General features: G+C 70.1%; 50 protein-coding genes and 3 tRNA genes (1 of these 53 cut by a window edge). 35 read left to right on the top strand and 18 right to left on the bottom strand.

Going from position 1 to position 56,817, the window contains the following annotated elements:
* Positions 1-112: 112 nt before the first annotated feature.
* The gene (locus MYK68_RS14570) at positions 113-1,252 is read right to left on the bottom strand and encodes a PQQ-dependent sugar dehydrogenase (RefSeq protein WP_247864399.1); all 1,140 of its coding nucleotides are present in this window, start codon (positions 1,250-1,252) and stop codon (positions 113-115) included.
* Between the two features lie 81 nt (positions 1,253-1,333).
* Here MYK68_RS14570 and MYK68_RS14565 point away from each other — a divergent pair, with 81 nt between their 5' ends.
* From MYK68_RS14565 to MYK68_RS14555, 3 genes are all read left to right on the top strand, one after another.
* Entirely contained in the window at positions 1,334-2,494 is a 1,161-nt protein-coding gene (locus MYK68_RS14565; protein WP_247864398.1) for a DoxX family protein, read from the top strand.
* 793 nt (positions 2,495-3,287) lie between these two features.
* Positions 3,288-3,710, top strand: coding sequence for a DUF2516 family protein (locus tag MYK68_RS14560; RefSeq protein WP_247864397.1), 423 nt, complete (start codon positions 3,288-3,290; stop codon positions 3,708-3,710).
* 2 nt (positions 3,711-3,712) lie between these two features.
* Positions 3,713-4,510 (top strand): alpha/beta fold hydrolase, encoded by a 798-nt coding sequence (locus MYK68_RS14555; protein WP_247864396.1) that lies wholly within the window; start codon positions 3,713-3,715, stop codon positions 4,508-4,510.
* Positions 4,511-4,577: 67 nt separating this feature from the next.
* Here the strand turns inward: MYK68_RS14555 and ilvD are convergent, their stop codons facing one another.
* The 5 genes from ilvD to MYK68_RS14530 all read right to left on the bottom strand — a co-directional run bounded on the left by ilvD (position 4,578) and on the right by MYK68_RS14530 (position 10,393).
* Positions 4,578-6,422 (bottom strand): dihydroxy-acid dehydratase, encoded by a 1,845-nt coding sequence (gene ilvD, locus MYK68_RS14550; protein WP_247864395.1) that lies wholly within the window; start codon positions 6,420-6,422, stop codon positions 4,578-4,580.
* A 117-nt stretch (positions 6,423-6,539) separates the two neighbouring features.
* Positions 6,540-7,331, bottom strand: coding sequence for a hypothetical protein (locus MYK68_RS14545; RefSeq protein WP_247864394.1), 792 nt, complete (start codon positions 7,329-7,331; stop codon positions 6,540-6,542).
* Positions 7,321-8,019, bottom strand: coding sequence for a MerR family transcriptional regulator (locus MYK68_RS14540; protein ID WP_247864393.1), 699 nt, complete (start codon positions 8,017-8,019; stop codon positions 7,321-7,323). Before MYK68_RS14540 ends, MYK68_RS14545 begins: the two co-directional genes overlap by 11 nt.
* A 158-nt stretch (positions 8,020-8,177) precedes the next feature.
* Positions 8,178-9,518, bottom strand: coding sequence for a magnesium transporter (mgtE, locus tag MYK68_RS14535; RefSeq protein ID WP_247864392.1), 1,341 nt, complete (start codon positions 9,516-9,518; stop codon positions 8,178-8,180).
* 434 nt (positions 9,519-9,952) lie between these two features.
* Positions 9,953-10,393 (bottom strand): PH domain-containing protein, encoded by a 441-nt coding sequence (locus MYK68_RS14530; protein ID WP_247864391.1) that lies wholly within the window; start codon positions 10,391-10,393, stop codon positions 9,953-9,955.
* Between the two features lie 297 nt (positions 10,394-10,690).
* Here MYK68_RS14530 and MYK68_RS14525 point away from each other — a divergent pair, with 297 nt between their 5' ends.
* The 3 genes from MYK68_RS14525 (at position 10,691) to ilvC (ending at position 14,182) form a co-directional block, all read left to right on the top strand.
* Positions 10,691-12,598 (top strand): acetolactate synthase large subunit, encoded by a 1,908-nt coding sequence (locus tag MYK68_RS14525; RefSeq protein WP_247864390.1) that lies wholly within the window; start codon positions 10,691-10,693, stop codon positions 12,596-12,598.
* Positions 12,598-13,098: an acetolactate synthase small subunit gene (gene ilvN, locus MYK68_RS14520; protein ID WP_247864389.1), complete on the top strand. Its 501-nt coding sequence runs from the start codon at positions 12,598-12,600 to the stop codon at positions 13,096-13,098. Before MYK68_RS14525 ends, ilvN begins: the two co-directional genes overlap by 1 nt.
* 70 nt (positions 13,099-13,168) lie before the next feature.
* On the top strand, positions 13,169-14,182 hold the full coding sequence (gene ilvC / locus MYK68_RS14515) for a ketol-acid reductoisomerase (protein ID WP_247864388.1): 1,014 nt from the start codon (positions 13,169-13,171) through the stop codon (positions 14,180-14,182).
* A gap of 411 nt (positions 14,183-14,593) precedes the next feature.
* Here ilvC and MYK68_RS14510 read toward each other — a convergent pair whose 3' ends face one another.
* Positions 14,594-14,860, bottom strand: a complete 267-nt coding sequence (locus tag MYK68_RS14510) for a type II toxin-antitoxin system Phd/YefM family antitoxin (RefSeq protein WP_247864387.1) — start codon at positions 14,858-14,860, stop codon at positions 14,594-14,596.
* A gap of 166 nt (positions 14,861-15,026) precedes the next feature.
* Between MYK68_RS14510 and MYK68_RS14505 the strand changes: the two genes are divergently transcribed.
* From MYK68_RS14505 to MYK68_RS14450, 12 genes are all read left to right on the top strand, one after another.
* Positions 15,027-15,467, top strand: coding sequence for an SRPBCC family protein (locus MYK68_RS14505; protein WP_247864386.1), 441 nt, complete (start codon positions 15,027-15,029; stop codon positions 15,465-15,467).
* A gap of 302 nt (positions 15,468-15,769) precedes the next feature.
* A complete protein-coding gene (locus MYK68_RS14500; RefSeq protein ID WP_247864385.1) occupies positions 15,770-16,669 on the top strand; it encodes a dihydrodipicolinate synthase family protein in 900 nt (299 codons plus the stop codon).
* Between the two features lie 4 nt (positions 16,670-16,673).
* Positions 16,674-17,672: an ornithine cyclodeaminase family protein gene (locus MYK68_RS14495; RefSeq protein ID WP_247864384.1), complete on the top strand. Its 999-nt coding sequence runs from the start codon at positions 16,674-16,676 to the stop codon at positions 17,670-17,672.
* Between the two features lie 28 nt (positions 17,673-17,700).
* Positions 17,701-19,161 (top strand): aldehyde dehydrogenase (NADP(+)), encoded by a 1,461-nt coding sequence (locus MYK68_RS14490; RefSeq protein WP_247864383.1) that lies wholly within the window; start codon positions 17,701-17,703, stop codon positions 19,159-19,161.
* Positions 19,158-20,159, top strand: coding sequence for a proline racemase family protein (locus tag MYK68_RS14485; RefSeq protein ID WP_247864382.1), 1,002 nt, complete (start codon positions 19,158-19,160; stop codon positions 20,157-20,159). The genes MYK68_RS14490 and MYK68_RS14485 overlap by 4 nt, the downstream gene beginning before the upstream one ends.
* Entirely contained in the window at positions 20,156-21,325 is a 1,170-nt protein-coding gene (locus tag MYK68_RS14480; RefSeq protein ID WP_247864381.1) for an NAD(P)/FAD-dependent oxidoreductase, read from the top strand. Before MYK68_RS14485 ends, MYK68_RS14480 begins: the two co-directional genes overlap by 4 nt.
* Positions 21,318-21,593, top strand: a complete 276-nt coding sequence (locus MYK68_RS14475; RefSeq protein WP_247864380.1) for a (2Fe-2S)-binding protein — start codon at positions 21,318-21,320, stop codon at positions 21,591-21,593. Before MYK68_RS14480 ends, MYK68_RS14475 begins: the two co-directional genes overlap by 8 nt.
* Entirely contained in the window at positions 21,586-23,043 is a 1,458-nt protein-coding gene (locus MYK68_RS14470) for an FAD-dependent oxidoreductase (RefSeq protein ID WP_247864379.1), read from the top strand. Before MYK68_RS14475 ends, MYK68_RS14470 begins: the two co-directional genes overlap by 8 nt.
* Complete coding sequence (locus MYK68_RS14465) at positions 23,040-23,717, top strand: GntR family transcriptional regulator (RefSeq protein ID WP_247864378.1); 678 nt, start codon at positions 23,040-23,042, stop codon at positions 23,715-23,717. Before MYK68_RS14470 ends, MYK68_RS14465 begins: the two co-directional genes overlap by 4 nt.
* 91 nt (positions 23,718-23,808) lie before the next feature.
* Complete coding sequence (locus tag MYK68_RS14460; protein ID WP_247864377.1) at positions 23,809-25,506, top strand: putative nucleotidyltransferase substrate binding domain-containing protein; 1,698 nt, start codon at positions 23,809-23,811, stop codon at positions 25,504-25,506.
* Between the two features lie 102 nt (positions 25,507-25,608).
* Complete coding sequence (locus tag MYK68_RS14455; protein WP_247864376.1) at positions 25,609-26,724, top strand: S-(hydroxymethyl)mycothiol dehydrogenase; 1,116 nt, start codon at positions 25,609-25,611, stop codon at positions 26,722-26,724.
* The gene (locus MYK68_RS14450) at positions 26,724-27,332 is read left to right on the top strand and encodes an MBL fold metallo-hydrolase (RefSeq protein ID WP_247864375.1); all 609 of its coding nucleotides are present in this window, start codon (positions 26,724-26,726) and stop codon (positions 27,330-27,332) included. The genes MYK68_RS14455 and MYK68_RS14450 overlap by 1 nt, the downstream gene beginning before the upstream one ends.
* A gap of 119 nt (positions 27,333-27,451) precedes the next feature.
* Here MYK68_RS14450 and MYK68_RS14445 read toward each other — a convergent pair whose 3' ends face one another.
* Positions 27,452-28,129: a chymotrypsin family serine protease gene (locus MYK68_RS14445; RefSeq protein ID WP_247864374.1), complete on the bottom strand. Its 678-nt coding sequence runs from the start codon at positions 28,127-28,129 to the stop codon at positions 27,452-27,454.
* Between the two features lie 290 nt (positions 28,130-28,419).
* Here MYK68_RS14445 and serA point away from each other — a divergent pair, with 290 nt between their 5' ends.
* The 4 genes from serA (at position 28,420) to MYK68_RS14425 (ending at position 32,669) form a co-directional block, all read left to right on the top strand.
* Positions 28,420-30,015, top strand: a complete 1,596-nt coding sequence (gene serA / locus MYK68_RS14440) for a phosphoglycerate dehydrogenase (RefSeq protein ID WP_247864373.1) — start codon at positions 28,420-28,422, stop codon at positions 30,013-30,015.
* A complete protein-coding gene (locus tag MYK68_RS14435; protein WP_247864372.1) occupies positions 30,012-31,022 on the top strand; it encodes a 3-isopropylmalate dehydrogenase in 1,011 nt (336 codons plus the stop codon). The genes serA and MYK68_RS14435 overlap by 4 nt, the downstream gene beginning before the upstream one ends.
* Positions 31,023-31,147: 125 nt before the next feature.
* On the top strand, positions 31,148-32,014 hold the full coding sequence (locus MYK68_RS14430; RefSeq protein WP_247864371.1) for an SdpI family protein: 867 nt from the start codon (positions 31,148-31,150) through the stop codon (positions 32,012-32,014).
* 88 nt (positions 32,015-32,102) lie between these two features.
* Entirely contained in the window at positions 32,103-32,669 is a 567-nt protein-coding gene (locus MYK68_RS14425; RefSeq protein ID WP_247864370.1) for a hypothetical protein, read from the top strand.
* 15 nt (positions 32,670-32,684) lie between these two features.
* Here MYK68_RS14425 and MYK68_RS14420 read toward each other — a convergent pair whose 3' ends face one another.
* Entirely contained in the window at positions 32,685-33,587 is a 903-nt protein-coding gene (locus tag MYK68_RS14420; protein WP_247864369.1) for a LysR family transcriptional regulator, read from the bottom strand.
* A 154-nt stretch (positions 33,588-33,741) separates the two neighbouring features.
* On the opposite strand from MYK68_RS14420, the gene MYK68_RS14415 reads away from it, so the two are divergent.
* The 3 genes from MYK68_RS14415 (at position 33,742) to MYK68_RS14405 (ending at position 39,824) form a co-directional block, all read left to right on the top strand.
* Positions 33,742-37,314, top strand: a complete 3,573-nt coding sequence (locus MYK68_RS14415) for a bifunctional proline dehydrogenase/L-glutamate gamma-semialdehyde dehydrogenase (protein WP_247864368.1) — start codon at positions 33,742-33,744, stop codon at positions 37,312-37,314.
* A gap of 2 nt (positions 37,315-37,316) precedes the next feature.
* Positions 37,317-38,345: a proline racemase family protein gene (locus tag MYK68_RS14410; RefSeq protein WP_247864367.1), complete on the top strand. Its 1,029-nt coding sequence runs from the start codon at positions 37,317-37,319 to the stop codon at positions 38,343-38,345.
* 199 nt (positions 38,346-38,544) lie between these two features.
* A protein-coding gene (locus MYK68_RS14405; protein WP_247864366.1) for an IS3 family transposase occupies positions 38,545-39,824 on the top strand; the annotation gives its coding sequence in 2 pieces (ribosomal slippage) (positions 38,545-38,833 and positions 38,833-39,824; 1,281 coding nt in all).
* Here MYK68_RS14405 and MYK68_RS14400 read toward each other — a convergent pair.
* Positions 39,816-40,688 carry an IS110 family transposase gene (locus MYK68_RS14400; RefSeq protein ID WP_247864365.1) on the bottom strand — a complete coding sequence of 291 codons (873 nt, stop codon included), beginning with the start codon at positions 40,686-40,688 and terminating at the stop codon, positions 39,816-39,818. The two genes, MYK68_RS14405 and MYK68_RS14400, sit on opposite strands and share 9 nt — an antisense overlap.
* Positions 40,689-40,873: 185 nt before the next feature.
* On the opposite strand from MYK68_RS14400, the gene MYK68_RS14395 reads away from it, so the two are divergent.
* Positions 40,874-42,066 (top strand): IS3 family transposase gene (locus tag MYK68_RS14395; RefSeq protein ID WP_247864364.1). Its coding sequence is split into 2 segments (ribosomal slippage): positions 40,874-41,146 and positions 41,149-42,066, totalling 1,191 coding nucleotides; the frame shifts between segments, so codons are not numbered across the junction.
* Between the two features lie 218 nt (positions 42,067-42,284).
* Here the strand turns inward: MYK68_RS14395 and MYK68_RS14390 are convergent.
* Positions 42,285-43,511 (bottom strand): MFS transporter, encoded by a 1,227-nt coding sequence (locus tag MYK68_RS14390; RefSeq protein ID WP_247864363.1) that lies wholly within the window; start codon positions 43,509-43,511, stop codon positions 42,285-42,287.
* A 161-nt stretch (positions 43,512-43,672) separates the two neighbouring features.
* Between MYK68_RS14390 and MYK68_RS14385 the strand changes: the two genes are divergently transcribed.
* Positions 43,673-44,443 (top strand): fumarylacetoacetate hydrolase family protein, encoded by a 771-nt coding sequence (locus tag MYK68_RS14385; protein WP_247864362.1) that lies wholly within the window; start codon positions 43,673-43,675, stop codon positions 44,441-44,443.
* Positions 44,440-45,288 carry an alpha/beta fold hydrolase gene (locus tag MYK68_RS14380; RefSeq protein ID WP_247864361.1) on the top strand — a complete coding sequence of 283 codons (849 nt, stop codon included), beginning with the start codon at positions 44,440-44,442 and terminating at the stop codon, positions 45,286-45,288. The genes MYK68_RS14385 and MYK68_RS14380 overlap by 4 nt, the downstream gene beginning before the upstream one ends.
* Here MYK68_RS14380 and MYK68_RS14375 read toward each other — a convergent pair.
* On the bottom strand, positions 45,244-46,281 hold the full coding sequence (locus MYK68_RS14375) for an SdpI family protein (protein ID WP_247864360.1): 1,038 nt from the start codon (positions 46,279-46,281) through the stop codon (positions 45,244-45,246). The two genes, MYK68_RS14380 and MYK68_RS14375, sit on opposite strands and share 45 nt — an antisense overlap.
* Complete coding sequence (locus tag MYK68_RS14370) at positions 46,268-46,627, bottom strand: GntR family transcriptional regulator (protein ID WP_247864359.1); 360 nt, start codon at positions 46,625-46,627, stop codon at positions 46,268-46,270. Before MYK68_RS14370 ends, MYK68_RS14375 begins: the two co-directional genes overlap by 14 nt.
* 103 nt (positions 46,628-46,730) lie before the next feature.
* Between MYK68_RS14370 and gltX the strand changes: the two genes are divergently transcribed.
* From gltX to MYK68_RS14350, 4 genes are all read left to right on the top strand, one after another.
* A complete protein-coding gene (gene gltX / locus MYK68_RS14365) occupies positions 46,731-48,203 on the top strand; it encodes a glutamate--tRNA ligase (RefSeq protein WP_247864358.1) in 1,473 nt (490 codons plus the stop codon).
* Positions 48,204-48,301: 98 nt separating this feature from the next.
* Positions 48,302-48,373, top strand: a tRNA-Gln gene (locus MYK68_RS14360).
* A 48-nt stretch (positions 48,374-48,421) separates the two neighbouring features.
* Positions 48,422-48,497, top strand: a tRNA-Glu gene (locus MYK68_RS14355).
* 22 nt (positions 48,498-48,519) lie between these two features.
* Positions 48,520-48,592: transfer RNA gene (locus MYK68_RS14350), tRNA-Glu, on the top strand.
* Positions 48,593-49,169: 577 nt separating this feature from the next.
* Here the strand turns inward: MYK68_RS14350 and MYK68_RS14345 are convergent.
* Together MYK68_RS14345 and MYK68_RS14340 are read right to left on the bottom strand one after the other, a co-directional pair.
* Positions 49,170-49,670, bottom strand: a complete 501-nt coding sequence (locus MYK68_RS14345; protein WP_247864357.1) for a pyridoxamine 5'-phosphate oxidase family protein — start codon at positions 49,668-49,670, stop codon at positions 49,170-49,172.
* 56 nt (positions 49,671-49,726) lie between these two features.
* A complete protein-coding gene (locus MYK68_RS14340; RefSeq protein ID WP_247864356.1) occupies positions 49,727-50,428 on the bottom strand; it encodes an IclR family transcriptional regulator in 702 nt (233 codons plus the stop codon).
* A gap of 93 nt (positions 50,429-50,521) precedes the next feature.
* On the opposite strand from MYK68_RS14340, the gene leuC reads away from it, so the two are divergent.
* Both leuC and leuD read left to right on the top strand, forming a co-directional pair.
* Positions 50,522-51,964, top strand: coding sequence for a 3-isopropylmalate dehydratase large subunit (gene leuC, locus MYK68_RS14335; RefSeq protein ID WP_247864355.1), 1,443 nt, complete (start codon positions 50,522-50,524; stop codon positions 51,962-51,964).
* Between the two features lie 22 nt (positions 51,965-51,986).
* Positions 51,987-52,577 carry a 3-isopropylmalate dehydratase small subunit gene (gene leuD / locus MYK68_RS14330; RefSeq protein WP_247864354.1) on the top strand — a complete coding sequence of 197 codons (591 nt, stop codon included), beginning with the start codon at positions 51,987-51,989 and terminating at the stop codon, positions 52,575-52,577.
* A 162-nt stretch (positions 52,578-52,739) separates the two neighbouring features.
* Here the strand turns inward: leuD and MYK68_RS14325 are convergent, their stop codons facing one another.
* Complete coding sequence (locus tag MYK68_RS14325; RefSeq protein ID WP_247864353.1) at positions 52,740-53,741, bottom strand: IS481 family transposase; 1,002 nt, start codon at positions 53,739-53,741, stop codon at positions 52,740-52,742.
* 263 nt (positions 53,742-54,004) lie between these two features.
* On the opposite strand from MYK68_RS14325, the gene MYK68_RS14320 reads away from it, so the two are divergent.
* The gene (locus tag MYK68_RS14320; protein ID WP_247864352.1) at positions 54,005-54,877 is read left to right on the top strand and encodes an HU family DNA-binding protein; all 873 of its coding nucleotides are present in this window, start codon (positions 54,005-54,007) and stop codon (positions 54,875-54,877) included.
* A gap of 65 nt (positions 54,878-54,942) precedes the next feature.
* Here MYK68_RS14320 and MYK68_RS14315 read toward each other — a convergent pair whose 3' ends face one another.
* Together MYK68_RS14315 and MYK68_RS14310 are read right to left on the bottom strand one after the other, a co-directional pair.
* The gene (locus MYK68_RS14315) at positions 54,943-55,860 is read right to left on the bottom strand and encodes an NUDIX hydrolase (RefSeq protein WP_247864351.1); all 918 of its coding nucleotides are present in this window, start codon (positions 55,858-55,860) and stop codon (positions 54,943-54,945) included.
* Positions 55,857-56,817, bottom strand: the end of a protein-coding gene (locus tag MYK68_RS14310; RefSeq protein ID WP_247864350.1) for an RNA degradosome polyphosphate kinase. The gene runs 1,229 nt beyond the window's last position; only the last 961 of its 2,190 coding nucleotides appear in the window; its start codon lies off the right edge, out of view; it ends in the stop codon at positions 55,857-55,859. The genes MYK68_RS14315 and MYK68_RS14310 overlap by 4 nt, the downstream gene beginning before the upstream one ends.

Here is a 56,817-nt window from a genome sequence, read left to right as displayed (position 1 = left end):
CGACCACGATCTATTAGAGACACGGAAGCAGCGTTCGCGAGCGCTGCTTCCGTGCGCGCACGCTGCTACGTCCACTGCCCGGCCAGTCGGGCTCGCGGCGGATGTCGATGGATCAGCGCCTGTCGTCGCTCTGCGACTGCGGAGCGTAGAGGGCGACGACGTCGTTCGTGGTCTTGGCCGGAGCACCGGACACCGTCTTGTTGATGGTCGCCAGCTGGACCGCAGACCCGGTGCTGGTCATCCGGCCGACCGCGCCGTACTGCTCCTTGACGTCGGACGTCTGCGGCTGACCGACCGACGGGCTCGCGTTGGTCGGCGCGGCGAGGCTGTCGATCCGGAATGCGCGGGCCATCGACACCGAGATGATCCCGGCGGAGACCGCGCAGCCGGTGATACCGGGCCGGTCCGCCCACGTCCACAGTGTGCGGAGGCCGGCGGGCTCCACCTGCTGGAGGCGGTCACCCGCGGCGCCGCTGTCGGCGACGTAGAGCTTGCCGCTCTCCGGATCCGGGCAGAGCGCCACATTCGCGCCGAGCCCCGACGCCAGGATCTTCGGCCGCGGGTTGGTCAGATTCGGGTCGATGGTGAAGACCTTGCCGGCGAGCGATCCCGGATCGCCGGCCGCACCGGGGTTCCCGGCGTTGCCGGTCGCCACGCGCAGCTCGGTGGGCGACGCGAAACTGATCGACCCCATGTTGCCGGTGGCGCCCTTCGGGATGCCGGTGAGGATCGCCTTCACCGCGTTGCCGGGCGCGATCCGCACGATCCGGTTGTCCGAACCCGTGGAGATCAGCGCGTAGATCAACTGGTCCTGCTGGTAGGTGGGGGACAGCTCGAAGTCGATCAGTCCGCCGTCACCGCTGCCGTCGACCGGCACCGTCGCGATGGTGCGCTGCGGACCGTACCGCTTGGAAATGATGATCTTGCCGGTCACGCGCTCGGCGACATACGTCGACCGGCCCTCCGGATCGGCCGGGCGGACCCCGCCCGTCGTACCGAGACACGTCGCGATCACCGCCGGATTCGGGTCGACGCACGGACCGGTCGGGGCGGGGCCGGTCTCCGTCGGGTCGGGCGTCCGCGGAGTCTCCGGCGCGCCGCCGCCCCCCTCGGGGATCGAACTGAACGGGCCGGCGTTCGCGGTGTGATCCTGCTCGCTGAAGTCGGCGCAGCCGGCGAGCGTCGCCGCGGCCAGGGTGGCGGCAGCGACGAGCGCGGCGGCGCGCGCGGCGCCGGGGAACGACAGGGGCATGAGACAACAGTATGCGATCGTTACCAAATCGTCGGGTGGCGATGGCTCGACCTGCGCTCGCGCGGCCCTACAGTCGGAGGAGTGAGTAGTTCAGACGACACCCGGCCGCCGCGGAGACCGCAGCCCGATCGGGACTCCTTCTACGACAAGCACGCGCGCAGCGCGTCGCGGGTCGTCGCGGACAGCGGTGGCGAACTCCCCGAAACGATCATCATCGACGGCTCGTCCGCCGCGGAACTGCCGACCGTCGAGTTCACCTCGACGGCCGCCGACCCCGCCGACCCCGCCGGCGAAGCCGGAAAGCGCGCGAGTGCGCCCGATCACTCCGGAAGCGAGGGACCGGACGACGCTCTGCCCGCCGCCGAGAACGTTCCAGCGCCGCTCGCCGACGACGCGCCGCCGGTCACCGAGCGCGTCTCCGCGACCCGGATCGACGTCCGGTCCGCCGGCGACGCCGTCGTCACCGAGCCCTTCACCGATGCCGCGGACGGTGACGACGCCGACGCGCGGGAACGTCGTGCCCCGGCACATCTGACCGAGGACCCGCTGCCGTACATCGAGCCGACCCACACGGCGCCGCTCGTGATCCCCGACGACGAGGCCGACGTCGCCGGACCGCCCGCCGCCTACTCCGAGGTGCCCGCCGACCGGTACGACGACGACCTGGCCGTGCCGGTGACGGTGCCTGGCCGTGGAACCCTCGACCTCGGTCTGCTGATCCTGCGGGTCGTCGTCGGACTGGTGTTCTTCTTCCACGGCCTGCAGAAACTGACGACCTGGCGCGGCGGCTTCGGGGTCGACGGCTTCGCGGCCTATCTGACCAACAGCCCGCAGCCGTCGCTCGGCTTCAACTCCGACGCGGCACACACGCTCGCGCTCGTCGCCGGCCTCTCCGAGTCGATCGGCGGCGCCCTCCTGGTCCTCGGCCTGCTCACCCCGATCGCCGGATCCGCCGTGCTCGGCGTGATCATCGTGGCCATGACCTACAAGGTGACCCTCGCCGGTGGCCTCTGGTTCTTCGCCGCGCAGGGCAACGGCAACGGCATCGAATACGAACTGGTGCTGGCGGCGACGTCGATCGCGATCATCCTGTGCGGTCCCGGCACCTACTCCTTCGACCGGCGCTGGGGCTGGGCCCGCCGCCCGGCCTGGGGGTCGTTCGCGTGGCTGATCATCGCGATCGCGGCGAGCGTGGCGTTGTGGATCGTGTTCAATGGGGCCAATCCGCTCGCTCGCGCCTGACCTCGGTTTTGTGTGGGCGCAGGCGCGTCGGGCATGGTTTCTCGGCCCTTCGACCGCGTGTCGTCGCAAGCTCCGCCACGCATGCTCAGGAGGGGCCAGTCCTCGCTCCTTGATTCGAGCGAGCGCGCCAGCGCCCAGAATGGGCTGCGGAGGGCTCGAAACCATGCCCGACGCGCCTGCTCGCTCGTCGTGGGTCAGGCGTGGGCGAAGGGCACTCGTTTGGCTGGCCTGGCGAGGTGGCCGTGACTCGAGAGGGCTGTGGCGGGCCAGAACAACTCCCTCACGCCTGAGCTTTGTTTGTGGGCGCGAGTGCGAGAGGCGTTGTTCTTCGGCCCTTCGACCGCGTGTCGTCGCAAGCTCCGCCACGCATGCTCAGGAGGGGCCAGTCCTCGCTGCTTGTCTCGAGACGGCGCGCTGACCTCTAGGTAGGGCTGCGAAGGGCTCAGAACAACGCCCCTCGCACCCGCTCGCTCGTCGTGGGTCAGGCGTGGGCGAAGGGCACTCGTTTGGCTGGCCTGGGCGAGGTGGCCGTGACTCGAGTAGGGCTGCGGAGGGCTCGAAACCATGCCCGACGCGCCCGCTCGCTCGCTATCGGTCAAGCGTGCGGCGGGCTCCGAACCGCGACCGATGCGGACGTTGGGCCGGCTCGTCGGGCCTTCTGGCCGCCAGAAGGCCGAATCGGTGCTCGTGTGGAACACCGATTCGGCACTTTCGAGACCTATGCGCCGAGGCTGTTGACGCCGTGCCGGTGGAGAAGGACGCGCGCGGCTGCGGCAGGACTAGATTGGCCAGCATGCGGCGGTTCATCGTGAGCATGCTGGCGGCGGCGATACTGCTCGACGCCGTCTACTGGACGCTGTGGTTCGCCGACCGGTCGGCGATCGCGAGCCTGGACACCCAGGCCTACTACCAGTTCGAGAACGCCTTCCCGCTGGCCGACGCATGGCTGGGTCTGACCTGCGTGATGGCGCTGGTGACGCTGCTGCGCGGTAGCGAGCGGGCGCTGTTCTGGCTGATCGCCGCCGGGTCGGCGGGCGTCTACCTCGGCAGCATGGACCTGCTTTACGACCTGGAGAACGGGATCTTCACCACCGGCGGGGGCGGCGCGTTCGAGCTCGTCATCGTCATACTGACGTGGGCGTTCTCCCTGACCGTTCTGAGCTGGCCGTGGCGGCACCGCGAGGAGTTGCTGGGCAGACGGGAGACGGAGGAGTGACGATGGACATCCGACGAGGCGTGGCCGCGGGCGTTCCCTACGCGGCGATCGGGTCGGGTCCACCGGTGCTGGTCAGCGCCGGACTGTGGCCGACGACCGGCGTCGGCAGCGAGGCCATGGTCAGCGGCGCGATCGGCCCGCTGAAGACGCTCGCGGGCGAGCGCACCCTGGTCGTCGTCAACCGGCGAGGCGGCATGCCCGCGGACCTCGGAATGCGCGGGATCGCCGCCGAGTACGCGGAACTGATCCGCGAGGAGTTCGGGGGCCGGGCGGACGTGCTCGGCACCTCCACCGGCGGCAGCATCGTCCAGCAGCTGGCCGTCGACCATCCCGATGCGGTGCGGCGGCTGGTCCTGATCAGCACCGCCTGCCGGCTCGGACCGGAAACCAAGCACTACCAGGCCCAGACCGGGCGTCTCCTTCGCCGGGGCCGCACCCGCGCGGCGATGGGCGTGGCGATCATGGAGTTCATGCCGCGCGGGCTCGGACCCCTCGGCCGGGCCACCGGGTGGATCACCGCGCGCCGGCTGGTTCCCGACGACGACGCCGCGGCCGATCTGGCGACGACGCTCGAAGCCGAGGACCGGTTCGACCTGGCCCGACTCGCGCCGCCGATCTCCGTGCCGACGCTGGTCGTCGGCGGCGGGAAGGACAAGTTCTACGACCGCGCCATGTTCGAGGAGACCGCCGCACTCATCCCCGGCGCCCGCCTGCTGATCGTCGCGGGCAAGGGGCACATCGCGGTGACCAACTCGGCGGCGGCCCAGACGGCGATCGCGGACTTCCTGCGCGGCGAGTAGCGGCGCGGCGCCCGATGCGCACGGCCCCGACCCGCGGTGCGCGGATCGGGGCCGGATCACCGATTGATCAGTCGACGACGCGGACGGCGCCCTTGTCGGCGGAGCTGGCGAGCTTCGCGTAGGCGCGCAGCGCCTTCGAGACGGTGCGCTGCCGGTCCTTGGGCTGCCAGGGGTGCTCGGAGGCCTCCATCTTGGCGCGGCGGTCGGCGAGCGTCTCGTCGTCGACCAGCACCTTCAGAGTGCGACTGTGGACGTCGATCAGGATCTCGTCGCCGTCCTCCACCAGGCCGATGATGCCGCCGGCGGCCGCCTCGGGGGAGGCGTGGCCGATCACCAGGCCCGACGAACCGCCGGAGAACCGGCCGTCGGTCACCAGACCGCAGAACTTGCCCATCCCGGTACCCTTCATGAAGGCCGTCGGGTGCAGCATCTCCTGCATGCCGGGCCCGCCCGCCGGACCCTCGTAGCGGATCACCAGCACCTCGCCCTTCTGCAGTTCCTTCGAGAGGATCGCGTGCACCGCGTCCTCCTGGCTCTCGACCACGCGGGCCGGGCCCTGGAAGTGCCACAGCGATTCATCGACGCCCGCGGTCTTCAGGATCGCGCCGTCCTCGGCGAGGTTGCCGTGCAGCACGCACAGGCCGCCCTCGACGGTGTACGCGTGCTCCTTGTCGCGGATGCAGCCTCCGGCGGCGTCGGTGTCGAGCGATTCCCAGCGGTTCGACGTGGAGAACGGCTCGGTGGTGCGCACCCCGCCCGGCGCGGCGTGGAACAGCTCGAGCGCCTCGTCGGTGGCGGTGCCGCTGCGGATGTCCCAGTCGGCGAGGTAAGCGTCGAGTGACGGGGCGTGCACCGGGTGCACGTTCTTGTTCAGCAGGCCCGCGCGATTCAGCTCACCGAGGATGGCCGGGATGCCGCCCGCCCGGTGGACGTGCTCCATGTAGTAGTTCGGCGAGTTCGGGGCGACCTTCGCCAGACACGGCACCTTCCGGGAGATCGCGTCGATGGCGTGCAGGTCGAAGTCGACCTCTCCCTCCTGCGCCGCGGCCAGGATGTGCAGCACCGTGTTGGTGGAGCCGCCCATCGCGACGTCGAGCGCCATCGCGTTCTCGAAGGCCTCGCGGGTGGCGACGCTGCGCGGCAGCACCGACTCGTCGTCGTTCTTGTAGTACCGGGTGGCCAGGTCGACGATCAGCTTGCCGGCCCGGCTGAACAGGTCGCGCCGTGCGGTCTGGGTGGCCAGCGTCGACCCGTTGCCGGGCAGCGAGAGGCCGAGCGCCTCGGTGAGGCAGTTCATCGAGTTGGCGGTGAACATGCCCGAGCACGACCCGCAGGTCGGGCATGCCGAGCGTTCGACCTCGAGGAGCTCGGCGTCGTTCACGTTGCTGTCGGCGGAGGCCGAGATCGCGTCGATCAGGTCGGTGCCGGGGCGCACGACACCGTTGATCACGACCGAGGTACCGGCCTCCATCGGGCCGCCGGAGACGAACACGGTCGGGATGTTCAGCCGCATGGCGGCGTTGAGCATGCCGGGGGTGATCTTGTCGCAGTTCGAGATGCAGACCAGGGCGTCGGCGGTATGCGCGTTCACCATGTACTCGACCGAATCGGCGATGATCTCCCGGCTCGGCAGCGAGTACAGCATGCCGCCGTGACCCATCGCGATGCCGTCGTCGACGGCGATGGTGTGGAACTCCTTGGCCACGCCGCCCGCGGCCACGATGGCCTCGGCGACGATCTCGCCGACGTTCTTCAGGTGCACGTGACCCGGCACGAACTGGGTATACGAGTTGGCGATCGCGACGATCGGCTTGCCGAAATCGTCGTCGGTCATTCCGGTGGCGCGCCACAGGGCGCGGGCGCCGGCGGCCTCCCGGCCGACGGTGGTGGTGCGGGACCGCAAGGCTGGCATTGGTGTCCTCAGAGGTTCGGTGGTGAGGTCTCCGGTCGGGCTGGACCGAGAAATCCGGTACCGGTCCAGTTTACGCGCCCACCGCGATGATGATTTCGCGTCCCGGCTGGGTGGTGCTCAGAAGGGAGACACAGGTCCGGGCTCTACGGGCCGGGCAAGGATTTCGATGACGTCGTGGCCGTGGCGCGCGACAGTGGGATCCAGCGCGCGCCACGCTATGTGGCGGCTGTCGGAGAGCGCGCCGGCGAGCGCCGCGATCCGTCGGCCGTCGCTGCCGCGCATGCGTGACCGCTCTCGACGAGGGTTTCGTATCGCCGCGGCGAGGATCGCTGCGTCGGTCAGATGGCGGTCACCGTCGCGATGATCGGCGATATACGCGGCCCCTTTGAGGACGAGTGCCGCGAGCGAGTCCGGGACGCTGATCGTCTGGGCTCTCCCGTCGACGTGCACGACGCAATTCACCGTGCGGCGCAGAGCCGCGGTGCCTCCGGGTACGGCGAATACCGGGAATCCGCGGACCGGTGGCGGCAGCACCCGTGGAGCGGCATGGTCGGCGACCATCACGTCGATCTGGTCACGGGCTCCGGTCGACGGGTCGACGCGCGCGAACCGATGAACCGAGTCTCCGAGCGAGGGAGGCTGGAGGGCGAAACCGATGGACTCGACCGCGAAGCGAGTGCGGCTGAACGTCGTCGCCCCCGTCTCGATGTGCAGCAGCATGTCGACGTCGTTGGTCGGTCTGATCAACGGCAGACCGGCATGCGCGGCATGGACCTGCACCATCAGCCCGCCGATCATCGTCCAGTCGGTGTGGGGAGAGACCGACAGCACTTCGGACACGAGCCGCCATGTCTGATCCCAACCGCCGGCCGGGGTGGGGACCGTCCAGGTCTCGCGATCAGCGGTCATCGCCGGTCTCGAAATCGGCCAGTAGTCGTGCCAGCCAGCCGAGTCCGGAACGACGCACCCGGGGATCGAGGCTTTCCGCGAGATCGACCGCGATCGCGGCATCGCGGAGTCGGCCATCGGCGAACGGCTCGCCGAAGACGACGGCCCGGAGGGTGACGGCACCCGACTCGTCTGGAATGAGGCCGAATTCGGCGACATAGCGGGGCAGGCGGTCCGCGGTCAGATAGCCGTCGACCGTTCCGTCGGAGACGGCCGACAGGCCGAGACGGTACAGCCGATCGGCGTCGACGGACGTTCCGGTCGGTACGACGGCCGCACGCAGGTCGTCGGCGATCTCACCGACGGCGCGGAAGCGATGCGCCCGTGCTCGGTCGGCGACCAATCGCACGACATCGTCGGCCGAGGACTTGCGCAGGACGGTGCGGACCCGGGAGCGACGGTCCGCCGCCAGCCACGGTGCACGTCCACCGGACAGCAGGTCGAGCGCCCCCCATGCGGCGGGCGCGGTGAAGACCCGGCCGTGAGCACGAGGTGTCTGGGCGAATCGCTGCACCGCCACCGCGTCGAGGAGCAGATTGCGGCCGACCCTGTGAACGGGACCGAGCCGGTCGGCGTGCGCGAGTTGCGCGACACGCCGCCGCCCGACGCCGAGTGCCTCGGCGGCCTCATCAAGGGTCATCCGGGTCATGCTTCATATCTTCTCTTATTGGAACATATGAAGCAATATCACCTGGTGAAGTGTCGCTGTTGTCCCGGTCTCGCCTCGAGCTGGCATAGGTGAGGCACTCGATCACAGCCGCGGTGGTCGCGGTCGACGCGGCTGTGAATCGGCGTCACGCGGCGCGGTCAGATGCCCAGCACGGCCTTGGCGATCATGAAGTAGATGATCAGGCCGGTGGCGTCGCAGAAGGTGGAGATGAACGGGGTGGAGAAGACGGCCGGGTCGACGCGGATGGTCTTCGCGACCAGCGGCATCAGGCCGCCGACGGTGGCGGCCATGGTGCACACCGACACGATGGTCAGGCCGATCACGGCGCCGATCTCGAACTCGTAGGCCAGCCAGGCGACGCCGAAGCCCACGACACCCAGCGCGGCGCCCATCGTCAGACCGACCCGGATCTCCTTGCCGGCCACCCGGAACGCATCCCGCGGGGCCACCTCGCCGACGGCCAGCGCGCGGGTCACCGTGGTCGCGGCCTGCGATCCGGTGTTGCCGCCGATCCCGGTGAGCAGCGGGATGAACAGGGCCAGGGCCACCTTCTGCTCCAGTGTGCCCTCGAAGATCTCCAGCACGTTGACGGTCAGGATCGCCGAGACGGCCAGCACGAACAGCCACACCACTCGCGAGCGGGTGATCGCGAAGATCGACGCGTACAGGTACGACTCGCGCAGCGGTTCGCGTGCACCGGCGCGTGCCTCGTCGACGTCGCGGGCGGAGTCGACGATCTCGATCGCGTCGTCGAGGGTGAGGATGCCGACCAGCCGCTTCTCGGCGTCGACGACCGGCATGGCGGAGATCCCGCGGTCCACGCAGCGCTCGGCGGTGGGCTCGGCCTCGTCGTCGGCGTGCGCGTAGATCGGCGGCTTCGCGATCGGCCCGACGGGCGCGCCGGGGTCGGCGAGCAGCAGGTCGCGCAGGCTCACGACACCCAGCAGCCGCCGGGACCGGTCGACGACGGGCACGATGTAGATCGACTGCACCTCGTGGCCGCGCGCCCGGACCCGGTCGAGCACGGTCGCGGCGGTGTCGTCGGCGAACGCGTGGATGAACTCCGGGCTCATCCGGCGGCCGACGCTGCCGCGCGGGAAGCCGAGGACCACCGCGGTCAGTTCACGCTCCTCGGGGGAGAGGCCGCGGATCAGCTGCTTGGCGACCGACGCCGGCAGCTCGTCGAGGAGCGCGGCGCGGTCCTCGGGTTCGAGGATGTCGAAGGCCGCGGCCACCTCGGTCGTCCCGAGCTCGTGGATCAGCACGGCCTGGGTGTCGGCGTCGAGGTCGTCGAACACGGCGAGGGCCTGCTCCTTCGCCAGCAGCCGGAAGCCGATGGAGCGGCGGCGTGGGGCGAGTTGTTCGAGGAGCGCCGCGGCCTCCTGCGGGGCCAGCGGGAGAAGGATCGACGACGCGGCGGTGAGATCGCGTTCCCGGAGGGCGTCGTCGAGCGAGCGGAGCGTCGTGGCGGCGGACATGCCGTCGATTGTCGCGTACGCCGGTGGAAGGAACCGTGGCCGCGGGGTGAACGTCCCGGGGCCGACCGGTTACGCGGCGACGGCCAAGACTCCGATGTAGGCGATCACGCAGAGAAGCCACAGCAGGGGAGCGAGCAGAATCAGCGCGCCCGCGACGATCGCGAACCCCGAGAGCGGTGTGGTGGCGCGGTGGCGACGGCGACCGGCCCGATCGGGCCCCGAGTCCCTGGATGCCGAGGAACAGGCCCGGGATCACCAGCAGGACCAAGGTGCCGCCGAGCGCGCCGAGCAAGGTCGACGCGATCCCGGTGGTCGTGACCACCGCCGCCGCGACGGACCAGGGATTCAGCGGGGCGGTCCCCGGCGACTCGGCATCACCCGGAGCGCCCGGCGCGGGCGGCGCCGGGTGGGGAGCGGCGGTCATCGCTGCGGGGTCAGTCCTGCGCGGCGAGCCGGGCCTCGCGCTCGGCGGCGAACGGATCGGGAAGCGCACCGCCGGAGATCTTCGACAGGACCGGGAGATCGTCGAAGGTGACGGCGGGCAGTCGTACAGCGGAGCCGTCCGGCCGGACAGCGCGGGCCGCGCCCCACTTGGGGAAACGCAGGCCGTCGATCTCCGACCATTCCAGGCGGCTCGTGCCGACGGTGTGCACCGCGGTCAGGCCGTCGCGATCGGCCACGGTCTTGATCCGGTGGATCCACCAGATCTGCAGCACCGGCAGCGCCAGCATCCAGCCGAAGCCGGCGACCGACACGCCCATCATCATGATGGCGAGCAGAATGGTCACCAGGATCGTCAGGTACGCGAGCCGGGAGATCGCGAAGGTCGCGGTGTCGGCGGCCGTCGTGGCACGGGCGGAAGCGGGATCAGGCACGACTCCATTGTGTCACTTGACGAAGTTCCCCCGTCGTCCCGCTCGCCCGGCGACGGCCTCCCTCTCCCCGGTGACGACCTCCCGCCGTGTCCCTCGCCGGGGATTTGACGCGGCGCGGACCGCTGCCTTACCTTGTGACCGTGATGAATACGAACCTTCTCGTAGTAATCGGTCGGCGCGTCTACGCCTGATCGGTCACTTCGCAGACCTTTCGAACTTCATCGACGCGCCCCTCGCACAGCCTGTAGCTGTCGGGGGTTTTTTCTTGTCAGGACCAAGAGGATGAGGACTCCAGCAGTGAGCACTCCAACAGCCCGCGGGTCGGCGCGGCCGCAGTCGCCGTCGACCGAATCCCTGCGCTCCGGCCGCACCGTGGCCCCCGAGCGCGTGACCGGCGCCCAGTCCGTCGTTCGGACTCTCGAAGAGCTCGGTGTCGACACCGTGTTCGGCATTCCCGGCGGTGCTGTACTCCCCGTCTACGACCCGCTCCTCGACTCGCAGAAGGTGCGCCACGTCCTCGTCCGCCACGAGCAGGGCGCCGGACACGCCGCGACCGGCTACGCGCAGGTCGCCGGTCGGGCCGGCGTCATGATGGCCACCTCCGGCCCGGGCGCCACCAATCTGGTGACCCCGCTGGCCGACGCCCAGATGGACTCGGTCCCGGTGGTCGCCATCACCGGTCAGGTCGGCCGCGCGCTGATCGGCACCGACGCCTTCCAGGAGGCCGACATCTCCGGCATCACGATGCCGATCACCAAGCACAACTTCCTGGTGAGCGTCGCCGCGGACATCCCGCGCGTCATCGCCGAGGCCTTCTACATCGCGGAGAGCGGCCGCCCCGGCGCCGTCCTCGTCGACATCCCGAAGGACATCCTGCAGGCCCAGACCACCTTCTCCTGGCCGCCGCAGATCGACCTGCCCGGCTACCGTCCGGTCACCAAGCCGCACGGCAAGCAGGTCCGCGAGGCCGCGCGCCTGATCTCCCAGGCCCGCCAGCCGGTCCTGTACGTCGGCGGCGGCGTGATCAAGGCCGACGCCGCGCCGGAACTGCTCGAACTCGCCGAGCTGACCGGGATCCCGGTGGTCACCACGCTGATGGCGCGCGGTGCCTTCCCGGACAGCCACGACCTGCACATGGGCATGCCCGGCATGCACGGCAGCGTCGGCGCCGTCGCCGCCCTGCAGCGCAGCGACCTGCTGATCACGCTCGGTGCCCGGTTCGACGACCGCGTCACCGGCCGCCTCGACTCGTTCGCGCCGGACGCCAAGGTGATCCACGCCGACATCGACCCCGCCGAGATCGGCAAGAACCGGCCGGTCGACGTCCCGATCGTCGGCGACGTCCGCAACGTCATCGTCGACCTCATCGAGGAGCTGCGGAACGACGGCGCGGCCGGCGGCACCCGTGCCGACCTCACCGCCTGGTGGACGTACCTGGACGACATCCGCAAGACCTACCCGCTCAGCTACGACGGCCAGTCCGACGGCTCCATGTCGCCGGAGTTCGTCATCGAGCAGCTCGGCAAGGCCGCCGGCCCGGACGCGGTGTACGTCGCCGGCGTCGGTCAGCACCAGATGTGGGCCGCGCAGTTCGTCAAGTACGAGAAGCCGCGCACCTGGCTCAACTCCGGGGGACTGGGCACCATGGGCTACTCCGTCCCCGCCGCGATGGGGGCCAAGGCCGCCGCGCCGGAGAAGGAGGTGTGGGCCATCGACGGTGACGGCTGTTTCCAGATGACCAATCAGGAGCTGGCCACCTGCGCGATCGAGGGCATCCCGATCAAGGTCGCGCTGATCAACAACGGCAACCTCGGCATGGTCCGCCAGTGGCAGACCCTGTTCTACGACGAGCGCTACTCCAACACCGATCTGGCGACGCACTCCCGGATGATCCCGGACTTCGTCAAGCTCGGCGAGGCCCTCGGCTGCGTCGCGATGCGCGTCGACCGCGAGGAGGACGTCGCCGAGGCGATCGCCAAGGCGCGCGAGATCAACGACCGCCCCGTCCTGATCGACTTCATCGTCGGCAAGGACGCCCAGGTGTGGCCGATGGTCGCCGCCGGCTGCGGCAACGACGAGATCATGGCGGCCCGGGACATCCGGCCGCTGTTCGACGAGGACGAGTCGGCCGGGGACACCCCGGCGGACATCCACGACACCATCGCCCGTCCGCGCGACGAGGCATCCGAAGGGAGCGACTCGTAATGAGCACCCATACGCTGAGCGTCCTGGTCGAGGACCGGCCGGGCGTGCTGGCCCGGGTGGCGAGCCTGTTCTCGCGCCGCGGCTTCAACATCACCTCGCTCGCGGTCGGCCCGACCGAGATCAAGGGCATGTCGCGCATGACGATCATGGTCTCGGTCGACGACTTCCCGCTCGAACAGGTCACCAAGCAGCTCAACAAGCTGGTGAACGTCATCAAGATCGTCGAACAGGACCCGGACTTCTCGGTCTCCCGCGAACTCCTCCTGGTCAAGGTGCGGTCGGACGCGACCAACCGCGCGGAGATCCTCGACGTGGTGACACTGTTCCGCGCGAAGGTGATCGACGTGGCGCCGGAGTCGGTGACCGTGGAGGCCACCGGCACCTCCGACAAGCTCGAAGCGCTGCTGCGCATGCTCGACCCGTACGGCATCCGGGAGATCGCCCAGTCGGGCGGCGTCACCCTCGGACGGGGACCCAAGAGCATGTCCGTCAACCGCTGAGTCCAGAATCAATAGCAAGCACACATCAACGCTCCCCCGTGCGGTGGAGCACATCCGAAGGGAATTCACTGTGGCAGTGGAGAAGTTCTACGACGACGACGCCGACCTGTCGATCATCCAGGGCAAGAAGGTCGCCGTGATCGGTTACGGCAGCCAGGGCCACGCGCACTCGCTGTCGCTGCGCGACTCGGGCGTCGACGTCGCGATCGGCCTGCGCGAGGGCTCGCCGTCGCGCGCCAAGGCCGAGGAGCAGGGTCTCAAGGTCATGACCGCGGCCAAGGCCGCCGAGTGGGCCGACGTCATCATGCTGCTGGCCCCGGACACCAGCCAGGCCAAGATCTTCACCGAGGACATCGAGCCCAACCTGAACGACGGCGACGCGCTGTTCTTCGGGCACGGCCTGAACATCCACTTCGGTCTGATCAAGCCGCCGGCCAACGTGACCGTCGCGATGGTCGCGCCGAAGGGCCCGGGTCACCTGGTCCGCCGTCAGTTCGTCGACGGCAAGGGTGTCCCGGCGCTGATCGCCGTGCACCAGGACCCGACCGGTGAGGGCCAGGCGCTCGCGCTCAGCTACGCCAAGGGCATCGGCGGCACCCGCGCCGGCGTCCTGAAGACCGACTTCAAGGAAGAGACCGAGACCGACCTGTTCGGTGAGCAGGCCGTGCTCTGCGGTGGTACCGAAGAGCTGGTCAAGACCGGTTTCGAGGTGCTGGTCGAGGCCGGCTACGAGCCGGAGATGGCCTACTTCGAGTGCCTGCACGAGCTGAAGCTGATCGTCGACCTCATGTACGAGGGCGGCATCGCCCGGATGAACTACTCGGTGTCCGACACCGCCGAGTTCGGCGGCTACCTGTCGGGCCCGCGCGTGATCGACGCCGGCACCAAGGAGCGCATGAAGGAGATCCTGGCCGAGATCCAGGACGGCACCTTCGTCAAGCACCTGGTCGCCAACGTCGAGGGCGGTAACAAGGAGCTCGAGGCGCTGCGCAAGCAGAACGCCGAGCACCCGATCGAGGTCACCGGCAAGCAGCTGCGCGACCTGATGAGCTGGGTCGATCGCCCGATCACCGAGACCGCCTGATCATCTGCTGATCGAGCGGCACCCGCCGATCGAGCGGCACCCGCTGATCGAGCGGCACCCCCGCTGATCGAGCGGAGTCGAGATCCCCCGGCCCCCGCGTCCACGACATGTGGACCCGGGGGCCGTTCGCATCAGCGCTCGATCACCTCGAGGCCGGGGATCGCGGCGGCCCGCCCGCTGAGCCCGGCCCGGCCCGCCCGTTGAGCCCGGCCCGCCCGTTGAGCCCGGCCCGCCCGTTGAGCCCGGCGAGGCGCCAGCCGAGCCGGTGTCGAAACGCCGCTTTCGAGTCGGGAGGTGACACCCGTAGCTCGAAGCAGGTCGGGGAGCTGATGACGAGATCATCAAAGCCGGTCAACTCGGGCAGTGGCCGAGCCGCCGCTGTAGTCACGATGTTGGTGTCGAACAGGCCGATCACCCGGGAGCCCACGGATCTCGCGAGGTGGACTCTGCGCGCGCCGTGTCTACCTCGGAGACCCAGGAGTCATCGCTGAGCGGGGCGTCCGCGTACACGGCCTTGGCCTGCTCGGCGGTGACTCGTGCCCGTGGCTCGCCGATAGGGACGAGTTTGCCGACTATTCGCCGATTTCGCGTGATGAGCACTTCCTCGCCATGCTCGACGGCGTCGAAAGCGGCGGTCGGATGCTGGCGCAGCTGCGCGACACTGATCCGGATCGTCATAGAAGTACCTCACGAATCAAGGATGTAGATATTCTAGCTCTTCGTCACAGGGTGGTCGGCAACGGTGTCTGATGCCGGTGGGAGCCCAGGCATGTGACAACGACCGTTACCATGGCAGTCCGGCCTCCGTGATCTGCGGCGGCACATCCGAGTCAAGGAGTTTCCAGTGGGCGAAGTCAGCCATTCCGCCGTCGTCAAGGCGCCGCGCGAGACCGTGTTCGCGTACGTGAACGACTACCAGAATGTGCCCGACTACTTCTTCGGCATCAGCAAGTTCCGGCCGGTCACCGACCAGACCGAAGGACTCGGCGCGGTCTTCGACACCGCGATCAAGATCGGTCCGAAGGAGCTGAAGTCGCGAACCAAGTGCACCGAGTGGGTGGAGAACGAGCTGATCAGCCTCGAGTCGGTCTCCGGACTCAGCTCGGCGACCCGGTGGAGCTTCAGCGACGGCGACGAGGAGGGGACCACCAAGCTCGACGTGGTGTTCCGGTACTCGCTGCCCGGCGGCCTGGCGGGCAAGATCCTCAGCCCGCTGATGGGACCGTTCGCCGACCAGGCGGTGAAGCACACCGAGAAGGTGGTGCGCGAGAAGACCGAGGGCTGATCCCCGAGTCAAAAGTCTCGACGGCCCCGCCGCCTCCGCGGCGGTCGTCCACACCCCGGGCCTCGGGCCCGTCACCTGCATGATTCGCCGTATCCCGGTGCCGACGCCGCGCACCGGGGTACGGCGAACGTCGTCTCCGGGGCATCGGCGCTCGGCGGCGGTGCGGGGAGATTCCGCAAAGGTCTTGTGACAGTGCAATGGCATTGTTAGATTGGGCATGCGCTCGAAGAAAGAGCCAGTTCACAACATATGCAATGTCACATGACAGACATCAAGCCCCGCCGAATTTCAGGAGGCCACCTATGACCCAGCAGCCCTGGCGCGGAATCCACGTCGCCACCGCCCTGCCCTTCAACGACGACCTCTCGATCGACTGGGATGCCTGGGCCGACGAGGTCACCTGGCTCGCCGCGAACGGCATGGACGGCGTCACCCCCAACGGCTCGCTGGGCGAGTACCAGACCCTGACCCCGGAGGAGCGCTACAAGGTCGTCAGCATCGCCACCGAGGTGGCCCCCGAGGGCTTCCGCGTGATGGCCGGCTGCGGCGCCTACGGCGCCCTCGAGTCCGTCCGCGCCGCCGAGCAGGCCGCCGAGGCCGGCGCGCAGTCGATCATGCTGCTGCCGCCGAACACCTACCGCGCCGAGCGCGAGGCCGTCGTCGACCACTACCGTCGCGTCGCCGAGGTCGGGCTGCCGATCGTCGCCTACAACAACCCGCTCGACACCAAGATCGACATGAAGCCCGACCTGCTCGCCGAGCTGCACGGCCTCGGCTACATCAAGGGCGTCAAGGAGTTCACCGGCGACGTCCGCCGCGTCTACGAGATCAAGGAACTGGCCCCCGAGCTGGACGTCCTGATCGGCACCGACGACGTGCTCCTCGAGGTCGGCCTGGCCGGCGCGGTGGGCTGGGTCTCCGGCTACACCAACGCCTTCCCGAACGCCTGCAAGAAGCTGTACGACCTCGCCACCTCCGGGAACCCGACCGACGCCGTCGAGGCGCTCGGCCTGTACCGCGACCTGCACCCGCTGCTGCGCTGGGACTCCAAGACCGAGTTCGTCCAGGCCATCAAGCTGTCGATGGACATGGTCGGCCGCAAGGGCGGCATCTGCCGCCCGCCGCGCACCCCGCTGTCGCCGGAGATCACCGCGCAGGTCACCAAGGCGACCGAGAACGCCCTCGCGGCCGGGTACAACTGAGGCAATGGGCACCCTGGACTTCCTGAACGCCGAGCGACTCACCGAGCTCGCGTCCGAGGCCGACGCGGTCGACTTCCTCTACGACGCACTCGCGTCGGGACGCGTCGACCCCGAACTGGACGACCCCCGGTTGTTCTCGCCCGCGCCGGGTGGCGAGTTCCTGCTCATGCCGGGCCGCGACCCGGAGTACTCGGGCGTCAAGCTGCTGACCGTCGCGCCGGACAATCCGGCGCGCGGCAAGCCGAAGATCCAGGGTGTCTACGCCCTCTTCAGCAGCGACGACCTCGCTCCGCTGATCCTGCTCGACGGCCCGGAGCTCACGCTGCTCCGGACGCCCGCGGTCACCGTCCTGGCCGTCCGCGGGCTGCTGGACGCCGGCCCGGGCGAGGGCTTCGGCGAGTACGACCGGCCGCTGCGGGTGGTCGTGTACGGCACCGGACCGCAGGCGCTGCGCCACCTGCATGTGATGCGGACGGTGCTCGGCCCGATCGACGCCGCGGTGATCGGGCGTCGCCCCGACCGGGTCGACGAGCTCGTCGCGCAGGCCACCGGTGACGGCCTGCGCGTCCGCGCGGGCACGCCCGACGACGTCCGCACCGCCGAGGTGGTGCTCACCGCCACCAGTTCGACCGAGCCGGTTCTCGACGATGCCCTCGTCGGCCCCGACACGGTGATCGCGGCGATGGGCGTGCACGGCCCGGACAACGCCGAACTGCCGCCCGAGCTGGTGCTGCGCGCCGACGTCGTCGTCGAGGCACGCGGGGCCGCCATGCGCGAGTCCGGCAATCTGCTGCGGGCGCGTTCGGTCCAAGACTGGGCCGGGCAACCGCTCGCCAACCTCGCTGACCTGGTGACCGGGAACTTCCGGCGCCGCCCGGGCGCCCCCGCCGTGTTCTCCGGCGTCGGCATGTCGTGGGAAGACCTGGTCGTCGCCTCCGCGATCTATCAGCGCCATCACGCCGGCCGCGCCGGTCGCGACGTCCCGCCCGCTGATCCATCCTGATCCCCTTTCGAGTAGGAGACCCAAGCTCATGAGCACCACCTCCACGCAGATCGACGACCTGGTCGCCGCCGCCGTCGCGGCCGGGGACGAATGGGCCGGTTACGACCCGGCCGGCCGCGCCCGCGTCCTGCACGGCGTGGCGGATGCGCTCGATGCGGCCGGCGACACGCTCGTCCCGATCGCCCAGCGCGAGACCAACCTCCCCGAGGGCCGCCTGCGCGGCGAGCTCAAGCGCACCACCTTCCAGCTGCGTCTGCTGGCCGATGTCGCCGCGGCGGGGGAGCACCTCGACGTCCGCGTCGACCACGCCGACGCCGACTGGCCGATGGGGGCCCCGCGCCCGGACCTGCGCCGCACCTGCGTGCCGCTCGGACCGGTCGTGGTCTGGGGCGCGTCGAACTTCCCGTTCGCGTTCAGCGTCGCCGGCGGCGACACCGCCTCGGCCCTCGCCGCCGGCTGCCCGGTGATCTACAAGGCCCACCGCGGCCACCCGGATCTGTCCGATGCGACCGCCGCGATCGTGGTCGACGCCCTCGCCGCCGCGGGTGCGCCCGCGGGTCTGTTCAGCGTGATCCACACCCAGGACGAGGGCCGCGCCGCCCTGACCCATCCGGCCGTCAAGGCCGGCGCCTTCACCGGCGGCATCCCCGGTGGCCGCGCGCTGTTCGACCTCGCGCAGTCGCGCCCCGAGCCGATCCCGTTCTACGGCGAACTCGGCAGCGTCAACCCGGTCTTCGTCACCGCGGCCGCCGCGGCGGCGCGCGGCCAGGAGATCGTCGACGGCTTCGTCGCCTCCTTCACCATGGGCCAGGGCCAGTTCTGCACCAAGCCCGGCCTGTTCCTGGTGCCTGCCGGTTCCGGTCTGGCCGCCAAGCTCGGCGCGGCCGTTCTTCCCGAGGGGCACCGCCTGCTCAACCCGGGTATCGCCGACGGTCACCACGAGTCCCGCGAGGAACTCGCCGCCCGCGACGACGTCTCCGTGCTCGCCGGTGGCGGCGGCGAGGTCGACCCGCCTTCGGCCACCCTGCTGGCCACCGCCGCCGCCGACCTGCTCGCGCACTTCGAGGAGATCTTCGTCGAGTGCTTCGGGCCCACCGCCGTCGTCGTCGACTACGACGACGAGGCCCAGCTGCTCGACGTGGCCCGCGCGCTCGACGGTCAGCTCACCGCCACCCTCGCCGCGCAGGACGACGACGCGATCGTCGGCCCGCTCGCGAACATCCTGGCCCGCAAGGCCGGCCGCCTGCTCTGGAACCAGTGGCCCACCGGCGTCTCGGTGACCTACGCGCAGCAGCACGGCGGGCCGTACCCGGCCAGCACCGCATCGGGCACCACCTCGGTCGGCACGGCCGCCCTCACCCGCTTCGTCCGGCCGGTCGCCTGGCAGGGCTTCCCGCAGCAGTTGCTGCCCGGGGAACTGCGCGACGATCAAACCGTGCCGGCTCCGCGCCGCATCGACGGCGTGCTCCAGGCGGGTCCGGGGCAGTGAGGACGTCGCACGTCTACCACGCGGTGGACTCGCACACCGAGGGCATGCCGACCCGCGTCATCACCGGCGGGGTCGGCGTGTTCCCCGGCGCGACGATGGCCGAGCGCCGCACGTGGTTCATGGAGAACAACGACGACCTGCGCCTGCTCCTGATGCGCGAGCCGCGCGGCCACTCGGCGATGAGCGGCACCATCCTGCAGCCGCCGACCCGGCCGGACGCCGACTACGGCGTCCTCTACATCGAGGTCTCCGGACTGCTGCCGATGTGTGGTCACGGCACCATCGGCACCGCGACGGTGCTGGTGGAGACCGGGATGGTCGAGGTGACCGAGCCGGTCACCACCATCCGTCTCGACACTCCGGCCGGGCTGGTGGTGTGCGAGGTGGCGGTGACCGACGGCCGCGCCGAATCGGTGACGATCCGCAACGTGCCGTCGTTCGCGTACGGGCTCGACCGCACGGTCGACGTTCCGGGTTACGGCGAGGTCGGCTACGACATGGCCTTCGGCGGCAACTTCTACGCGATCGTCGACCTCGACTCGCTCGGCCTGCCCTTCGAGCGCGCCGCCAAGCAGCGGCTCCTCGACGCCGGTCTGGCGATCATGGACGCGATCAACGAACAGGACCGGCCGGTGCATCCGGAGCGGCCCGACATCGTCGGCTGCCACCACGTCTACCTGAAGGCACCGGGCAGCGACGCGAAGCACTCGCGGCACGCGATGGCGATCTATCCCGGCTGGTTCGACCGTTCACCCTGCGGCACCGGGACCAGCGGCCGGATGGCGCAGCTGCACGCCCGCGGCGAACTTCCGCTGCACACCGACTTCCTGAACGAGTCGTACATCGGCAGCCGGTTCACCGGTCGGCTGGTCGACACCACCACCGTCGGCGACTTCGAGGCGGTGATTCCGACCATCACCGGCCGCGCCTGGATCACCGGCACCGCGCAGTACATGCTCGACCCGACCGACCCCTTCCCGACGGGATTCGAGCTGTGAGCGCCGCCCGCGTCGCCGCCGATGTCGTGGTGATCGGGGCGGGTGCGGTCGGCGCGGCCGTCGCCTGGTACGCGACGCGTGCCGGGCTGTCGGTGACCGTCGTGGAGCGCGGGGCCATCGTCTCCGGCTCGTCGAGCGCCTGCGAGGGCAACCTGCTGGTCTCCGACAAGGAGGCCGGTCCGGAGCTCGATCTGGCGCTCTACTCGCACGACCTGTGGGCCGGTGAACTGCTGGAGTACCGGGAACTGTGGGAGTTCGACTTCAAGGGCGGTCTGGTGGTCGCGTCGACCGACGCGGGACAGGCCGGACTGGCCGAGCTGACGGTCCGGCAGCGGGCTGCCGGGGTCGTCGTCGACGACGTCCCGCTCACCGAGGTGCCGACGCTGGAACCCCATCTGACCAGGGACATCGCCGGCGCCGCCTACTACCCGCAGGACTGCCAGGTGCAGCCGGTGCTGCTGGCCGCCCACCTGCTGCGGATGGCGCGCGAGGGCGGGGCGACGGTGCTGACCGACACCCCGGTGACCGGTCTGGTCCGCTCCGGCGACGCCGCGACCGGCGTGGTCACCGGCCGCGGCACGATCGCCGCGCCGATCGTCGTGAACTGCGCAGGCGCGTGGGCCGGCGAGGTGGCGGCGCTGGCCGGCATCTCGATGCCGGTGTTCCCGCGCCGCGGGTTCGTGCTGGTCACCGAACCGCTTCCGCCCACCGTGTTCCACAAGGTGTACGCGGGCGAATACGTCGCCAGCACACAGAGCAGCGACGCCGGACTCCAGACGTCCACGGTGATCGAGAGCACGCGCGGCGGCACCGTCCTGATCGGTTCGTCGCGGGAACGCGTCGGTTTCGACCGCGCGCCGTCGCTCCCGGCGATCCGGGAGATCGCGGCCAAGGCGCTGCGCCTGTACCCGGCGCTACGCGAGGTGTCGGTGATGCGCTCGTACCTCGGCTTCCGGCCGTACTGCCTGGACCATCTGCCGGTGATCGGCGACGATCCGCGCGCGCCGGGCCTCTGGCACGCCGCCGGACACGAGGGTGCGGGCATCGGCCTGTCCGTCGGTACGGCGAAGCTGCTGGTCCAGGCGATGACCGGCGCGCCGACCGATCTCGACCTGACCCCGTTCGCCGCCGACCGGGCGACCCTGCAGGAGGTGGCACATGCCTGAGACCGCCCGTTTCACATTCGACGGCCGGCCGATCGACGCGCGTCCCGGCCAGACCGTCGGCGCGGCGCTCATCGACGCCGGTGTCCGGTCGTGGCGCAACACCCGGTTCGGCGATGCGCCCCGCGGCCTGTTCTGCGGTATCGGGGTGTGCTTCGATTGCCTGTTGACGGTCGACGGCGCGCCGAATCAGCGCGCGTGCATGGTTCCGGCGCGTGCGGGCATGACCTGCGAGAGCGGCGGTATCCGGGAGGTGGATTCGCGTGACTGAACAGCAGACGTACGACGTCGCGGTCGTCGGCGCCGGGCCCGCCGGACTGGCGGCGGCGGTCGCGGCCGCCGAGGCCGGCATGCGGGTGGCGCTGATCGATGCCGCCGCCCAGCCGGGCGGTCAGTTCTGGCGGCACCCCGATGAGAACGTTCCGGTCGCCGACGAGGGCCGTGGACAGCATCTGTGGACGCGGTTCACCGCGCTGCGCGCGCGGCTGCGCGCCCAGCACACCGACGGTCCGGGCCGCGGCCGGATCGACGAGCACTTCTCCCGGCAGGTCTGGTTCCTGGAGCCGCCGACCGCGGACCGGTCGAGGTTCGCCCTGCACCTGACCGGGTCGTTCGCCGGTGCCGGACGCGGTGAGTGCGTCGCGGCGTGCGCGGTGATCCTGTGCCCGGGCGGGTACGACCGGCAGCTGCCGGTGCCCGGCTGGGACCTGCCCGGCGTGATGGCCGCCGGCGGCGTGCAAGCGCTGCTGAAGGCCAACCGCAGCCTGGCGGGCACCCGCGCGGTGGTGGCCGGGACCGGGCCCTTCCTGCTTCCGGTGGCGGCCGGGCTCGCCCAGGCCGGCGCGGACGTGGTCGCGGTCTGCGAGGCCGCCGGGGTGGTGCGCGGCTGGTCCCGCCGGCCGCTCGACGCGGCGGCCGTGCCGAGCAAGGCCCTCGAGGGCGTCGAATACGCGTATCACCTCGCGCGTCACCGCATCCCCTACAAGACACGAACGGTGGTCACCGAGATCACCGGCGACGATCGGGTCACCGCGGCCCGCCTGGCGCGGGTGGACGCCGCCGGCCGGGTGATCCCCGGATCGGCGCGCACCGTCGAGGCCGACCTGGTCGCCTTCGGCTGGGGTTTCACCCCGTCGATGGAGCTGGTGCTCGCGGCCGGTGCGTCGACCCGGGTCGACGTCGACGGATCGCTGGTGGCCGTCGTGGATCACCGGCAGCGGACCGGCGTCGACGGCGTCTACGTGGCGGGTGAGGCCACCGGTGTCGGTGGCGCCGCCCTCGCCCTCGCCGAGGGGGAGCTGGCCGGTCTGACCGTCGCCGACGACCTCGGATTCGCCGCGCCGGATGCCCGCGCGGTGCGGCGGCTGACCCGGAAGATCGGCAACGGACGGCGCTTCGCCGCCGCCATGCACACCGCGCACCCGGTGCCCGGTCACTGGCCCGAACTGCTGCGGTCCGACACCGTCGTCTGCCGCTGCGAGGAGGTGAGCTACGGCGACCTGTGCACGGCGCACGACGACCTCGGCGCCGACGACCCGCGCCTGGCCAAGCTCGTCGCGCGGCCCGGGATGGGCTGGTGCCAGGGCCGGGTCTGCGGCTTCGCGACCGCCTGCATCACCGCCCGCGACGGTGTGCCCGGCGCGCCGGAGCTGGCGTCGGTCGCCAAGCGCACCATCGCCGCGCCGATCACGGTCGGCGAACTGGCCGGGGCGAGCGAATGAGCGGGGCGGAGGCGACGGTGAACATCACCAATCTGCGCCAGTTCGCGACGCTCAGTCTTCGCGAGCAGGTGACCCGCGCGCTGCGGGCGGCCATCGTCTCCGGTGAACTGGCCCCGGGCGAGGTCTACTCGGCCCCGGCGCTGGGGGAGCGGTTCGGCGTGTCGGCGACACCGGTCCGGGAGGCGATGCTCGATCTGGTGCGCGAGAACCTGGTCACCACCGTGCCCAACAAGGGCTATCGGGTCACCGAGGTGGGCGAGGCCGAACTCGACGACATCACCGAACTCCGGATGCTGATCGAGCCGGTGCTCACCGCGCAGGCCGCGCTCGCCATCCCGGACGAGGACTTCCCGGAGCTGCGTGCGCTGGCCGACGCGATCGTGGAGAACGCCGCGGCCGGTGACCTGGTCGCCTACACCGAGGCCGACCGCGCGTTCCACCTGCGCATCCTCGGGTACGCCGGCAATGAGCGCGCGGTCGCGGTGATCTCCGAACTGCGCGCCAACACCCGGCTGTTCGGCCTGGCGGGTCTGGCCGAATCGGGCCAGCTGACCGAGTCGGCGCGCGAGCACTACGCCATCGTCGACGCGCTGGCGGCCCACGACCCGGCGGCCGTCGAGGTGCTGCTGCGCGAGCACATCAGCCAGACCCGCGGCCGCTGGGCCACGTCGTAGGCGGCGGGCGGATTCTCGCCCGCTGACTCGGTGGGTCGCCGAGGGACCCGCCGACCGCTACCGGCGCGGTGCGGCGCTGGGGTTCACCGCGGTGCTCGCCGAGGAGCCGGTCGGCCCGCGAGCGGTCGCCGACACCGCGACGACCGTGGTGCGGTTGCCGGTCGATGTGGCGATCGGTGCGTTCACCTCGCGCGGTGGCGCCCGGTTCCTGTCCGAGCACATCACGCGGGTGCGCGGACTCAAGGCCGCGCAGCCGATCTACACACTCGTCGCCGACCTGGTGCAGCAGGAGCCGCTGGTGGTGGGGGAGGCGACGCCGGTCACCGAGGTGGCGCGGCGGATGACCGAACGGGCGCTCCCGTACGCCGCGGTGCATGCCGGGGATCGCGGATTCGGTCTGGTGACCGACGAGGCGCTGCGCCGCCGGGTCCTCGCCGAGGGCCTGTCCCGGCAGACCCCGGCCGGCGAGGTGATGGCGTTCCCCGCCGCCACGGTGCCCCGCATCATGCCCACCGGCGACGCGCTGATCGAGATGCTCGACCGCGACGTCGAATTCCTCCTGGTGAAGGGCGACGACGGCCGGCTGGTCGGCGCGGTCGGGGAGCGTGACTTCATGCTCGCGCCCACCACCGCGGGCGTCAGCATCAACGAGCAGATCCGCCAGTCCCACACCGTCGCCGACCTGATCCGCCACGCCCGGCGGGTGCCGGCGATGCTCGGCGACCTGCTCGCGCGCGGTCTGGCCGCCGATCGTGTGATCACCGTGAACTCGGCGATCGTCGACTCGATCATCCGGCGCGCCATCACCCTGGTCTTCGCCGAGCGCGACGACCTGTCCGTCGATGCGTTCACGTGGCTCTCCCTCGGCAGCAACGGCCGTCGCGAGGCGGTGATCTCGTCCGACGTCGATGCGGCGGTCACCTTCGCCGACGAGTACGAAGACGAGATCCCGAGCTACCGGGAGGCGTTCGCGGCGGTGGGTGAGGTGCTCACCGAGTGCGGGATCAGTATCGATGCCAATCGCGCGTTCCCGTCGCACAAGGGCTTCTCCCGCACGCATTCGCAGTGGCGGGCGGCGGCGCAGGGCTGGCTGGCCAACCCGCAGGCCAACCAGGGCACCATCATGGCGTGCCTGATGGTCGACGCCCGGCCCATCTTCGGCGATCCGAGCCTGCCGGAACCGGCCCGCGTGTTCAGCGACTTCAACAGTCACCCGGCGACCGTCGAACTGCTGCTGATCGATTCGCTCTCGCGCCGTGCCCGGCTGATGTCGGTGCGCGACCGGATCACCGGCCGCGGCGAGACCTTCGACATCAAGGCCCGCGGCCTGCTGCCCATCGTGAACGTCGCACGCTGGGCGGCCCTGAGCGTCGGCTCGGCCGAACTGCACACCACGAACCGGCTGCGTGTCGCCGCCGGGTCCAAGGTGCTGTCCGACCGGTCCGCCCGCCGCCTCGTCGAGGCGTTCGACGAGCTCCAGCTGCTCCGCCTCGAGCATCAGCTGCGGCAGACCGAGGAGGGCCGGACGCCGGACGACCTGATCGACCTCGATGAGCTGACCCCCATTGAGCGCAGCGTCATCGAGCAGACGGTCCGGGAGATCGCCACCGTGCAGCGGCACATGGGCCGGGTGGCGCACATGGTCTCCGGTCAGGCCCTGGCCGATCAGGGCAAGCCGGCCGGGAAGCCGCCGGTCACCTCGCCCGCGCCGGCCGCCGTCGCGGCGGCCGACAAGAAGCCGGAGAAGAAGGTGCGACTGCCCGGCGGGCTACGGCCGGGTAAACGCTGACCGGACCGTTTCCCGCACAGACCGCCGGTGGCAGCACATACTGCAACTAGGCATCACATAATGCAACATCATGAACCATGACCACATGAAGGAGAGGTATCTATGAGCCAGGTCGTCCAGGGAGTCATCGCCCGCGCCAAGGGTGCACCGGTGGAACTCGTCAACATCACCGTGCCCGACCCCGGGCCGGGCGAGGCCGTCGTGAAGATCCTGACCTGCGGTGTCTGCCACACCGATCTGCACTACCGCGAGGGCGGCATCAACGACGAGTTCCCGTTCCTGCTCGGCCACGAGGCCGCGGGCATCGTGGAGACCGTCGGCGAGGGCGTGACCGAGGTGGAGCCGGGCGACTTCGTCGTCCTCAACTGGCGCGCCGTCTGCGGTGAGTGCCGCGCCTGCCGCCGCGGCGAGCCGAAGTACTGCTTCAACTCGAAGAACGCCGAGCAGAAGATGACCATCGCCGACGGCGAGGGTGCGGGCACCGAGCTGAGCCCGGCGCTCGGCATCGGCGCGTTCATCGAGAAGACGCTGGTCGCCGCCGGACAGTGCACCAAGGTCGACCCGGAGGCCAGCCCGGCCGCGGCCGGGCTGCTCGGCTGCGGCGTGATGGCCGGCCTCGGCGCGGCGATCAACACCGGTGAGGCCGGACGCGGCAAGTCCGTCGCAGTGATCGGCTGCGGCGGCGTCGGTGTCGCCGCGATCGCCGGTGCTTCGCTGGCCGGTTCGATGCCGATCATCGCGGTCGACATCGACGCCAAGAAGCTGGAGAAGGCCAAGGAACTCGGCGCCACCCACACCGTCGACTCGTCGAAGGTCGATCCGGTCGAGGCCATCGCCGAGATCTGCGACAAGTACTACCCGGGCGCCGAGGGCGCCGACGTCGTCGTCGACGCGGTGGGCCGCCCGGAGACCTGGAAGCAGGCCTTCTACGCCCGCGACCTGGCCGGCACCGTGGTGCTGGTCGGCGTGCCGAACCCGGAGATGAAGGTCCCGGAGATCCCGCTGATCGACGTCTTCGGCCGCGGCGGGCAGCTCAAGTCCAGCTGGTACGGCGACTGCCTGCCCAGCAAGGACTTCCCGATGCTCGTCGACCTGTACCGGAACGGCCGGCTCGACCTGGACGCTTTCGTCACCGAGGAGATCGGCATCGGCGACGTCGAGGCCGCGTTCGAGAAGATGCATCACGGCGATGTGCTGCGCTCGGTGGTGGTCCTCTGATGCCGGCACGCGTCGACCACGCGGTGACGTCCGGCACCTTCAGCCTGGACGGGGAGACCTTCGACGTCGACAACAACGTCTGGGTGATCGGCGACGACACCGAGTGCATCGTGCTCGATGCCCCGCACTCGGTCTCCGAGATCCTGGACGTCGTCGGCGACCGGAAGGTGCTCGCCATCGTCTGCACCCACGCGCACGACGACCACGTCCGCTACGCGCCGGAGCTGGCCGAGGCGACCGGCGCCCCGATCTGGCTGCATCCCGACGACGCGCCGCTGTGGGAACTCACCCACCCGGGCCGGTCGTGGGACGCGGACCTGGCCGACGGGCAGGAGATCGAAGTCGGCGGCACCACGCTGACGGTGATCCACACCCCCGGCCACGCGCCGGGCGGGGTGTGCCTCTACGCGCCGGACCTGGGCGCCGTGTTCACCGGCGACACCCTGTTCCACGGCGGCCCGGGCGCCACCGGCCGGTCGTTCTCCAGCCGCGAGGTGCTCGAGGAGTCGATCCGCGATCGTCTCTACGGCCTCCCGGACGAGACCGTCGTGCACACGGGCCACGGCGACGACACCACCATCGGCGCCGAGAAGGCCCTCCTCGGCTGACCGCCGCCCTCGAGCCCCGGACCGCGGGACGCGGCAGAACTCCGTGACCGGATACGCAAACGACGAAGGGCGGCCGGGGAGCCCCGGACCGCCCTTCGTCGTCTGCTGTGCGGCGTCGGTCAGACGACGCGGAAGTTGCCGTAGCCGTGCTGGTTCAGGCGCTTCATGATGACGTTCATGTTGGTACCGGTCTCCGGGCCGAGGCAGGAGACGAAGTAGTAGGCGTTGACCATGCCGACCAGCTTGGTGCCCACGACCACCGGGCTGCCCGAGTCGCCCTCGATCACGCACATCTGCGAGAAGTGCGCGACGTTGTCGGAGAACCAGGTGACACCGCAGGTGTGACCGGTGGTGCGGCCCTCCTTGCAGATGACGGTCGGGAAGTTGACCGGTGCGGTGCTGATGCCGGTGATGGTGACGCCGCCGACGGTGCGGACCGGGCGGACCTTGTCCGGGTAGAGCTGGATGACGGCGATGTCCAGGTCGTCGTCGCTCACGACGAACTTGCCGATGTCACCGCGGTTCGGGTACTGCTCGGACAGCACGCGCTGGCCCACCTTGCCGCAGTGGCCTGCGGTCAGGGCGATCAGCTCGCCGCGGTGCTTGCCCGAGGTGGGCCGGCCCACGGCGGTGACGGTGCACGCCGCCGCGTTGTTGCCGCCCTTGAGGATCAGGATGGGCGTACCGCCGCCGACCGCCGTCTTCGGGGGTGCGGCCTGCGCGGTGCCCTGTCCGACGCCCACCAGGGCGATGATCGCGGCGAAAACCGCCGCGAAGACCAGGATGGTCTTCTTCATGTAACTACTCCGCTCGCTTGTCCCCGGCACAGCGGCCGGAGCATGGGACTGCCTCACTCTATGTGAAGGTCTCGCCGATCCCCGTCATCGGAAAGCACAGCGCTATCGGGCTGTGACAGAAATGAGACACCGCGGTCAATATACCTGGCACGCCGTGTCGCACACCACAGTCGCAGGTGGGCGGGTGTGCCCGCACAGGTGGCGCCGCCTAAAGTGGTCCCGACAGACGCGTGTCTCTGCGCGCCGCCGTCATCCGGACCGAAGAACCCGATGAATCTGGAGAAACCATAGTGACCGCACCCGGCCGTCCTGTTGTTCTGATCGCCGACAAGCTCGCCCCGTCGACCGTGGAGGCACTCGGCGGCGACGTCGAGGTCCGCTGGGTGGACGGTCCGGACCGCCCGAAGCTGCTGGAGGCCGTTGTCGACGCCGACGCGATCCTGGTCCGCTCGGCCACCACCGTCGACGCCGAGGTGCTCGACGCCGGGCCGAAGCTGAAGATCATCGCCCGCGCCGGTGTGGGCCTGGACAACGTCGACGTCCCCGCCGCCACCGAGCGCGGCGTCATGGTGGTCAACGCCCCGACGTCGAACATCCACTCCGCCGCCGAGCACGCCGTCGCGCTGCTGATGTCGGCCGCCCGTCAGGTGCCCGCCGCCGACGCGACCCTGAAGGCGAAGACCTGGAAGCGGTCGTCGTTCAGCGGCGTCGAGCTCTTCGACAAGACCGTCGGCGTGGTCGGCCTCGGCCGTATCGGCCAGCTGGTCGCCGCCCGCCTCGGCGCCTTCGAGACCCACCTCATCGCCTACGACCCCTACGTGTCGGCCGCCCGCGCCGCGCAGCTGGGTATCGAGCTGGTGAGCCTCGACGAGCTCCTCGAGCGCGCCGACTTCATCACCGTGCACCTCCCCAAGACCAAGGAGACCGCCGGCCTGATCGGCGCCGAGCAGCTGAAGCGCACCAAGGAAGGCGTGATCATCGTCAACGCCGCGCGCGGCGGCCTGATCGACGAGGCCGCGCTGGCCGAGGCGATCACCTCCGGGCACGTGCGCGCCGCCGGCCTGGACGTCTTCGCGACCGAACCGTGCACCGACTCGCCGCTGTTCGACCTGGATCAGGTCGTGGTGACCCCGCACCTGGGCGCTTCCACCGCCGAGGCCCAGGACCGCGCGGGCACCGACGTCGCCAAGAGCGTGCAGCTGGCGCTGTCCGGGCAGTTCGTGCCCGACGCCGTCAACATCACCGGCGGCCCGGTGGACGACGAGGTGGCCCCCTGGCTCGACCTGTCGCGCAAGCTCGGCCAGCTGGTCGGCGTCGTCGCCGACGGCCAGCCGACCAACATCATCGTCGAGATCCGCGGCGAGCTCGCGGCCCGCCCGGTCGACGTGCTCGGCCTCTCGGCGGTCCGCGGCCTGTTCTCCGCCGTCGTCGACGAGCCGGTCACCTTCGTCAACGCGCCGAGCGTCGCCGCCGAACGCGGCGTCAGCTACGACGTGGTCACCGCGAGCGAGAGCCCGAACCACCGCAGCATGATCGACGTCAAGGCCGTCTTCGCCGACGGGAGCCAGGTGAACGTGGCCGGCACCCTGACCGAGCCGCGCGAGGTCGAGAAGATCGTGAACATCAACGGCCGCAACTTCGATCTGCGCGCCGAGGGCAAGAACCTCATCATCAGCTACACCGACCAGCCGGGCAGCCTCGGCAAGATCGGCACCCTGCTGGGCAACGCCGGTGTCGACATCGTCGCCGCCGCGCTGGCCCAGGACCTGGAAGGCCCCGGCGCCACCACCATCCTGCGCGTCGACCGCACCGTGGATCCCGAGGTGGTCGAGGCCGTGGGCCAGGCCGTGTCGGCCACCCTGATCAAGCAGGTGGACTTCTCGTGAAGCTCGCGGTGATTCCCGGCGACGGCATCGGCCCGGAGGTCGTCGGACAGGCCCTGACCGTGCTCCGCAAGCTGCACCCGGAGGTGGAGACCACCGAGTACGACTTCGGCGCCCGCCGCTACCACGCGACCGGCGAGTTGCTGACCGACGACGACGTGGCCTCGCTCCGCGAGCACGACGCCATCCTGCTCGGCGCCATCGGTGATCCGTCGGTGCCGTCGGGTGTCCTGGAGCGCGGTTTCCTGCTGAAGCTGCGGTTCATCCTGGACCATCACGTCAATCTGCGGCCGTCGACGCTCTTCGAGGGCGTCGCCTCGCCGCTGGCCGGCGACCCGAAGATCGACTTCGTCGTGGTCCGCGAGGGCACCGAGGGCCCGTACACCGGCAACGGCGGCGCGATCCGCGTGGACACCCCGCACGAGGTGGCCACCGAGGTCAGCGTCAACACCCGGTTCGGGGTGGAGCGCGTGGTGCGCGACGCCTTCGCCCGCGCCCAGGCGCGCGGTAAGAAGCTGACCCTGGTGCACAAGACCAACGTGCTCACCTTCGCCGGCTCGCTGTGGGCTCGCACCGTCGAGGAGGTGGCCGCCGAGTTCCCCGAGGTCGCCACCGACTACTGCCACGTGGACGCGGCCACCATCTACCTGGTGACCGACCCGGGCCGCTTCGACGTGATCGTCACCGACAACCTGTTCGGCGACATCATCACCGACCTGGCGGCGGCGGTCACCGGCGGTATCGGCCTGGCGGCGTCGGGCAACATCGATGCCACCCGCGCCAACCCGTCGATGTTCGAGCCGGTCCACGGCAGCGCCCCGGACATCGCCGGGCAGAACCTGGCGGACCCGACCGCGGCGATCCTCTCGGTCGCCCTGCTGCTGCGTCATCTGGGCGACGACGACGGTGCCGCCCGCATCGAGGCGGCGGTCGCCCGCGACGTCGCCGCCCGCGGCGACGAGCGCGGCTCGACCACCGAGGTCGGCGAACGGATCCTCGCCCTCGTCTGATCGTCGCTCCCTGAGCCGGGCGTGACCGCCGCTCCCTGAGCCGGGCGTGACCGCCGCTCCCTGAGCCGGGGCGAGGCGATAGCCGAGGCCCGAGTCGAAGGGTCGGCCCCCGGATGAGAGAAGCTGTGGCACAACGGATTCGCGTCCTGATCCCGGCGCTGCTGACCCTCGTGGTCGGCGGCGCCGGGATCGGCTGTCTCATGGCCTGGCGGCACGACCTCCCCGACCCGGTGGCCACCCACTGGAGCGGCCGCACCCCGAACGGTTTCACCTCGGTGACCGGCATGTTGTGGACGTACGCCGTGATCACCGCGGTGGGCGTGCTGCTCTGCCTCGTCACCCTGATCCGCGCGGTGCCGTCGATCGCGCAGCGTCTCCTCGCCGGGATCGGTTGCGGTACCGCCGCCTTCGTCCTGATCCTGATGACCTTCGTGGCGGGATCGCAGCGCGGGGTGGCCGACGCGGCGGGCGAGCACATGCCGTTCTGGGTGATCGCGCCGTCGTTGATCGCCGGTCTGCTGCTCGGCGCGGCCGCCGCGTGGTCGGTGCCCTCGCGGCCGACGGGCAGATCGTTCGATCCGGTCGGCAGCGTGCCGGCCGGCGACGATCCGCCGCCGCTGCCCGCGCGCTGGTCCGGCGGCGGCGTCGAGGTGCGGCTGGATTCGTCGGGAGTCGTCTTCCGCGGACTGTGGGGCCTGGTGCGGATCACGGTCCCGCTGGACCGCGTGGTGCGCGCCGAGGTGGTGCCGGTCGACCCGTTCCGCGACTTCGGCGGCTGGGGGTATCGAGTCGCGTCGTTCGGAAAGCTGAAGGGCGCCAAGGGTTTCGTCTGGCGCGGCGGCGACGCCCTGCTCGTCGTCTATTCCGACGACGGTGGCCCGGACTCGCAGCGCCGGGAGATCGCGGTACTGCGCGAGGCCGCGCCCGTCGCCGCGGCCGCCATCAATGCGACGATTCGCGGCCGCCGCCGGCCACCGCACCGTACGGAGTGAGACCGCCGGTCCCGGCTCCGATCCGATACGCTCGCCTCATGCCCGACGCGGGCCGCGGGCCGGGCAGGTCAAGGGGAGGGATACGCCGATGGCGCAGGACGAACCTACGGCGGTGACGCCGCCGGATCCGGAGCCCGGCTTCGCCGAGCGGGCCCGCGATCGCCTGCACGTGGCGCTGCTGTGGGGAATCGCCCTGGCGGTGCTGGTCGCGCTCTACTTCATCCTGGCCGCGTTCCTGCCGCGCTGGTGGGCGGGCCGGATCGGCGATGCCGTCGACGGTTCGTTCGCGCGGGGGACGTCGACCGGCCTGCTCATCGGCGCCTTCGGCATGGCGCTCACGCTGATCTTCCTCGGCTTGGCCGGGCTCAGTCTGGTCAAGCGCAGCAAGATCCCGGCGATCATCTTCGCCGTGCTGGGCCTGCTCGCGGCGATTCCCAATCTGCTGACCCTGTCGGTGGTGGTGGGCGACAGCAACGCCGCGCACGCCGGTGAGCGGATCTTCGACGTCCAGGCACCCGCGTTCCGCGCCGCGAGCGTCTGGGTTGTGATCATCGGGGCGGTCATCGGCCTGGTGGTCTGCTTCTACCTCGTGCGCTACGTCCGCCGGGGCGAGCAGCTGGCGGAGGCGCGGGCGGCGCTGGACGCACAGAAGTAGCGCGGACGCCCGGCCTCACGGGGCGAGGACGGCGGCCTCGGCGGCGAGAGCGGCGCGGACCGCGGACAGCGCGGGGTCGTCGCCCTGGGACGACCGCGCCGCGGTGAACACCGACCGCAGGGGATCGCCCGGAAGGTCCACCAGCCGGAGTTCCGGCCGGCGGCCGGCATGCACCAGGCCGGGCAGGAGGGCGACGGCGTTCCCCGACTCGATCAGCCGGACATGGGCCTGCAGGTCGGCCGTCTCGAACCGGACGTCGGGCTCGAAACCCGCACTGCGGCACAGTTGTTCGGCCCAGTGCCGGGAGGCCGCTCGCCGCGGCTCCATCACCCACGGCAGCCCGGCCGCATCGGCCAGCGTGGCGACCGCGTCGAATTCGGGTCGGCCGGCGGGCACCGCGAGCTGAATCCGGTCGCGGGTCAGCGGCTGACGGTCGAGGCCGCTGAACTGCACCGTGGCGTGCCCCGGATACTCCTCGGCGATCACCAGATCGAAGCCGCGCGCCCAGGTCTCGAAGTGCGCGGTCTCCGGCTCGTGCTGCACCACGTCGATGCGCAGGTTCGGGTGCTCGGTGCGGAGCCGATCGAGTACCTGCGGCAGCAGCGCCAGCATCACGGTCTGGAACGCGGCCACCCGGACGGTGCCGCTCACCGTGCCCTGGTGCCGCCGGATGCCCGACTCGATGCGTTCGATGTGGCTGAGCAGATCGTCGGCCTCGGCGGCGAGGTACTTGGCGGTCGCGGTCAGCGCCAGGTGGCGCCCGCTGCGCTGGAACAGCGGGACGCCCACTTCCCGCTCCAGCTGTGAGAGCTGCTGGGACACCGCGGACGGGCTGTAGTTGAGCGCCTCGGCGACGGCGATCACGGTGCCCCGCGACGACAGCTCGCGCAGCAGACGCAGCCTCTTCACTTCCAGCATCGGCGGCCTTCCGATCGTCGTCTCACCATTCGGTTCTCCTTAACGATATTGCACAGATAATTCCGCTGTGCTTCATTGGCGGCAGGGGTGACCATGGCTTCATCAGGCCGATGGACGTGTGCGGGAGCACATGCCGAGCACAGAAGAGGACGACATGACGAACGCGATCGAGGCGCAGCCGCGGGTACGGCCCCAGGACCTGGCCGACGACGCCATCGCGCTGGTGCAGCGCTGGCTGACCGAGGCCGAGCGGTATCCGGTCGACGCCTCCGCGAAGCGGCTGACCGGCGTCCTCAGCGACCCGAACGGCCTGGACTTCACCGTCGGATTCGTCGACGGCGTGGTGCGGCCGGAGGACCGCCGGGCCGCGGCGAAGAAGCTGAAGAACCTCGCGCCGCTGACCCCGAAGTTCCTGCCCGCACCGATGCGCGGCGCGGTCTCGCTCGGCGGGGTGATGGCGCAGTCGCTGCCGGGTGTGGTGGTGCCGACCGCGCGGCGCGTGCTGCGCGAGATGGTCAGCCACCTCATCATCGACGCCTCCGACGACAAGCTCGGTCCGGCGATCGCGAAGATCAAGCGCGACGACGTCCGCCTCAACATCAATCTCCTTGGCGAGGCGATCCTCGGCGAGCACGAGGCGGAGCGCCGGCTCGCCGGGACGCACAAGCTCCTCGGCCGGCCGGACGTCGACTACGTCTCCATCAAGGTGTCCTCGACCGTCGCGCCGCACAACCACTGGGCCTTCGATGAGGCCGTCGCGTCGATCACCGAACAGCTGGTCCCGCTCTTCGAGCGTGCCGCATCGGCGTCGCCGAGCAAGTTCATCAACCTGGACATGGAGGAGTACAAGGACCTCGGCCTCACCATCGCGGTCTTCAAGAAGATCCTGGACCGGCCCGAGTTCGCGTCCCTCTCGGCCGGCATCGTCCTGCAGGCGTACCTGCCCGACGCGCTCGGCGCGATGATGGATCTGCAGGACTGGGCCGCCGCCCGCGTCGCGTCCGGCGGTGCGCCGATCAAGGTGCGCGTGGTGAAGGGCGCCAATCTCCCGATGGAGCACGTCGACGCGGCGATCCACGGCTGGCCGTCGGCCACCTGGGGCTCCAAGCAGGAGTCGGACACCAGCTACAAGGCGGTGCTCGATTTCGCGCTCGACCCGGCCCGGGTCGCGAACGTGCGGATCGGGGTGGCCGGGCACAACCTGTTCGACGTCGCCCTCGCCTGGCTGCTCGCCACCCGGCGCGGCGCGCAGGACGGGATCGACGTCGAGATGCTGCTCGGCATGGCGACCGCGCAGGCCGAGGCGGTCAAGCGCGAGGTCGGCTCGCTGCTGCTGTACACGCCGGTGGTGCATCCGCAGGAGTTCGACGTCGCGATCGCCTACCTGATCCGCCGCCTGGAGGAGGGCGCGAGCCAGGAGAACTTCATGTCGGCCGTCTTCGAACTGAGCGACGACGCCGGCCTGTTCGCGCGGGAGAAGGCGCGTTTCCTGGCCTCCCTCGACGACCTGGCGGCGATCACCGCCGACGGCGACCGGCAGCACTATGCGGTCCCCGAGCCCAACCGCCGCCAGGACCGCGGCCACTACGACGCCGACGGGGCGCAGGCCCGCGCCGACGCTCTGGTCGCCGCCGGGGCCCGCGGTGAGTTCGACAACACCCCCGACACCGACCCCGACCTGCCCGGCAACCGGGCGTGGGGACGCGCCATCGCCGGCCGGATGGTCGGCTCGACGCTCGGCACCGATCTCGTCGCGTCGTCGATGGTCGACGACGAGGCCGCTCTCGATGCGGTGATCGCCGCGGGTGTGGCCGCCGCCGACGACTGGCAGTCGCTCTCGGCCGACGAGCGCGCCCGGATCCTGTACCGGGCCGGGGAACGGCTGGAAGCCCGGCGCGCCGATCTGCTCGAGGTGATGGGCTCGGAGTGCGGAAAGACCCTGGACCAGGGCGATCCGGAGGTCTCCGAGGCGATCGACTTCGCCAACTACTACGCCATGCTCGGCCAGCTGCTGGAGCAGACCGACGGCGCCGCGCCGCGGCCGCGCAAGCTGGTCGCGGTGATCCCGCCGTGGAACTTCCCGGTCGCGATCCCGGCCGGCGGCGTCTTCGCCGGCCTCGCCGCGGGCAGCTCGGTGATCATCAAGCCGGCGTCGAACTCGGCCCGCAGCGCCGCGGTGATGGTGGAGGCGCTGTGGGAGGCCGGGGTGCCGCGCGAGGTGCTGCAGTTCGTGCAGTTCGCCGACCGCACGCTCGGCTCCGAGCTGGTCGCCGACCCGCGCGTGGACCGGCTGATCCTCACCGGTGCGTACGAGACCGCCGAGAGCTTCCGTGCGCTGCGCCGTGACCTGCCGATCCTCGCCGAGACCAGCGGCAAGAACGCGATCATCGTCACCCCGTCGGCCGACCTCGACCTGGCCGCCAAGGACGTCGCGCTCTCCGCGTTCGGGCACGCCGGGCAGAAGTGCTCGGCGGCCTCGCTGGTGATCCTGGTCGGCTCGGTCGCGCGGTCCAAGCGCTTCCGCGGCCAGCTGATCGACGCCGTGACCTCGCTCAAGGTCGGCACCCCCGAGCACCTCGAGACGCAGATGGGCACCATCATCACCGCGCCCTCGGGCAAGCTGCTGCGCGGCCTCACCACGCTCGGCCCGGGGGAGAGCTGGCTGCTCAAGCCCGAACCGCTCGACAGCGACAGCCCGCTCGCCCTGGACAAGAAGGGCGGCAACCGGCTGTGGAGCCCGGGGGTGCGCGACGGAGTGCGCCGCGGCTCGGAGTACCACAAGACCGAATACTTCGGTCCCATCCTGGGCATCATGACCGCCGAGACGCTCGACGAGGCGATCGACATCGTCAACGAGATCGACTACGGCCTCACCAGCGGCCTGCACTCGCTCGATCGCGACGAGCTCGCGACCTGGCTGCGGCGGATCCAGGCGGGCAACGCCTACGTCAACCGCGGCATCACCGGTGCCATCGTGCGGCGCCAGTCGTTCGGCGGCTGGAAGAAGTCGGCGATCGGCGCGGGCACCAAGGCCGGTGGGCCCAACTACCTGCACGGTCTGGTCGACTGGGTCGACGCTCCGGTGACCGCCGGGGCCAACGCGCCGCGACCGGCCGCGGCCCCGTTTCTCGCCGCGGCCGAGCAGGCCGGGGTGACCGGTGCCGACATGTCGTGGCTGTCGTCGGCGCTGGCCTCCGACGCCGCCGCCTGGATCGACGAGTTCGGCATCGCCCGCGACGCCTCGCAGCTGGGCGTCGAGCGGAATCTGCTGCGCTACCTGCCGGTGCCGGTGACCATCCGGGCCGCCGCCGACGCGCCGCTGCACCAGTTGCTGCGCGTCGTCGGGGCGGGGCTGGCCGCGGGCGGGCGCCCGACGGTCAGCACGCCGCTCGCCCTGCCGGAGGCGGTCCAGTCGGCGCTGCGCGCCGCGGGCGTCGAACTGCGCTACCAGGACGAGGCGGGCTGGGCCGATCACCTGCGGGCCCTCGCTGCGCGGGACGGCGCGGACGCGAGCGCCCGGATCCGGATCGTCGCCGGTCCCTCGCGGGAGGCCCAGGTGGCGGCGGTGTACGAGGCCACCGACGGAAAGCCGGATATCGCCGTCTACGGCGGCGAGGTGGTCTCGGCCGGTCGCGTCGAGATGCTGCCGCACCTGCACGAGCAGGCCGTCTCGATCACCGCGCACCGCTTCGGCACCCCGAACCACCTGTCGGACGGGCTGATCTGATCATGACCGAACCATCGAATCGCCCGGTCCGCACCGTCGACTACCACACCGCGGGGGAGCCGTTCCGGATCGTCGCCGAGCCGCCCGTGCCGATCGACGGGGACACCGTCGCGAACCGCCGCGTCTCCGCCGTCGACGACGCCGGCGTCGACGGCCTCCGGAAGCTGCTGTGCTTCGAGCCGCGCGGACACGCCGACATGTACGGCGGCTTCCTCACCCCGCCGGACGACGACGGCGCGCACCTCGGGGTGCTGTTCTGGCACAAGGACGGGTTCTCCACCGCCTGCGGTCACGGCACCATCGCGCTCGGCGTGTGGGCGGTCGAATCCGGGCTCGTCGCGCCGTCGCCGACCGGAGTGACCGACGTGGTGGTGGACGTGCCGTCCGGCCGGGTGACCGCCCGCGTGCACTCCGACGGCGACCGCATCGGGGCGGTCGACTTCGTGAACGTCCCGAGCTACCGCCTGGCCGCGGACGTCACGGTGAACACCTCGCGCGGACCGCTCACCGTCGACATCGCCTTCGGCGGCGCGATCTACGCGCACCTCGATGCGGCGAGCGTCGGCCTGGCTGTGACACCGGAGCACTACCAGGATCTGATCGCGCTGGGCCGTGAGATCAAGTGGAAGCTGAACGACACCCCGCTGGCCCGGCACCCCGGCGACCCGCGGCTGAGCGGCATCTACGGGACCATCATCTACGAGGACCTTCCCGCCACGGAGTCCGGCGATCCGCACCAGCGGAACGTCACGATCTTCGCCGACGGGGAGGTGGACCGCTCACCGTGCGGCTCCGGCACCTGCTCCCGCGTCGCGGTGCTGGCCGCGCAGGGCGCGCTGGCACCGGGCCAGACGCTGGTGCACGATTCGATCGTCGGCACCCGCTTCCACGCGACGATCGTCGAGGAGACCGTGGCCGAGGGATTCTCCGCGGTGATTCCGCAGGTCACCGGCATGGCCTACCGGACCGGCTGCAGCGAGTTCGAACTCGACCCGGACGACCCGCTCGGCGCCGGTTTCGTCCTCCGGTGACCCGGCCCGAGCCCCGCCCGTAGAGCCGCCCCGAGCCCATAGCCCGTTGAGCCGCCCCGAGCCCCGCAGGGGCGAGGGGCGAGTCTCTAATAGGTGGTGATCGGCGAGTGAGTCGGTCGAGGGAGACTGGTTACTGGTTCCGTGGGTGTGAACCGCCCCGGCATGTCCGGAGACTCCGTTCCTTGGGAAGGATGGAGTCATGGCAGGGAGTACGTCGAAGAGGTACACGGCCGAGCTGCGTGAGCGGGCGGTCAGGATGGTTGGCGAGATCCGGGCCGACCACGAGTCGGACTGGGCGGCGATGAGGCAGGTCGCGACGCTGCTCGGGATCGGGACGCCTGAGACGGTGAGGAAGTGGTGTCGTCAGGCCGAGGTTGATGCCGGGCAGCGGGTTGGGACGACGAGTGAGGAGTCAGCGGAGCTGAAGCGGTTGAAGCGCGAGAATGCCGAGCTCAAGCGGGCCAACGCGATCCTCAAGAGCGCATCGGCTTTCTTCGCGGCCGAACTCGACCGGCCACAGCGCTGATCGTGCGGTATATCGACGAGCACGTCGGTGACCAGCACGAGGAAGGTCTGCGATGGGGTGTCGAGTCGATCTGTGACCAGCTCACCGAGCTGGGCGCCAAGATCGCCCCCGCGACCTACTACGAGCACCGCTCCCACAAGCCGTCCAAGCGTGAAGTGCGGGATGAGGAGTTGAGGCCGAAGGTGGCCAAGGTTCATGCCGAGAACTACGGCGTCTACGGAGCCCGGAAGGTTTGGCTTCAGCTCAACCGGGAGCGCACCGCTGATGCCGAGCCGATCGCTAGGTGCACGGTGGAACGGCTGATGAGCGACCTCGGTCTTCGTGGCGCGATCCGGGGCAAGGTCAAGCGCACGACGATCGCTGATCCGAAGGCGAAGCATCCCGGTGACCTCGTGGGACGTCAGTTCGCGCCGTTGGCGCCGGACCGGCTATGGGTGGCCGACTTCACCTACGTGTCGACGTGGGCCGGCTGGGTCTACGTGGCGTTCGTGATCGATGCCTACGCGCGTCGGATCATTGGCTGGAGGTCGTCGACATCGATGACCTCTCAGCTGGTGTTGGACGCCATCGACCATGCTGTGTGGACACGGCAGCGGGAGGGCCGGCCGGTGGCCGGGGTGGTCCAGCATCACGACCACGGCAGCCAGTACACCTCTGTGGCCTACAGCGAGCGGCTCGCCGCTGACGGAATCCGTCCCTCGATGGGGGTTGTCGGATCGTCCTATGACAACGCGCTGGCCGAGTCGATCAACGGGCTCTACAAGACCGAGCTGATCAAAGCCAGAGGCCCGTGGCGCACCGTCGACCAGGTCGAGGTCGCCACCGCGGAGTGGGTCGACTGGTTCAACCACCGAAGGCTCTACGAGTACTGCGGCGACATCCCGCCAGCAGAGATGGAGACTGCGCACTACGCTCAACAACCGACCCCGACACTCGTCGAGGTCTCAAACTAGAAAGTCTCCGGACATGCCGGGGCGGTTCAGGTCGCCGCCGTAGTTCAGTCGCCACGCCAGTGATTGGCCGCTGCCGATCGGTACGGGACTGGCTCCGGCGATCGAGGCGAAGTGGGCCTGGCTGGCGAACCGGCCCGGGTGCGACCAGACCGTCAGGATGCGGGCGGCCGTTACTGGCCCGACGCCGACGACGGCGAGCAGCTCGGGCCGCCAGGAGGCCACGACAGCGCGCAGACGCCGCTCGTTGGCCGCCAGGGCCTTGTGGCATTCGATGATCTCGTCGGCCAGATCGGTGGCCGCTGCCACGGCGATCGCTGAGTGCCCGGAGCCGGTGAGGCCGCCGTCGGCGATGGCTCGGATCTGGGTCATTGTCAGCTTCTTGCCGGTGTCTGCCACCAGGCCCAGGGTCCGCACGATCGCGTTCAGCGTGTTGATCGTCGCCGTCTTCTGCCGGGACTTCTGACGCCGGGAGATCAGCAGAACTTGCAGGTCAGCACGCGTTTTTCCCTGGCGTGGCTCGGTGAGTTCGGCGAGGGAGCGTTCCAGGACCGATCGGGCGGCGCGTATCGCGTCGAGGCCGTCGGTCTTGCCGGTGCCGCGGCGGGCCTTCTTCGATGACGCCCGGGCCTCGGTCACCGCCACGCCGGCGGTGCCGGCGGCCTGCGCCAGGGTACGGCCGTAGGAGTTGGTGCCCTCGATCGCGGCCAGCACCCGGGCGCCGGCGGTGTGACGGCCGATCCAGGCCAGCGCCTTGGTGAAACCGGCGCTGGTGACGGTGAACTTCTCCGGCCGGGCGAGCACCGCACCGGTTCTGGCGTCGATGATCGCGTACAGATGATTTTTGGCGTGGGTGTCTACGCCCACAACGTAGTCATACCGTTCTGAAATACTGGTCACAGCGGACCTCCCTTGACTCATGTCCAGCACTTTCGACAGGGACGGGTCGTCCGCTATCGGTCGGTGCCGGTCAACCGCAAAGGGACTGCTGCACGTTTAGGTGACATCTGATCTGGCTTGCCTGGGAGGGTGGGCCTGGAAGGATGGCCATCGTGCCCAAGCCCTACCCGTCCGAGTTTCGTGACGACGTGGTTCGCGTCGCTCAGAACCGTGAACCTGGAGTGACGATCGAGCAGATCGCGAAAGACTTCGGGGTCCATCCGATGACGTTGCAGAAGTGGTTGCGTCGAGCCGAGATCGATGAGGGCGCCAGGCCGGGTCAGTCTCGGACCGAGTCCGCGGAGATCCGTGAGCTGCGCCGACGGAACCGGCTCCTCGAGCAGGAGAACGAGGTGCTGCGCCGTGCGGCGGCGTATCTGTCGCAGGCGAATCTGCTGGGAAAAGGCTCTACCCGCTCGTGACCGAGCTCGCCGCCGCAGGGGTTCCTGTGACGGTGACGTGTCGGGTATTGAAGCTCTCCCGCCAGCCCTACTACCGGTGGCTGGCCAACCCCATCACCCCGAGCGAGGTGGTGCAGGCCTATCGCGCGAACGCTCTGTTCGACGCCCACCGGGACGACCCTGAGTTCGGGCACCGGCTCCTGGCCGACGAGGCCCGCGGCAACGGCGAGGCGATGGCGGACCGGACTGCGTGGCGTATCGCCTCGACGAACGGCTGGTTCAGCGCGTTCGGCAAACCCAAGCGCAGCAAGGCTCGCAAGCCCGGCCCGCCCGTGCACGACGACCTCTGCGCCGTCGTCGACGAGCACGGCCGGACACGGCACGTGTTCGCCGCGGACGCACCGAACCAGCTGTGGCTGACCGACATCACCGAGCACCCGACCGCGGAGGGCAAGCTGTACCTCTGCGCGATCAAGGACGCGTTCAGTGGCCGGATCGTCGGGTACTCGATCGACTCTCGGATGAGGGCCCGATTGGCCGTCCGAGCGCTCGAGAACGCCGTCGCGATGCGCGGCGATGTCGCCGGCTGTGTGGTGCATTCGGACAGGGGGTCTCAATTCCGAAGCCGCAAATTCCGGCGCGCTTTGACCCGTCATCGCATGGTCGGAAGCATGGGAAGAGTCGGCTCCAGCGGAGACAACGCCGCTATGGAAAGCTTCTTCGCGCTGCTGCAGAAGAACGTCCTCGACCGCCGCTCCTGGACCACCCGAGAACAGCTGCGCACCGCGATCGTCACCTGGATCGAGCGGACCTACCACCGCCGCCGCCGGCAAGCCCGCCTCGGCCGTTTGACGCCCATCGAATTCGAGACCATCATGACCAACAGCGTCGCTCTCGCAGCGTGACTACAACCTGTCACCTAAACGTGCAGCAGTCCCTACCAGCATCCCTCAACCGACTCACTCGCCGGCCACGATCTATTAGAGACACGGTCTGCGCCTAGCGGCTTGACCGGCTCAACGGGCTGGTACCAGCCCGTTGAGCCGACACCGAGCCCGATAGGGCGAGGTGCCGAGTCGAAACGACCCCTTGGTCGGCTCGTCCTCGAAGGCTCCGCCGTCGGTTAACGCTCACCCGGCACGTCGACCGGCTCCTCACGGGGCCGCGGGTCGCGGGGGATCAGCGGCAGCGCCAGAATCGGTGCGGCGGCGACGATCCCGAAGACCGCCGGATAGCCCAGGCGCTCGATCATCGTGCCCAGAATCGGGGTGGTGACCGCGATGGTCACGTACTGCGCGGTGTTCTGCACGCCGAGCGCCCGGCCGCTCCACGACGGTCCGGCCCACTCGGCGATCGCGGTGAACGCCAGGCCGTTGTCGGCGACGGTCGCGATGGTGGCGAGCACCATGATCGCGGGGGCCAAGACGCTGCCGAACTGGTCGGCGACCGCGAGTGCCGCCATGGTGAGCGCCGCGGCCACCGCGATCACCCGCACCGGCCGCATCCGGGAACCCCACAGATCGGAGGCGCGGCCGGCCGCGATCCGCCCGCCGGCCGCGAACACCTGGGTCACGGTGACCAGGACGCCCGCGCTCAGCGGCGTCCAGCCGTGGCCGGTGATCAGCCAGGCCGGGACGAAGGTCCACAGCATGGACTGACCGATCACCAGCAGCACGCTGAAGCCGTGAATCCGCCAGAGGTATCCGCTCGACCGGTACGGATTGCCGGCCGGGGCGGCGGCCGGTCCAGACGTCGGCAGCGTCGGATCCACGATGCCGAAGTACACCGCCAGCAGGCCGATCGCGGTGACCGCGACCGGGACCGCCAGCGCCGCAGCCACGCCCGCCGTCGCGGCGATGACCGGCACGGTCAGTGCCAGGACCGCGATGCCGAGCGGCTGCGCCATCTGCCGCACGCCCATCGCGGTGCCGCGCTGATCGGCCGGGAAGAACCCGACCACGATGCGTCCGCTCGCGCCGTTGGCGGCACCCGATCCCAGACCGCCGACCAGCAGCGCCGCGCCCAGCGCCACGGTGCCCGCGTCGGTGGCGACGGCGACCACCGCGCCGATGGTGCCGGCCAGCGTGATCAGTATCGACACCAGCAGGATGCGCCGCTCGCCGTACCGGTCGAGCGCCAGACCCCACGCGATGATCGCCACCGTGAGGCCGACCGTGGGCACCGCGGCGAGGGTCGCCGCCGAGCTCAGCGACATGCCGCCGTCGTGCAGGGCCGGGATCACGTAGGCGAAGCCACTGGTGGCGGCGGTGGTCGTCATCGCGGCCACCAGTGCGCACACGAGAATGGCCCATCGGCGCCGGGTGGAGAGCGTCGCCGCCTCGATCGTCATGGCCTGGCTCCTTCCACTGGCACGGCCAGAATCTCAAATAATGAAACTAATGTTTCACATTGTAGTACAGGTGGCGAACGGTCCGACGAGGCAGGGGCACGGTCCGGCGGATCCGCCGGTGCCTCGGGAAAGCAGCGGGCGACATGCCCTAATCTGGCCCCATGAGATTGGGGCGTGTCGCAAGCCGGGACGGGGTGGCGTTCGTCGCCATCGAAGGTGACGAGGGCGCCGAGGTCGCCAGGGAGATCGCCGAGCATCCCTTCGGGGAACCGACGTTCACCGGGCGAACCTGGCCGCTCGGTGAGACGCGGATGCTCGCGCCGATCCTCGCGTCGAAGGTGATCTGCATCGGCAAGAACTACGCCGATCACGCCGCGGAGATGGGCTCGGAACCGCCCGCCGACCCGGTGATCTTCCTGAAGCCGAACACGTCGATCATCGGTCCCGGGGCGCCGATCGTGTGCCCGCCGTCGTCGAACCGGGTCGACTACGAGGGTGAGCTGGCGGTCGTGATCGGGCGGCCCTGCAAGGACGTGTCCGCCGCCAAAGCGGCGAGCGTGATCCTGGGGTACACCGTCGCGAACGACGTGACCGCGCGCGACCAGCAGCAGGCCGACGGGCAGTGGACGCGCGGCAAGGGCTACGACTCGTTCTGCCCGCTCGGTCCCTGGATCGAGACCGCGCTCGACCCGTCCGACCTGGCGATCTCCACCACACTCGACGGTGAGACCCGCCAGTCGTCGCGGACCTCGCTGATGCTGCACAGCGTCGGCGAGATCGTCGAGTGGATCTCGCGCGTCATGACGCTGCTGCCCGGCGACGTGATCCTCACCGGCACCCCGGCCGGGATCGGCCCGATGACCGCGGGGCAGACCGTCGCGGTGACCGTCGAGGGGATCGGGACGCTCAGCAACCCCGTGGTCGACAAGTGACCCGGCCGGCGCAGGCCCGGCCGGTGTCGGTGCCGCTGAACGGCATCTCCCTCTCGTACACCGACGCCGGGTCCGGCCCGCTGGTCGTGATGGTGATGGGCACCGGCAGTCCCGGGCGGGTCTGGCACGCGCACCAGCAGCCCGCGCTGCTGGCCGCCGGCTTCCGGGTGGTCACCTTCGACAACCGCGGCATCGCGCCGACCAGCGAATGCGCGGAGGGGTTCACCCTGGCCGACATGGTCGGCGACACCGCGGCGCTCATCGAGCATCTCGGCGCCGGGCCGGCGCTGGTGGTCGGCACGTCGCTCGGCGCGCGGATCACCCAGGAGCTGACGTTGGCCCGCCCCGATCTGGTGCGCGGGGCGGCGATGCTCGCGACCTACGGCCGGTCCACCCCGATGCTCGACGCCTTCTCGCACGGCGAGCGCGCCCTCTACGACCTCGGGATCGAACTGCCGCCGGAGTACTACGCGGCGGTCACCGCGCACCTGAATCTGTCACCGGCCACCCTCGCCGACGACCGGAGCGCGCGCGACTGGCTCGACATCATCGGCTTCGGCGGCCAGGCCCGCAGCGCCGGGGTGCGGGCCCAGCTGGCCCTGCACGAGCGCGAGGAGCACCGGCTGGCGGCGTACCGGGAGATCACCCGGCCGACGATGGTGGTCGGGTTCGCCGACGACCGGACGCTGCCGGTGTTCCTGGCCCGCGAGGTGGCCGAGGCGATCCCGGGTGCGCGCTACGAGGAGGTGGAGCGCACCGGTCACTTCGGCTACCTGGAGCGCCCGGAGACCGTCAACGAGCTACTGATCGACTTCCTTCGCATGGTCGGCCAGAGCGGCCAGTAGCGCCGCTCCGGTCACCGCGTCGTCGACGACGACGCAGAACTCCCGATCGCCGGTGCGGTCGACGACGATGCCCTCGCCCGCGCGCGGCACCACGCCGGTGCGCCGCGCGGTCACCCGGATGCCGTAGCCGCCGAAATCACCGATCGGGTGCACCTCGGAGTTCACCCGGACGTCGACGATCTCATCGAGCGGTACGTGCAGGCGCGGGAAGCCGGCCAGGGAACGGACCTGCAGGCCGTCGGCGGAGACCCGGACCCGGAAGGCGATGGTCGCCACCGCGGCCACCACGATGGCGACGGCGATCACGGCGGCACCGATGACGATCGCGGCGCGCTGACCGTCGGCCCAGCTGTAAAGGGTGGTCAGGAGCGCCACGACGAATCCGGCGACGGTGATGGCGAGGAGGCTGGGCGACGCGGTGGTGGTCCGCAGCCAGACCGTGTTCTCCCCGGCCTCGAGCGGCAGCGGATCGACCGCGACCGACCGGTGGGATCGCGGCGCCTGCGGCAGCAGGAGGCCGGCGAGGGCGCCGACGGCCACCGCCAGCAGGCCGGCGACCGCCACGACGGTCACGATCGGCACCGAGGCGTCGTCGCCGGTCTGGTACCAGACGCTGCCCGTCAAGGCGATCGCGACCAGGATCGACGATCCGAGGGAGACCCCGCCCAGGAGCCGGTAGACGGCGCCCGCGTCGCCCTCGGCGATCGGCTTGACCGCGGGCCCCGCGGTCAAGCCGATCAGGCCGAAGCCGAGCAGGGCGGTGACCAGCGGCGCCGACCAGGCCGGCAGCCGGCGGTCGGGATCGCCGTGCAGATTCCAGTGCACGGCGATGTCGGCGGGCAGGGAACCGAGCAGTGAGATCTGCACGATGGTGGCCACGCCGACGATGAGGGCGGGGATCACCACGGCGACGGTGACGAACGCGATGAGCGGTCGTCGTCGTGCCAGTTCGTCGTCGGTCAGCGTGCGCCGGGCCGGATCATTCGGGGACATGCGAGGCCTCCTTCACGAGGGCGGACAGGGTTTCGGGGCTGATGTGCAACGTCGCGGCCTTGGCGGTGAGGGCGCGGATGTCGCGGTCGAGTGAGCGCAGACGGTCGGCGGCCTCGGTGATCACCGCGCCTCGTCCGCGGCGCAGCTCCACCAGGCCCTCGTCGCGGAGATCCTGATAGGCGCGAAGCACGGTGTGCATGTTCACCTCCAGGGCGGCGGCCACCTCGCGGGCCGGTGGCAGCCGGTCGCCGGGGGCCAGCCGGCCGGCGCACGACTCGGTGCGGACGGAATCGGCGATCTGCGCGAAGATCGGCGCGTCGCTGTTCGGCCGGATACGGAACAACATGTCGTTAATTCTAATTTAACTAGAACAACTAGGCAAGATCGGGGGCTCCGGCCGGGCACTCCCCGGTGTCCGGCGATTCCGCCGTTCCACTACGCTGACCTGCATGACCGTCCGTGTTCGCTTCTGTCCCTCGCCCACCGGAACCCCGCATGTCGGGCTCGCCCGGACCGCCTTGTTCAACTTCGCGCAGGCCCGTCACGACGGCGGGACCTTCGTCTTCCGCATCGAGGACACCGACGCCGCGCGGGACAGCGAGGAGAGCTACGAGGCGATCCTCGACGCGCTGCGCTGGCTGGGCCTGAACTGGGATGAGGGGCCCGAGGTGGGCGGCCCGTACGGTCCGTACCGGCAGTCCGAGCGCAAGCAGCTGCACCTCGACGTCGTCGACCGGCTGGTGGAGGCCGGCTTCGCGTACGAGGCGTATTCGACGCCGGAGGAGGTCGAGGCCCGGCATCGGGAGGCCGGCCGCGATCCGAAGCTCGGTTACGACAACTACGACCGGACCCTGACCGACGAGCAGCGCGCCGCGCACCGCGCCGAGGGCCGCAACCCGGTGATCCGGCTTCGCATGCCCGACGAGGACATCACCTGGACCGACCTGGTCCGCGGCGAGACCACGATCAAGGCCGGTGTGGTGCCCGACTTCGCGCTCACCCGCGGCAACGGTGATCCGCTGTACACGCTGGTCAACCCGGTCGATGACGCCATGATGAAGATCACACACGTGCTGCGCGGGGAGGATCTGCTCGCGTCGACGCCGCGGCAGATCGCGCTCTATCGTGCGCTGATCGAGATCGGTGTGGCCGACGCGGTGCCGCAGTTCGGGCATCTGCCGTTCGTGATGGGCGAGGGCAACAAGAAGCTGTCCAAGCGTGACCCCGAGTCGAACCTCTTCCATCACCGCGACCGTGGCTTCATCCCGGAGGGGCTGCTCAACTACCTGGCGCTGCTCGGCTGGGGCATCTCCGGCGACGACGACATCTTCACTCTCGACGAGATGATCGCCGCCTTCGACGTGCGCAACGTCAACTCCAACCCGGCGCGCTTCGATCAGAAGAAGGCCGACGCGATCAACGCCGAGCACATCCGGCGCCTCACTCCGGCCGACTTCGCCGGGCGGCTGCGGCACTTCCTGGTCGAGCACGGTCACCTGGACGAACCGATCGACGACGCCGTGTTCCGCCCGCTGGCCGACCTGGTGCAGACCCGCGTGCAGGTGCTCGGCGATGCCTGGGGCCTGATCAAGTTCGCCTACGTGTCCGACGACGACTTCACGTTCGACGAGAAGTCCGCCGCCAAAAACCTGACCGCCGATGCGGTGCCGGTGCTCGACGCGACGATCGCCGCGTGCGAGGGCGTCGCCGAGTGGACCACGCCCGCGCTGGAGGAGGCGCTGAAGGCGGCGCTGATCGACGGCCTGGAGCTCAAACCGCGCAAGGCCTACGGTCCGGTGCGGGTCGGCGTGACCGGTGCGGCGGTGAGCCCGCCGCTCTTCGAGTCGATGGAGATCCTCGGCCGCGAGAGGACGCTGCGACGGTTGGCACAGGCCGGAGAGGTCGCGGCCGCGGCGTCCTGACCAGCCGATTTGCGAGGGAGGGGGAGGGTGTTGGTAATCTCTTCTCCGTTGTCCGGAACTGCGCGGAGCACCAGCGAAGCGAAGTCCGGGAAACCCCTTGGGGTATGGTGTAATTGGCAACACAGCGGTTTCTGGTACCGCCATTCTAGGTTCGAGTCCTGGTACCCCAGCAAAGCGGATCGCTTCGGCGAGAAGCTTTACCAGAGCAGTTGTTCTAGGGCCCCGTCGTCTAGCGGCCTAGGACGCCGCCCTCTCAAGGCGGTAGCGCGGGTTCAAATCCCGTCGGGGCTACCATAATTGAACAAATGCAGTCCAGGCTCCCGTCGTCTAGCGGCCTAGGACGCCGCCCTCTCAAGGCGGTAGCGCGGGTTCAAATCCCGTCGGGAGTACGTAAAGGAATGTGGCCCCGGTTCGCACAGCGAACCGGGGCCACATTCCTTTACGTATATCGAACACCGCGATTTGAGGAGGAGCGAAGCGACGGAATCCCGTCGGGCCCTTGGGAAGTGTGCCGTCTAGAGACGGGCATTTGAGGAGGAGCCCTTCGACCGTGTGTCGTCGCTCCGCTCCGCCACGCATGCTCAGGACAGGCTCCGCGACGGAGTCCCGTCGGGCCCTTGGGAAGTGTGCCGTCTTGAGGAGGAGCCCTTCGACCGCGTGCCGTCGCTCCGTTCCGTCACGCGTGCTCAGGACAGGTTCCGCGACGGAGCCCGCCCGTGATTCGAGCCCTGCCTCCCGCGTACGCGACACCCGGTCGGGCGCCGCGACAGTCGGTCGAGAAGCGACACGGGCGGTTGTCGCGTCCTCTCCGATCGTCGCGGGTACATTCCGGCTGTCGCTGACGGCAATGGCTCGAGGAGTGGCGGCCCCGCCGGGATCGCCGACCGGGACTCGTCCTCCGTGGGGGACCGAAGACGGTCTACGGCGGAGGACGAGTTTCGCTGGAGCGTGACTCGGGAGTGGTGCTCAGGAGTAGTACGGCGCGGTAGAGCCGGACAGCGGGAGTTCCGGGAGGTTCAGCTTGCGGTGGTCCCACGACCGGATGCGGTCGGTGACGATACGGACGGCGACGCGCTTGTGCATCATCGCGTCGACGGCGGGCCGCAGGTCGTCGGTGTACGGCCCGTTGTAGCGCTCCCAGACGCTGATGCCGGCGCGGAGGCAGGTGTCGGGATCGTCGTAGATCTCGGCGACGCCTTCGAGGGAGACGCCGCGCAACTGGTCGTAGGTGAGGCCGTCTTCGATCATCACGGTCACGCGCGGGTCGCGGCGCAGGTTGACGGCCTTCTGCGACTTGGCCTTGGTCTCGAACCAGAGTTCCCCGTCGATCACGCCGTACCACATGGCGACGAGGTGCGGCCGGCCGTCGGCGCCGAGGGTGGCGAGGGTGGCGGTGCGGTTCTGCTCGATGAAGCGGGCGATCTCGTCGTCGGACATGACGATCTGGCTGCGCTGGTTGGTTCCCATAGGCCGACGCTAGCGCAGCGGCGGCGGAGAGTGGCGTGGACCACCCCCGCGGGGGACTACAGTCGCGCGCCGATCCGTTCGGCGGCGGCGACGAGATCGGCGGCCCAGCGCTCGCCGGGGCGGCGGCCCATCCGGTCGATCGGGCCGGAGACGCTCACCGCGGCGACGACGGCGCCGGTCCGGTCGTAGACCGGAGCGGACACGCTGGCGACGCCGTCGGCGCGTTCGCCGGCGCTCTGGGCCCAGCCGCGGCGCCGGATCTCGGCGAGGTGGCGTTCGGTGTAGACGGCGTCGGCGAGGAGATCGTCGCGCACGGCCGGGTCGGCGAAGGCGGCGAGTACGCGCGCGGCCGAGCCCGCGCTCATCGGGAGGCGGGTGCCGACCGGGACGGTGTCGCGCAGACCGGTCGGCGGTTCGACGGCGGCGATGCAGATGCGTTCGGCGCCCTCGCGGCGGTAAAGCTGCACCGATTCGCCGGTCGCGGTCTGCAGGCCGGGGAGCACCGGCAGGCCGGCCTCCCGGACCGCGTCGGGGGCGCCGGCCGCCAGTTCACGCAGGGCGGGTCCGGGGATCCAGCGGCCGGTGGCGTCACGGGTCAGCAGCAGGTGCGTCTCCAGGCCGACGGCCAGCCGGTGCGCAGTGGCGCGGGGCAGGCCGGTGGCTTCGGTGAGCTCCGCGAGATTGCACGGCTGGGCCGCGACGGTGTGCAGAACGAGGACCGACTTGTCTAGCACGCCGATTCCGCTAGTATTTCCCATACGGCGATATTAGCCGTCCATATATTGAGATAGCCAGTCCGGCCGGCGACAGCCCCGAAGCCGTCGGACCCGGTGAGAAAGTCGAGTGAGCTCATGACTGAGTCGGAAGCACGCCGCGCGCCCCGCACGCTGGCCGAGAAGGTCTGGGACGACCACGTGGTGGTCCCCGGCCGGGTCGACGACAACGGCGAAGTGGGACCGGACCTCATCTACATCGACCTGCACCTGGTGCACGAGGTGACCAGCCCGCAGGCGTTCGACGGCCTCCGGGTGGCCGGCCGCCCGGTGCACCGGCCCGACCTGACCATCGCGACCGAGGACCACAACGTCCCGACCGTCGACATCTTCAGCCCGATCGCCGATCAGGTGTCCGCGCTGCAGGTGGAGACCCTCCGCCGCAACTGCGCGGAGTTCGGGGTCCGGCTGTACCCGATGGGCGACGCCGACCAGGGCATCGTGCACGTCGTCGGACCGCAGCTGGGCCTCACCCAGCCGGGGATGACAGTGGTGTGCGGCGACAGCCACACCGCCACCCACGGCGCCTTCGGCGCCATCGCGATGGGCATCGGCACCTCCGAGGTGGAGCACGTGATGGCCACCCAGACCCTGTCGCTGCGCCCGTTCAAGACCATGGCGATCAACGTCGACGGTGAGCTCCCGCCCGGCGTCACCGGCAAGGACCTGATTCTGGCGATCATCGCCCAGATCGGCACCGGCGGCGGCCAGGGTCACGTCCTGGAGTACCGCGGCTCCGCCATCGAGAAGCTGTCGATGGAGGCGCGGATGACGATCTGCAACATGTCGATCGAGGCCGGTGCCCGCGCCGGCATGATCGCCCCCGACCAGGTCACCTACGACTACCTCAAGGGCCGCTCGCACGCCCCGAAGGGCGCCGACTGGGATGCGGCCGTCGAATACTGGGACAGCCTCCGCACCGACGAAGGCGCGGTGTTCGACCGCGAGGTGCACATCGACGCGTCGTCGCTCACCCCGTTCGTCACCTGGGGCACCAATCCGGGACAGGGCCTCCCGCTCGGCGCCGACGTGCCGGACCCCGCCGACATGCTCGACGAGACCGAGGCGCTGGCCGCGACGCGAGCGCTCGAGTACATGGATCTGACCCCGGGCACGCCGCTGCGTGAGGTGGCGGTCGACACCGTGTTCATCGGTTCGTGCACCAACGGCCGGATCGAGGACCTGCGCGCCGTCGCCGAGGTGCTGCGCGGCCGGAAGGTGGCCGACGGGGTGCGGATGCTGGTGGTGCCGGGCTCGATGAAGGTCCGGGCGCAGGCGGAGGAGGAGGGTCTCGGCGAGGTCTTCACCGAGGCCGGCGCCGAATGGCGGATGGCCGGATGCTCGATGTGTCTCGGGATGAACCCGGATCAGCTGGCGCCGGGCGACCGCTGCGCGTCGACGTCGAACCGAAACTTCGAGGGACGCCAGGGCAAGGGCGGCCGCACCCACCTCGTGTCGCCGGCCGTCGCGGCCGCGACCGCGGTGCGCGGCACACTCTCCTCGCCCGCCGATCTCGCCTGACACCGACCGAAGAAAGACGATCATGGAACCCTTCATCTCCCACACCGGTATCGGAGTCCCGTTGCAGCGCAGCAACGTCGACACCGACCAGATCATCCCCGCCGTCTACCTCAAGCGCGTCACGCGCACCGGTTTCGAGGACGGCCTCTTCGCCGGTTGGCGCACCGATCCGGACTTCATCCTGAACAACGAGCCGTGGAACTCGGGGTCGGTGCTGGTCGCCGGCCCGGACTTCGGCACCGGCTCGTCGCGCGAGCACGCCGTCTGGGCGCTGATGGATTTCGGCTTCCGCGTGGTGATCTCCTCGCGCTTCGCCGACATCTTCCGCGGCAACTCCGGAAAGGCGGGACTCGTTGCGGCACAGGTGGATCAGAGCGATGTCGAACTGATCTGGAAGCGACTCGACGCCGAACCCGGCCTCGAGCTGACGGTCGACCTCGAATCGCGCACGGTCACCGCGGGCGACCTCGTCGTGCCGCTGCAGATCGACGACTACACCCGCTGGCGGCTGATGGAGGGGCTCGACGACATCGGGCTCACCCTGCGTGAGGTCGACGCGATCACCGAGTTCGAGAGCAAGCGGCCCTCGTTCAAGCCGGTCACCCTGCCCTGAGCCGTGTCTCCTGAGTCTCTTTCCGGTCCTCGGCGGCCCGCTCGCTGAACGCCTGGCGGCGTCATCGTCGGTCGGTATAGCTCCGCTATGCCTCCCTCCTCCGCCTTGCCGGCCGCCCAGCGGCTCCACCGATGCCTACGGAGAAGACTCAGGAGACGCGGCCTAGCTGTACTTCCCCGTGAGGTTGTGAACGCGGGCTGAGGGGACGAGGCCGCCGATCCCGGTGTGGGGTCGGTGGTGATTGTAGTGGTGCAGCCAGTGCTGGTAGGCCGCTGCGCGTTCGGTGTCACTGGTGTACGGGGCGGCGTAGGCCCATTCGGCGGCCAGCGTCCGGTTGAAGCGTTCGACTTTCCCGTTGGTCTGGGGCCGGTACGGCCTGGTCCGCTTGTGCTTGATACTCGGGCCCAGGGCCGCGGCGAACACACGCGAGCGGTAGCAGGATCCGTTATCGGTCATCACCGCGGTCACGGTGACTCCGATCTCGGCGAAGAACGCGTTGGCCCGTTCCCAGAACCCTGCCGCGGTCTCCTTGCGTTCGTCATCGAGGATCTCCGAATACGCCACGCGCGAGTGGTCATCGACGGCGTGGTGCAGGTACCGGTAGCCCCGCGATCCTGCTGCGCCGCCGCGGGCAGCCTGGTCACGGTGCCGCCCGGCTCTGAGGTCCTGGGCCGAGCCGCGTCCATGGACCCGCCATCCGCCGCCGTCAGGGATTCGGCCGAGTTTCTTGATGTCGACATGGACCAGCCGGCCGGGACGGTCGACTTCGTACCTCTTGGGCGCGGGCCGGCGCACCGGCAGCCCGGTGGCCTGGTCCAGGTGCGCCAGCGGCGGCATCCGGTACCGAGTCAGGACCCTGCCCACGGTCGAACGCGGAAGCCGCAGGTGGTAGGCGATGCGGTGTGGTCCCCAGCGGCGAGTGAACCGCAGACCGATGATCCGCCGCTCGGTGCGCCGGTTCAGACGCGTCGGACAGGTCTGGGGACGGGAACTACGGTCGGTCAACTCCTGACCGGCGCGGTACCGGTCGGCCCATCGCTTGGCCGTGGCCAGGGAAACCTGGAACCGTTGCGCTGCCCGCCGCAGCGGCCAACCGTCCTCGACGATCAGCACCGCCAGGCGTCGTCTGCCCTCCGGCGTCAAGGGTGCGTTAGCGTGGACCATGAAGACCTCCGTGGCTTGATGTCAGTGTGGTAACCCACATCCTGCCCGGAGGTCTTCACTTCACCTCAGATGTTCACAACGTGTCGGGGAAGTACACCTAGCAGTGGCGACGCCGAATCCCGGTCCGCCGGTGAACCCCGGTATTTACCCAGACTTGCTCGGGTGGTAAGGGATTCGGCGTTGCGCCCACGATTTGGGCGTATGCCGTTTACCGTGTGGAACTAACCGGCGCGGCCGGTGATTCAACTCACGCGGAGGAACGCATGAACAAGGCCCAACTCATCGAAGAGCTGACCAAGCGCCTCGATGCCGACCGCAAGACCGCCACCGAAGCCGTGGAAACCCTCATCGACACCATCGTCCGCGCCGTCAGCAAGGGCGAGAGTGTCACGATCACCGGCTTCGGTGTCTTCGAAAAGCGCAGGCGCGCACCGCGTGTCGCGCGCAATCCTCGCACCGGCGAGACGATCAAGGTGCGCGAGACGTCGATCCCGGCGTTTCGTCCCGGGGCGAAATTCAAGGAGATCATCTCCGGCAGCCGGAAGCTGAAGGCGGGGGAGTCCGCGGTGAAGCGCACCTCCGATCCCGAGGCGCCCGCCAAGAAGGCGGCCGCGAAGAAGAGTGCGGCGACGAGTGCCGCGGCGACGAAGACGGCCGCGAAGAAGAGCACACCGGCCAAGAAGTCGGCCACGAAGACGACAGCGGCCAAGGCCGCTCCCGCCGCCACGAAGGCGACCGCCGCGAAGAAGTCCGCGCCCGCCAAGTCGGCTCCCACCAAGTCGGCGGCCACGAAGTCGGCGGCCACGGCGCCCGCCAAGAAGAGTTCCGCGGCGAAGAAGACGGCGCCCGCGAAGAAGACGACCGGGGCCGCCAAGACCGCGGCCCCCACGAAGACGACGGCCACCAAGACCGCCGCCAAGACCGCGGCGGCGAAGAAGACCGCGGCACCCGCCGAGAAGGCCACCGCGGCGAAGAAGACCACCGCCGCGAAGAAGACCACCGCCGCGAAGAAGACTACCGCCGCGAAGAAGACCACCGCGGCTAAGAAGACCACCGCCGCCAAGAAGACGACGGCCGCCAAGAAGACGACGGCCGCCAAGAAGGCTCCGGCCAAGTCCGCACCGGCCAAGCCCTGATCCCGAACCACTGAAGCACCCCCGATCACGAAAGGATCGGGGGTGCTTCAGTGCTCAGCGGAGGATCAGTGCCCGTTCTTCCCCGGGAACGGACTCGGGAGGTGGTCGGCCTGGATCAGCGTCTCCCCGCGCAGGGTGAGGATCCACACGCTGCCCTTGCGATTGCGGGACGCGGGCAGCTCGACCTGGTCGTCGGCCGCCCACCGTTTGAGCAGCGGTGCGATGGCCCGGCCCTGGCTGCACACCACCCGGACCCCGGCGACCGGGGCCGCCAGTGTCCGCAGGCGCTCCCGCGCCTCGGCGGGATCGGCCGCGTACGCCTCCTCGGTCAGCGCCGGTTCGACGACGATGTCCGCGCGCAACTCCTGTGACAGCGGCACCAGGGTCTGCACACAGCGCAGCCGGTCCGCGGCGTGCAAGTGCCGCACGCCGTACAGGCCCAGCACTCCCACCAGGGCCTCGGCCTGCGCCTCACCCTCGTCGTCGAGCGGGCGCTGGGTGTCGTCGCCGGAGAACCGGGTGCGTCGACCGGCCTTGGCGTGCCGGACCACGACCAACTGGTGCAGGTCCCGGACATCTTGTGCGGCAAAGGCTTTCAGCACCTTGCGGTCCGCGCCGTACGACACGGTGCGCTGCGCGCCGTCCACCGACAGCCACTGGATGTCGTCGGTCTCGTGGTTGGCGACGAACCGCCCACCGGTGGACTCCATCGACCAGTAGGCGACCTTCTTCCGGACCCCGGGCTTGAGCGAGTAGCTCACCGTTTCCAGTGCCCGGCCGATACGGCCGTCGTGCCCGGTCTCCTCGGTCACCTCTCGGGCGGCCGTGGCCACCAGCAGTTCGCCGTCGTGCGCCTTGCCCTTGGGCAGCGACCAGTCGTCGTACCGCTTGCGGTGTACGACGGCGACCTCGACCTTGCCCGCCGCGGAGATCCGCCAGAGCACCGCTCCGGCGGCCCACACGGTGCGGGTGGCTGAACTCATGCGCCGGAACCCGAATCCAGCAGGCGCCGTGGACGATTCATCATCCGGCGCTGGTGGTCGCGCACCTCCTCGCCGGCCGCGGGCGACGCGGTCCAGGATCCGTCGGGCTGCAGTTCCCAGCACCGGGTGCGCGGATCGAAGGCCGAGTCGAAAATGTCCTGCAGATCGGCGGCCAGCCGCCGATCACGGACCTGTGCCATCACCTCGACGCGGCGGTCGAGGTTCCGGTGCATCATGTCGGCGCTGCCGATCCAGTACTCCTCGGCGGCGCCGAACACGAGGATCCGCGAGTGTTCCAAGAACTGGCCGAGGATGGAGCGGACGGTGATGTTCTCGCTCAGCCCGGGAACGCCCGGACGCAGCGCGCAGATCCCACGCACGAAGACCTCCACCGGCACACCGGCCTGCGAGGCGCGGTAGAGCGCGTCGATGACCTTCTCGTCGACCAGGGCGTTCGCCTTGAGCTGGACGCGCGCCCGGGTGTCGCCGGCCCGGCGGGCGGCCACCTCGCCCTCGATCCGCTCGATGATCCCGGAGCGGATCCCGTGCGGCGCCACCAGCAGATTCCGGTACTCGGTCTTGCGGGAGTAGCCGGTCAGCGTGTTGAACAGGTCGGTGAGGTCCGCGCCGAGCTCCGGGGCCGCGGTGAACAGGCCCACGTCCTCGTACAGCCGCGCGGTCTTCGGGTTGTAGTTGCCGGTGCCGATGTGGCAGTAGCGGCGGATCGTCGAACCCTCCCGGCGGACCACCAGGCAGGTCTTGCAGTGCGTCTTGAGTCCGACCAGGCCGTACACCACGTGCACCCCGGACTTCTCCAGCTTGCGCGCCCAGCGGATGTTGGCCTGCTCGTCGAACCGGGCCTTCAGCTCGACCAGCGCCACCACCTGCTTGCCCGCGGCGGCCGCGTCGATCAGCGCGTTGACGATCGGGGAGTCGCCGGACGTCCGGTACAGGGTC

It is taken from the genome of Gordonia sp. PP30 (assembly GCF_023100845.1).
GTDB lineage: Bacteria > Actinomycetota > Actinomycetes > Mycobacteriales > Mycobacteriaceae > Gordonia.
The sequence above is the reverse complement of the archived record's forward strand: the minus strand, read 5'-3'. Positions and strand labels throughout refer to the sequence as shown.

Excerpts from the sequence above, each read along its gene's own strand:
- MYK68_RS14340 (WP_247864356.1), bottom strand. The coding sequence starts at position 50,428 with ATGGGAAATACTAGCGGAATCGGCGTGCTAGACAAGTCGGTCCTCGTT.
- MYK68_RS14500 (WP_247864385.1), top strand. The coding sequence starts at position 15,770 with ATGACCCAGCAGCCCTGGCGCGGAATCCACGTCGCCACCGCCCTGCCC.
- MYK68_RS14455 (WP_247864376.1), top strand. The coding sequence starts at position 25,609 with ATGAGCCAGGTCGTCCAGGGAGTCATCGCCCGCGCCAAGGGTGCACCG.
- leuD (WP_247864354.1), top strand. The coding sequence starts at position 51,987 with ATGGAACCCTTCATCTCCCACACCGGTATCGGAGTCCCGTTGCAGCGC.
- MYK68_RS14475 (WP_247864380.1), top strand. The coding sequence starts at position 21,318 with ATGCCTGAGACCGCCCGTTTCACATTCGACGGCCGGCCGATCGACGCG.
- MYK68_RS14375 (WP_247864360.1), bottom strand. The coding sequence starts at position 46,281 with ATGTCCCCGAATGATCCGGCCCGGCGCACGCTGACCGACGACGAACTG.
- MYK68_RS14320 (WP_247864352.1), top strand. The coding sequence starts at position 54,005 with ATGAACAAGGCCCAACTCATCGAAGAGCTGACCAAGCGCCTCGATGCC.
- MYK68_RS14390 (WP_247864363.1), bottom strand. The coding sequence starts at position 43,511 with ATGACGATCGAGGCGGCGACGCTCTCCACCCGGCGCCGATGGGCCATT.
- MYK68_RS14425 (WP_247864370.1), top strand. The coding sequence starts at position 32,103 with ATGGCGCAGGACGAACCTACGGCGGTGACGCCGCCGGATCCGGAGCCC.
- MYK68_RS14415 (WP_247864368.1), top strand. The coding sequence starts at position 33,742 with ATGACGAACGCGATCGAGGCGCAGCCGCGGGTACGGCCCCAGGACCTG.
- MYK68_RS14420 (WP_247864369.1), bottom strand. The coding sequence starts at position 33,587 with ATGCTGGAAGTGAAGAGGCTGCGTCTGCTGCGCGAGCTGTCGTCGCGG.
- mgtE (WP_247864392.1), bottom strand. The coding sequence starts at position 9,518 with ATGTCCGCCGCCACGACGCTCCGCTCGCTCGACGACGCCCTCCGGGAA.
- MYK68_RS14410 (WP_247864367.1), top strand. The coding sequence starts at position 37,317 with ATGACCGAACCATCGAATCGCCCGGTCCGCACCGTCGACTACCACACC.
- MYK68_RS14560 (WP_247864397.1), top strand. The coding sequence starts at position 3,288 with ATGCGGCGGTTCATCGTGAGCATGCTGGCGGCGGCGATACTGCTCGAC.
- ilvD (WP_247864395.1), bottom strand. The coding sequence starts at position 6,422 with ATGCCAGCCTTGCGGTCCCGCACCACCACCGTCGGCCGGGAGGCCGCC.
- MYK68_RS14450 (WP_247864375.1), top strand. The coding sequence starts at position 26,724 with ATGCCGGCACGCGTCGACCACGCGGTGACGTCCGGCACCTTCAGCCTG.
- MYK68_RS14465 (WP_247864378.1), top strand. The coding sequence starts at position 23,040 with ATGAGCGGGGCGGAGGCGACGGTGAACATCACCAATCTGCGCCAGTTC.
- MYK68_RS14345 (WP_247864357.1), bottom strand. The coding sequence starts at position 49,670 with ATGGGAACCAACCAGCGCAGCCAGATCGTCATGTCCGACGACGAGATC.
- MYK68_RS14540 (WP_247864393.1), bottom strand. The coding sequence starts at position 8,019 with ATGACCCGGATGACCCTTGATGAGGCCGCCGAGGCACTCGGCGTCGGG.
- MYK68_RS14445 (WP_247864374.1), bottom strand. The coding sequence starts at position 28,129 with ATGAAGAAGACCATCCTGGTCTTCGCGGCGGTTTTCGCCGCGATCATC.
- MYK68_RS14325 (WP_247864353.1), bottom strand. The coding sequence starts at position 53,741 with ATGGTCCACGCTAACGCACCCTTGACGCCGGAGGGCAGACGACGCCTG.
- ilvN (WP_247864389.1), top strand. The coding sequence starts at position 12,598 with ATGAGCACCCATACGCTGAGCGTCCTGGTCGAGGACCGGCCGGGCGTG.
- MYK68_RS14555 (WP_247864396.1), top strand. The coding sequence starts at position 3,713 with ATGGACATCCGACGAGGCGTGGCCGCGGGCGTTCCCTACGCGGCGATC.
- MYK68_RS14315 (WP_247864351.1), bottom strand. The coding sequence starts at position 55,860 with ATGAGTTCAGCCACCCGCACCGTGTGGGCCGCCGGAGCGGTGCTCTGG.
- leuC (WP_247864355.1), top strand. The coding sequence starts at position 50,522 with ATGACTGAGTCGGAAGCACGCCGCGCGCCCCGCACGCTGGCCGAGAAG.
- gltX (WP_247864358.1), top strand. The coding sequence starts at position 46,731 with ATGACCGTCCGTGTTCGCTTCTGTCCCTCGCCCACCGGAACCCCGCAT.
- MYK68_RS14490 (WP_247864383.1), top strand. The coding sequence starts at position 17,701 with ATGAGCACCACCTCCACGCAGATCGACGACCTGGTCGCCGCCGCCGTC.
- MYK68_RS14510 (WP_247864387.1), bottom strand. The coding sequence starts at position 14,860 with ATGACGATCCGGATCAGTGTCGCGCAGCTGCGCCAGCATCCGACCGCC.
- MYK68_RS14545 (WP_247864394.1), bottom strand. The coding sequence starts at position 7,331 with ATGACCGCTGATCGCGAGACCTGGACGGTCCCCACCCCGGCCGGCGGT.
- MYK68_RS14370 (WP_247864359.1), bottom strand. The coding sequence starts at position 46,627 with ATGTTGTTCCGTATCCGGCCGAACAGCGACGCGCCGATCTTCGCGCAG.
- MYK68_RS14385 (WP_247864362.1), top strand. The coding sequence starts at position 43,673 with ATGAGATTGGGGCGTGTCGCAAGCCGGGACGGGGTGGCGTTCGTCGCC.
- MYK68_RS14570 (WP_247864399.1), bottom strand. The coding sequence starts at position 1,252 with ATGCCCCTGTCGTTCCCCGGCGCCGCGCGCGCCGCCGCGCTCGTCGCT.
- MYK68_RS14495 (WP_247864384.1), top strand. The coding sequence starts at position 16,674 with ATGGGCACCCTGGACTTCCTGAACGCCGAGCGACTCACCGAGCTCGCG.